44 protein-coding genes and 1 pseudogene are annotated in these 57,671 nt (G+C 45.5%); 18 read left to right on the top strand and 27 right to left on the bottom strand.

The annotated features are described in order from the left end of the window. Positions 1-93: 93 nt before the first annotated feature. Both QUA74_RS14065 and QUA74_RS14060 read right to left on the bottom strand, forming a co-directional pair. Positions 94-516, bottom strand: coding sequence for a DCC1-like thiol-disulfide oxidoreductase family protein (locus tag QUA74_RS14065; RefSeq protein WP_333329707.1), 423 nt, complete (start codon positions 514-516; stop codon positions 94-96). Between the two features lie 84 nt (positions 517-600). Next, positions 601-3,684, bottom strand: a complete 3,084-nt coding sequence (locus QUA74_RS14060; RefSeq protein WP_333329704.1) for a PAS domain S-box protein — start codon at positions 3,682-3,684, stop codon at positions 601-603. Positions 3,685-4,334: 650 nt separating this feature from the next. Between QUA74_RS14060 and QUA74_RS14055 the strand changes: the two genes are divergently transcribed. The 7 genes from QUA74_RS14055 (at position 4,335) to QUA74_RS14025 (ending at position 13,965) form a co-directional block, all read left to right on the top strand. Beyond that, positions 4,335-5,528 (top strand): NAD(P)/FAD-dependent oxidoreductase, encoded by a 1,194-nt coding sequence (locus tag QUA74_RS14055; protein WP_333329701.1) that lies wholly within the window; start codon positions 4,335-4,337, stop codon positions 5,526-5,528. A gap of 196 nt (positions 5,529-5,724) precedes the next feature. Continuing rightward, entirely contained in the window at positions 5,725-7,644 is a 1,920-nt protein-coding gene (locus QUA74_RS14050; protein ID WP_333329698.1) for a S9 family peptidase, read from the top strand. Between the two features lie 165 nt (positions 7,645-7,809). Continuing rightward, the gene (locus tag QUA74_RS14045) at positions 7,810-8,532 is read left to right on the top strand and encodes an HAD-IA family hydrolase (RefSeq protein WP_333329695.1); all 723 of its coding nucleotides are present in this window, start codon (positions 7,810-7,812) and stop codon (positions 8,530-8,532) included. A gap of 176 nt (positions 8,533-8,708) precedes the next feature. Beyond that, entirely contained in the window at positions 8,709-9,332 is a 624-nt protein-coding gene (locus QUA74_RS14040; RefSeq protein ID WP_333329692.1) for a DUF3859 domain-containing protein, read from the top strand. After that, positions 9,333-11,081, top strand: a complete 1,749-nt coding sequence (locus QUA74_RS14035; protein WP_333329689.1) for an asparagine synthetase B family protein — start codon at positions 9,333-9,335, stop codon at positions 11,079-11,081. It abuts the gene before it with no gap. A gap of 125 nt (positions 11,082-11,206) precedes the next feature. Further along, on the top strand, positions 11,207-12,427 hold the full coding sequence (locus QUA74_RS14030; RefSeq protein WP_333329686.1) for a decarboxylase: 1,221 nt from the start codon (positions 11,207-11,209) through the stop codon (positions 12,425-12,427). A gap of 218 nt (positions 12,428-12,645) precedes the next feature. Continuing rightward, positions 12,646-13,965, top strand: coding sequence for a hypothetical protein (locus tag QUA74_RS14025; RefSeq protein ID WP_333329683.1), 1,320 nt, complete (start codon positions 12,646-12,648; stop codon positions 13,963-13,965). A 427-nt stretch (positions 13,966-14,392) separates the two neighbouring features. Here the strand turns inward: QUA74_RS14025 and argJ are convergent, their stop codons facing one another. The 4 genes from argJ to rpsF all read right to left on the bottom strand — a co-directional run bounded on the left by argJ (position 14,393) and on the right by rpsF (position 17,505). Beyond that, positions 14,393-15,634, bottom strand: a complete 1,242-nt coding sequence (gene argJ / locus QUA74_RS14020) for a bifunctional ornithine acetyltransferase/N-acetylglutamate synthase (RefSeq protein WP_333329681.1) — start codon at positions 15,632-15,634, stop codon at positions 14,393-14,395. Between the two features lie 314 nt (positions 15,635-15,948). Beyond that, a complete protein-coding gene (locus QUA74_RS14015) occupies positions 15,949-16,089 on the bottom strand; it encodes a hypothetical protein (RefSeq protein ID WP_333329678.1) in 141 nt (46 codons plus the stop codon). A gap of 61 nt (positions 16,090-16,150) precedes the next feature. Then, positions 16,151-16,345 (bottom strand): hypothetical protein, encoded by a 195-nt coding sequence (locus tag QUA74_RS14010; RefSeq protein WP_006631905.1) that lies wholly within the window; start codon positions 16,343-16,345, stop codon positions 16,151-16,153. Positions 16,346-17,169: 824 nt separating this feature from the next. After that, positions 17,170-17,505 carry a 30S ribosomal protein S6 gene (rpsF, locus tag QUA74_RS14005; RefSeq protein WP_006631907.1) on the bottom strand — a complete coding sequence of 112 codons (336 nt, stop codon included), beginning with the start codon at positions 17,503-17,505 and terminating at the stop codon, positions 17,170-17,172. A 15-nt stretch (positions 17,506-17,520) separates the two neighbouring features. Between rpsF and QUA74_RS14000 the strand changes: the two genes are divergently transcribed. The 3 genes from QUA74_RS14000 (at position 17,521) to QUA74_RS13990 (ending at position 19,005) form a co-directional block, all read left to right on the top strand. Beyond that, positions 17,521-18,438 (top strand): carbohydrate ABC transporter permease, encoded by a 918-nt coding sequence (locus QUA74_RS14000; RefSeq protein ID WP_445302148.1) that lies wholly within the window; start codon positions 17,521-17,523, stop codon positions 18,436-18,438. A gap of 90 nt (positions 18,439-18,528) precedes the next feature. Beyond that, positions 18,529-18,672, top strand: coding sequence for a hypothetical protein (locus tag QUA74_RS13995; RefSeq protein WP_333329672.1), 144 nt, complete (start codon positions 18,529-18,531; stop codon positions 18,670-18,672). Positions 18,673-18,747: 75 nt separating this feature from the next. After that, positions 18,748-19,005 carry a hypothetical protein gene (locus tag QUA74_RS13990; RefSeq protein WP_333329669.1) on the top strand — a complete coding sequence of 86 codons (258 nt, stop codon included), beginning with the start codon at positions 18,748-18,750 and terminating at the stop codon, positions 19,003-19,005. Between the two features lie 36 nt (positions 19,006-19,041). Here the strand turns inward: QUA74_RS13990 and QUA74_RS13985 are convergent, their stop codons facing one another. The 7 genes from QUA74_RS13985 to glyA form a co-directional block, all read right to left on the bottom strand. Continuing rightward, positions 19,042-21,612, bottom strand: coding sequence for an HD family phosphohydrolase (locus QUA74_RS13985; RefSeq protein WP_445302147.1), 2,571 nt, complete (start codon positions 21,610-21,612; stop codon positions 19,042-19,044). Between the two features lie 432 nt (positions 21,613-22,044). Next, on the bottom strand, positions 22,045-23,193 hold the full coding sequence (locus QUA74_RS13980) for an ADP-ribosylglycohydrolase family protein (RefSeq protein ID WP_333329666.1): 1,149 nt from the start codon (positions 23,191-23,193) through the stop codon (positions 22,045-22,047). 166 nt (positions 23,194-23,359) lie between these two features. After that, positions 23,360-23,800: a type II 3-dehydroquinate dehydratase gene (gene aroQ / locus QUA74_RS13975; protein WP_242718570.1), complete on the bottom strand. Its 441-nt coding sequence runs from the start codon at positions 23,798-23,800 to the stop codon at positions 23,360-23,362. Between the two features lie 105 nt (positions 23,801-23,905). Then, complete coding sequence (locus tag QUA74_RS13970) at positions 23,906-24,043, bottom strand: hypothetical protein (protein WP_242718572.1); 138 nt, start codon at positions 24,041-24,043, stop codon at positions 23,906-23,908. A gap of 299 nt (positions 24,044-24,342) precedes the next feature. Next, positions 24,343-25,599 carry a competence/damage-inducible protein A gene (locus QUA74_RS13965; protein ID WP_333329661.1) on the bottom strand — a complete coding sequence of 419 codons (1,257 nt, stop codon included), beginning with the start codon at positions 25,597-25,599 and terminating at the stop codon, positions 24,343-24,345. A 90-nt stretch (positions 25,600-25,689) separates the two neighbouring features. Then, the gene (locus QUA74_RS13960; RefSeq protein WP_333329658.1) at positions 25,690-26,745 is read right to left on the bottom strand and encodes an MraY family glycosyltransferase; all 1,056 of its coding nucleotides are present in this window, start codon (positions 26,743-26,745) and stop codon (positions 25,690-25,692) included. A 454-nt stretch (positions 26,746-27,199) separates the two neighbouring features. Then, positions 27,200-28,483 (bottom strand): serine hydroxymethyltransferase, encoded by a 1,284-nt coding sequence (gene glyA / locus QUA74_RS13955; RefSeq protein ID WP_333329655.1) that lies wholly within the window; start codon positions 28,481-28,483, stop codon positions 27,200-27,202. A 168-nt stretch (positions 28,484-28,651) separates the two neighbouring features. Here glyA and QUA74_RS13950 point away from each other — a divergent pair, with 168 nt between their 5' ends. Then, on the top strand, positions 28,652-28,849 hold the full coding sequence (locus QUA74_RS13950) for a hypothetical protein (RefSeq protein WP_333329652.1): 198 nt from the start codon (positions 28,652-28,654) through the stop codon (positions 28,847-28,849). A gap of 204 nt (positions 28,850-29,053) precedes the next feature. Continuing rightward, positions 29,054-29,527, top strand: a complete 474-nt coding sequence (locus QUA74_RS13945) for a Tic20 family protein (RefSeq protein ID WP_333081032.1) — start codon at positions 29,054-29,056, stop codon at positions 29,525-29,527. A gap of 73 nt (positions 29,528-29,600) precedes the next feature. Here the strand turns inward: QUA74_RS13945 and QUA74_RS13940 are convergent, their stop codons facing one another. From QUA74_RS13940 to QUA74_RS13925, 4 genes are all read right to left on the bottom strand, one after another. Then, the gene (locus QUA74_RS13940) at positions 29,601-30,377 is read right to left on the bottom strand and encodes a fumarylacetoacetate hydrolase family protein (protein WP_333329648.1); all 777 of its coding nucleotides are present in this window, start codon (positions 30,375-30,377) and stop codon (positions 29,601-29,603) included. Between the two features lie 108 nt (positions 30,378-30,485). Further along, entirely contained in the window at positions 30,486-31,652 is a 1,167-nt protein-coding gene (locus tag QUA74_RS13935) for an RNA-guided endonuclease TnpB family protein (protein ID WP_333329645.1), read from the bottom strand. A gap of 143 nt (positions 31,653-31,795) precedes the next feature. After that, positions 31,796-32,482, bottom strand: coding sequence for a 5-formyltetrahydrofolate cyclo-ligase (locus QUA74_RS13930; protein ID WP_333329643.1), 687 nt, complete (start codon positions 32,480-32,482; stop codon positions 31,796-31,798). A 587-nt stretch (positions 32,483-33,069) separates the two neighbouring features. Continuing rightward, positions 33,070-33,672: a thioredoxin family protein gene (locus QUA74_RS13925; RefSeq protein WP_333329640.1), complete on the bottom strand. Its 603-nt coding sequence runs from the start codon at positions 33,670-33,672 to the stop codon at positions 33,070-33,072. A 177-nt stretch (positions 33,673-33,849) separates the two neighbouring features. Between QUA74_RS13925 and QUA74_RS13920 the strand changes: the two genes are divergently transcribed. Both QUA74_RS13920 and QUA74_RS13915 read left to right on the top strand, forming a co-directional pair. Continuing rightward, complete coding sequence (locus tag QUA74_RS13920) at positions 33,850-34,254, top strand: NIL domain-containing protein (RefSeq protein WP_190741019.1); 405 nt, start codon at positions 33,850-33,852, stop codon at positions 34,252-34,254. Between the two features lie 65 nt (positions 34,255-34,319). Beyond that, on the top strand, positions 34,320-34,763 hold the full coding sequence (locus QUA74_RS13915; protein ID WP_333329637.1) for a hypothetical protein: 444 nt from the start codon (positions 34,320-34,322) through the stop codon (positions 34,761-34,763). A gap of 100 nt (positions 34,764-34,863) precedes the next feature. On the opposite strand, the gene QUA74_RS13910 is transcribed toward QUA74_RS13915, so the two are convergent. The 5 genes from QUA74_RS13910 to QUA74_RS13890 form a co-directional block, all read right to left on the bottom strand. Continuing rightward, positions 34,864-34,995 carry a hypothetical protein gene (locus tag QUA74_RS13910; protein ID WP_333329635.1) on the bottom strand — a complete coding sequence of 44 codons (132 nt, stop codon included), beginning with the start codon at positions 34,993-34,995 and terminating at the stop codon, positions 34,864-34,866. A gap of 711 nt (positions 34,996-35,706) precedes the next feature. Then, a complete protein-coding gene (locus QUA74_RS13905; protein ID WP_333329632.1) occupies positions 35,707-36,258 on the bottom strand; it encodes a shikimate kinase in 552 nt (183 codons plus the stop codon). Positions 36,259-36,280: 22 nt separating this feature from the next. Next, positions 36,281-37,165 carry a LapA family protein gene (locus QUA74_RS13900; RefSeq protein ID WP_333329629.1) on the bottom strand — a complete coding sequence of 295 codons (885 nt, stop codon included), beginning with the start codon at positions 37,163-37,165 and terminating at the stop codon, positions 36,281-36,283. Positions 37,166-37,282: 117 nt separating this feature from the next. Continuing rightward, positions 37,283-37,903, bottom strand: coding sequence for a flavin prenyltransferase UbiX (locus QUA74_RS13895; protein ID WP_333329626.1), 621 nt, complete (start codon positions 37,901-37,903; stop codon positions 37,283-37,285). 431 nt (positions 37,904-38,334) lie between these two features. Then, on the bottom strand, positions 38,335-40,701 hold the full coding sequence (locus tag QUA74_RS13890; RefSeq protein ID WP_333329623.1) for a ribonuclease R family protein: 2,367 nt from the start codon (positions 40,699-40,701) through the stop codon (positions 38,335-38,337). Between the two features lie 1,135 nt (positions 40,702-41,836). Here QUA74_RS13890 and QUA74_RS13885 point away from each other — a divergent pair. Beyond that, positions 41,837-42,844: a hypothetical protein gene (locus QUA74_RS13885; protein ID WP_333329620.1), complete on the top strand. Its 1,008-nt coding sequence runs from the start codon at positions 41,837-41,839 to the stop codon at positions 42,842-42,844. A 173-nt stretch (positions 42,845-43,017) separates the two neighbouring features. Here QUA74_RS13885 and clpP read toward each other — a convergent pair. After that, positions 43,018-43,635: pseudogene (clpP, locus tag QUA74_RS13880) on the bottom strand (ATP-dependent Clp endopeptidase proteolytic subunit ClpP); the annotation flags it as partial. Between the two features lie 66 nt (positions 43,636-43,701). Between clpP and QUA74_RS13875 the strand changes: the two are divergent. After that, complete coding sequence (locus QUA74_RS13875) at positions 43,702-43,845, top strand: hypothetical protein (RefSeq protein WP_333329617.1); 144 nt, start codon at positions 43,702-43,704, stop codon at positions 43,843-43,845. Positions 43,846-44,449: 604 nt separating this feature from the next. Continuing rightward, entirely contained in the window at positions 44,450-46,171 is a 1,722-nt protein-coding gene (locus QUA74_RS13870) for an RNA-directed DNA polymerase (RefSeq protein ID WP_333329614.1), read from the top strand. A 10-nt stretch (positions 46,172-46,181) separates the two neighbouring features. Here QUA74_RS13870 and QUA74_RS13865 read toward each other — a convergent pair whose 3' ends face one another. From QUA74_RS13865 to QUA74_RS13850, 4 genes are all read right to left on the bottom strand, one after another. After that, positions 46,182-47,747, bottom strand: a complete 1,566-nt coding sequence (locus QUA74_RS13865) for an NERD domain-containing protein (RefSeq protein ID WP_333329612.1) — start codon at positions 47,745-47,747, stop codon at positions 46,182-46,184. 239 nt (positions 47,748-47,986) lie between these two features. Then, positions 47,987-49,207: a heparan-alpha-glucosaminide N-acetyltransferase domain-containing protein gene (locus tag QUA74_RS13860; protein ID WP_333329611.1), complete on the bottom strand. Its 1,221-nt coding sequence runs from the start codon at positions 49,205-49,207 to the stop codon at positions 47,987-47,989. 82 nt (positions 49,208-49,289) lie between these two features. Beyond that, on the bottom strand, positions 49,290-50,702 hold the full coding sequence (locus QUA74_RS13855) for an adenylate/guanylate cyclase domain-containing protein (RefSeq protein ID WP_333329608.1): 1,413 nt from the start codon (positions 50,700-50,702) through the stop codon (positions 49,290-49,292). Between the two features lie 48 nt (positions 50,703-50,750). After that, the gene (locus QUA74_RS13850) at positions 50,751-56,282 is read right to left on the bottom strand and encodes an ATP-binding sensor histidine kinase (protein WP_333329605.1); all 5,532 of its coding nucleotides are present in this window, start codon (positions 56,280-56,282) and stop codon (positions 50,751-50,753) included. Between the two features lie 358 nt (positions 56,283-56,640). Between QUA74_RS13850 and QUA74_RS13845 the strand changes: the two genes are divergently transcribed. Then, positions 56,641-57,522, top strand: coding sequence for a Cof-type HAD-IIB family hydrolase (locus QUA74_RS13845; protein WP_333329603.1), 882 nt, complete (start codon positions 56,641-56,643; stop codon positions 57,520-57,522). Positions 57,523-57,671 lie beyond the last annotated feature (149 nt).

Genomic DNA, 57,671 nt, shown 5'->3' with positions numbered 1-57,671 from the left:
TAGAGGTGGCGTCTGAGCAACGGCCCACAATAAAATTTAATTTTTGTGGAACAGGCATCATGCCTGTTCTTGACAATGGTGCTTGAGTGTGAGTTATTTCAAACTATCGCAATTGTCGATCGACCTACAGCCAACGGGATAAACAGATTTGTAAGTAGTCGATCGCTTGCCAAACAAAGTATAGCGGTTATCGCGGACTTGTTCGTACACGCAATCGCCCATCCACTTCATCCCCGGCATTGCCCGGTAAGCAGCCACAAACACCTCGCCTCCCGGCAATATCCGCCCGATTTCCTCCGCCGCATCGCTGCCCTGCCAGCGCCGTTCCGGGGTGTTGCCATCTATCAAAATCATCCCCATTTCGCAGTCTTGAGACGTAATCCCAAAGCGATTTAATTGCTCTAAATCTTGCATGGGAATATACTCAAACCGCTTGCCTTGGTCTAAGGTTTCTAGTAACTGTACCAAGGTAACGCAGAGATTGCAATTGCCGTCATAAATTACGTTGTAATTCATTTGATAACTTCCTAAATTGGGGATGAACTATTGCAGGAATTGCACCTTACTTAGTAGCTGTAGGGTGCGTATGGGCGCACCTACCTAACTAACTATTTTTTTTACAGGAATCTCGATCGCAAATTCCGTGCCTTGACCCGGTGCAGAATCGCACTTAAGCAGCCCCCCGTGTTTTTCCACCACAATTTGATAGCTGATAGACAGCCCCAAACCAGTACCTTTGCCAGGTTCTTTGGTAGTAAAAAACGGATCGAACAGCCTTTTGTGAACATCTATCGGAATCCCCGGCCCGTTGTCAGCAATCCGAATCACAATATGAGAAGGATGCCGCATTGAATCATCAGAAACAGCAGAATCTGCTTGCATCAAAGCATCCTGTTCATATTTTACATCCGTACAAATCCGCAGCGTCGGCGAAGGACAATAAGGAATAGGCGCCAGTTGTCCCTCTGCCCACTGTCCAGTTTCCATTGCCTCTTCCAAAGCATCAATTGCATTGCCAATAATATTCATGAATACCTGATTCAACTGTCCTGCATAACACTGTACGGGTGGCAAATTTCCGAACTCTTTGACCAGCGTAATTTTTGGATGTCCTGCCGTTTCTTTCAACCTGTGCTGCAAAATCAACAAAGTGCTTTCAATCCCTTCGTGAATATCCACCTGCTTTTGTTCGGCTTCATCTAATCGCGAGAAATTCTTCAGTGACAGCACAATTTGGCGAATTCGCTCTGCTCCCATTTTCATCGAATTTAACAGGTTCGGCAAATCTTTGAGCAAAAAATTTAAATCGACATCATCTATTTCTTGTTGAATTGCCGGTGTTGGGTGCGGGTATTCCTGCTGGTAAAGTTGGAGCATTTTTAGCAAGTCTTTAAAGTAATCGTCAGCGTGCATGACGTTGCCGTAAATAAAGCTAACTGGATTGTTAATTTCGTGAGCAACCCCAGCGACTAATTGCCCCAAACTTACCATCTTTTCATTTTGAACCATCATGCTTTGAGTTTTATGCACGTCCCGCAAGGCTTTGGCCAATTCTTGATTTTTAGTCCTCAATTGACTTTCGGAAAGCCGCACCGCTTCTTCGGCGTGTTTGCGATCGGTAATATCTTTGCGAATTGCTACATATTGATGGGGTTCTCCGCTGCTATTTAAGAAAGGTACAATCGTAGTATCCAACCAGAATAATGTGCCGTCTTTAGCTTGATTTTTCATTTCTCCCCGCCAAACCTTTCCCTGACGGATGGTTGACCAAAGCTGCTTGAAAAACTCGGCTGGGTGATAGCCAGAATTGACAAGTCTGTGGGTTTTGCCGATCAGTTCTTCTCGGGAATATTTAAATTGTTCGCAAAATTGATCGTTGACATAGGTAATGGCTCCGAATTCATCGGTATTCGAGACAATTGCCGATTGATCTAAAGCAAATTTTTCAAATTCCAACTCTTTGAGAGTTTGGCGCAATTCTGCTTCTGCTTGTTTGCGATCGCTAATATCGGTAATCATCCGCAAAACCCCGGAAAATTTGCCCTCACCGTCGAACGTTGGCGTCGCCGACACGATCGCCCACAAGTGAGATCCGTCTTTCCGAGTAAACTTAAAATCGTGGCGTTCGCGAATGCCTTCCCGCCTGCGCTGGATATAACTTTCAGCTATTTCCCTAGATTCGCAGTCTATAAACTCAAATAGCGATCGCCCCAGCATTTCCTCTACAGTATACCCCAGCATTTCGCCCATCCGAGAGTTAGCAAAAGTCGTGATACTTTCGCTGTCAAACATCCAAACGCCCTCCGAAGCCGTCTCGACAATGCAGCGGTAATAATTCTCCCTCTCCCTGAGTGTTTCCTCTGCTTGCTTGCGATCCGTAATATCAGTTTGCACCGCAATAAAACCTTCGAGATCACCATTTTTTTGATAAATTGGGGCAATCGAAAGCGCCACCCAATAACCCTTTCCATTCTTTTTGTAATTGTAGATTTCCTGATTAAACGGCACGCCTGCAGCTAAAGCAGATCGCAGTTGAGCAATAGTTAGCGGGTCTGTTTCAGGGCCTTGCAGTACATCACCCGGTTTTTTTCCCTGCATTTCTGCCAGCACATAACCACTAATCCGAGTAAATCCTTCATTCACCCATTCAATGCAGCCTTGAGCATCAGTAATAATCACACCATTTTGGGTTTTTTGAGCCACAATAGCCAACCGCGACAACTCGGTTTCATTTTTTTTGCTTTCCGTAATATCTTCAGCAATACCCAGAATGTACTTAGGCGCGCCCGAATCGTCAAACAAAGGAACTTTTTTCGTGTGCAAAATCCGCTTTCCCCTGTGTGGAAGTTGGATAGTTTCTTCTGGCAAATCGATACCTTTTCTCGTTGCTAGCACTTCTAAATCTTGTGCTTGCAAGTAATTTGCCTCTTCTGACTTCAACAAATCAGCAGCATTGTTTAAGAGCACTTCATCCTTGGAATAGCCAAACAATTCTTCGCTAGCAGTATTCCAATAAATAAATTTTTGCTCTACAGCATCTTTAATAAAGACACTAATCGGCAGATTTTGCAGTACCGCATTGAGAAAATCTTGAGTGTTTCGTAGGTTTTCCTCAGCTCGCTTTCGTTCAGTAATATCCAAAATTACTCCGTCGAGATAAACAACCCGACACAGAGAATTTGCGATCGGCGAAACTGGCGATATCGGCGAAACCACAGCCGACAAAAAGCCCTCAATTTCCCCTTGTCCCTCTTGTTTTCCTCTAGCCTCTTCCGCCTCGCAGCAAACAGCTTTGCCTTTTTCGTAAACCCAGCTAATTTCGCCGTCAGCCCGGACAATCCGGTATTCAAGGATGTACGGAGTTCTGGTTGCTACACTTTTTTTGACAGTAGCATCCACATTTTTGCGGTCTTGAGGATGGATAATGCTGGCAAAAGAACGGACGCGATCGTTGATAAAATCAGAAGATGGATAGCCTGATATTTCTTGAACGGCCTCGCTCAAAAACGCCATTGTCCGTGTTAATCCCCCGTTGCCGGTAAAGTCGCAGCTACAGCGGTAGACAGCACCGGGAATATTAGCTACTAAATTTTTATATCGTTCTTCGCTTTTTAACAAAGATTGGCCTTCTTCGTTATTGTGATCGCCGTTCTTAAATTTAGAAGAATTGGAAGAAATTTGCATGGTTTTTTTTCACTTGTGAGTGCGGGGGCAAGTGTTAGAGGAGATGACCCTATAAAAAGTGAATTTAATGTGCGAAATAATTCGTTATAAACTAATATAGTACAAAATTAGTTCTGTGAACATTCAGAAAATTTGAGGGCGGGTAATAGGTAAAGCTAATCAAGGCTAGAGATAGACAAAAAAGTTCGGAAACGCATTGTCTAACGGATTTAATGGATTTAACTCACGCCCAGAGCACCATTGTCAATAACAGGCAAGATGCCTGTTCCACAATAAGTGCATTTTCTTGTGGGGAGCACCATTGTCAATAACAGGCAAGATGCCTGTTCCACAACAAGTGCATTTTCTTGTGGGGAGTACCATTGTCAATAACAGGCAAGATGCCTGTTCCACAACAAGTGCATTTTCTTGTGGGGTGGGCATCCTGCTCGTCCATAAAAAGCTTATTGAGAATGGTGCTCTGGGTGTGAGTTTAACGGATTTAACAGATGGATGTTGAGGTTCGAGGGAAAGAGGGAAGATTTTCCCATTTTCCCAGTCTGCCAGTCTCTCAGTCTCCTACTCCCCCACTCTCCCCCTTCCCCACTCCCTCACTCTCGTTAGAATAAGATAAGTTGCCTTGCTACCGATCGCCCCTCAAACAAAACACCATGACTCAACAACAACCCCGGATTTGCATTCTCGGCGGAGGCTTCGGCGGACTCTACACAGCCCTGCGCTTGAGTCAGTTACCCTTCTCCAAAACCGAAAAACCCGAAATAGTTCTCGTTGACCGCCGCGATCGATTTTTGTTCGTTCCCCTGCTGTACGAACTCCTGACCGGCGAACTCCAAACCTGGGAAATTGCTCCACCATTTGCCGAACTATTGGAAAATACAGGCGTGCGCTTTTGTCAAGGCACTGTCTCCGGCATCGATGTGGAGCAAAAGCGAGTGCAGTTGCACGACGGGCCAGAAATTCCGTGCGATCGCCTTGTTTTAGCTTTAGGTGGCGAAACGCCCCTAGATATGGTCAAGGGTGCGGTTGAATATGCTTACTCGTTTCGCACTCTCGACGACGCCTACCGCTTAGAAGAAAGACTGCGGTTTTTAGAAGCCAGCAACAACGACAAAATTCGGGTGGCGATCGTCGGCGCCGGTTATTCGGGAGTAGAATTAGCTTGTAAATTAGCCGATCGACTCGGAGACAAAGGTCGCGTGCGGTTAGTCGAGCAAGGGGACATGATTCTGCGGACATCACCGGAGTTTAACCGCGAAGCCGCCACCCAAGCTTTAGAAAAACGGAAAGTGTGGATCGACTTAGAAACAGAAGTAGAGGCGATCGGATCGGACACCATATCCTTACTTTACAAAGGACAATTAGATGTTCTCCCCGTAGACATAGTGCTGTGGACAGTAGGAACTCAAGTTAGTCAAGCAGTGCGATCGCTACCTCTCAAACAAAACCAGCGCGGTCAATTAATTACATCTCCGACATTGCAAATTATCGACCATCCAGACATATTTGCCTTGGGAGACTTAGCTGAATGTCACGATGCAACTAATCAAAAAGTCCCCGCAACAGCCCAAACAGCCTTCCAGCAAGCTGACTACACCGCCTGGAACATTTGGGCATCCCTCACTGGCCGTCCTTTACTTCCTTTCCGCTATCAGCCGCTAGGAGAAATGATGACATTAGGGATTGACAACGCCACCATGGCAGGTTTAGGAATTAAACTCGACGGGCCATTAGCGCACATTGCTCGCCGCCTAGCTTATCTCTATCGGATGCCAACATTTGACCATCAGCTAAAAGTTGGTTTCAATTGGATTAGCAAGCCGATTCAGGATTTGCTGAAAAGTTAGTTAATTGTAGACCGTTAACTGTTGACCGTTAACTGTTGACCGTTGACGGTTGATTGTTGATCGTAGGACTTATGAGGGCAGCCCAAAAACCGGGCTTTTCACGCAAATAATTCACTACTACACTACCTGCAGATTTGGTAAAGACCGAGTTTTTTCTTGAGGAGTGTAGATAATAGAATATTAGCCACCATAAAAAATGCAAAATTCCACATTTCAACAGCCAAAAACCGAACTTCCGCCCCTAATTCAGCGGCAAATTTTGTTCGGAAATCCCGAAAAAACTAGCCCCCGACTTTCACCCGACGGCAAGTATCTCGCCTACATTGCACCAGATGAAAACAACGTTTTGCAAGTGCAATTGCGTACCGTCGGTCAAGCAGACGATCGCCAACTGACAGCAGATAAAAAACGAGGCATCCGCATCTTTTTCTGGACTTACAGCGGCGAAGAGTTAATTTACCTGCAAGATGCCGAGGGTGACGAAAACTGGCATTTATTCTCGGTCAATATCCAGTCAAATCTGGTTCGCGACTTGACACCATTTCAAGGCGTTCAAGCTCAGCCGATCGCCTTTGACCGCAACTTCCCCAATGAAATATTAGTGGGAATGAACATCCGCGATCGCAGCAAACACGACGTTTACCGCATCAACCTCAAAAATGGTGCAGTTGAATTTGACACCGACAACCCAGGTAACATCGTCGGTTGGACTGCTGACGCCCAATTTCAAGTGCGGGCGGCCACAGCCACAACTGCCGATGGTGGCTCAGAATTGGTGTTTCGAGAAACCGGCGACAAGTCTTGGGAAAGCCTGCGAAGGTGGGGGCCCGATGAGGAAGGTGGTGCCGTCATGTTCTCAGAAAACGGCAAAATTCTTTACATGATGGGCAATCATGATGCTAACGCCGAACGTTTGATCGCACTAGACTTAGAAACCAAACAAGAAACTGATCTCGCCTCTGACCCAGAATACGATGTCGGCGGCATTGTCGTACACCCCACCAAGCGAGAGATTCAGGCGGTTTCCTTCTACAAGGACAAGCAAGAGTGGCAGATTTTAGACCAAAGCATAGCAGAGGATTTTGAGGATCTCGGCAAATTCCGCCCCGGCGAATTCTCCATCACCAGCCGCAACCTCGCCGATACCACTTGGCTAGTCGCTTATATGACAGACGACGGCCCAGTTTACTACTATGTGTACGATCGCGCTTCCAAAACCTTCACCTTCCTGTTCAGCAACCAACCCAAACTCGAAGGGCTACCGCTATCATCAATGGAACCCATTTCTTACACCGCAAGAGATGGTTTAACCATTCACGGCTACCTCACAAAACCTGTCGGCGTCGCCACACCCGTACCCGCAGTCTTGCTAGTTCACGGCGGCCCCTCGGCACGCGATATCTGGGGTTACAACCCACAAGCCCAATGGCTGGCTAACCGGGGTTACGCCGTTTTGCAAATCAATTTTCGCGGTTCCGCCGGCTACGGCAAAGCCTTTCTCAATGCCGGCAATCGCGAATGGGCAGCTAAAATGCACGACGACTTGCTAGATGGGGTTAATTGGCTGGTAGAAACAGGAATTGCCCAACAGAATAAAATTGCGATTATGGGCGGTTCCTACGGCGGTTATGCCGCCTTAGTGGGATTGACTTTTAGTCCCGATGTTTTTGCCTGCGCCGTCGATATTGTCGGGCCAAGCAATTTGATTACGCTGCTGCAAACTATTCCCCCTTACTGGGAATCTGGCAGAGCAAATCTGTATCACCGCGTAGGCAATTTGGAAACAGAACCAGAGTTTCTGAAATCGCGATCGCCTTTATCTTTTGTCGATCGCATTCAGAAACCTTTACTCATCGCCCAAGGTGCTAACGACCCGCGAGTTAAAGTCGCAGAAAGCGAGCAAATTGTCAATGCCATGAAGCAAGCCGGCAAACCTGTAGAATACGTGCTTTATACAGACGAAGGACACGGATTTGCGCGGCCTGAAAATCGCCTGCACTTTTATGCGATCGCCGAAGAATTCCTAGCCAAATATTTAGGCGGTCGATTTGAACCTGCGGGCAATATTGCCAATCATTCTGGTGTGGTGAATCCGCAAACAACTAACAACAGTTGACTGTTGACTGTTGACTGACTAATAATTAATGACTCAGGCGTTGCTGATTTATGGTATGAAAGGCTAAATATGCAAATCATAGAAACCAGTATCCACAAAGCTTCTCGATTTTCAACTGATTTTTTTCATACCCTGATTAAGCAACGCCTTAATGACTCATAACAAATGACCGAAGTAATTTTTATAGATGCTGCAGGCACGCTATTTGACGTTCGCGGCAGCGTCGGAGAAGTATACGGGCAATTAGCTCGAAATTTTGGAGTAACAGTTAACAACGAACAGTTAAATGCAGCATTTTTCCAAAGTTTTGCCGAATCAAGTCCTATGGCATTTCCCGGAATAAAATTAGCAAAAATTCCCCAATTTGAATTTGAATGGTGGCTAGCAGTTTCGGCGAAAGCTTTTCAAATAGCAGGCGTTTTTGACGAATTTTCAGACTTTCCAAAATTCTTTGCCGAACTCTACGCTCATTTTGCAACTGCTGAACCTTGGTTTGTCTATCCAGACGTATTGCCCGCATTAAATAGGTGGCAGCAACAAGGCATTGAATTAGCCGTAGTCTCGAATTTCGATTCGCGACTTTATGCAGTCTTAAAATCACTCAATTTAACTGACTATTTCACATCAATCACAATTTCTACCGAAGTTGGTGCCGCCAAACCAGAGTCTCAAATTTTTGCCGCAGCTTTGCAGAAACACAATTGCCTTGCGGAAAATGTGTTACATATTGGCGATAGTTTCAAAGCTGATTATTGCGGTGCGAGAAGTGCTGGGTTAAATGCAATTTGGTTGAATCGCCAACAGGAAAAGCTGGATTTAGGAAAGTTGGATTTAACTGATTCCCAAAAAGTAGAGGATTTTGCCAGTCTGGATTTTATACAAATATGATTTTTATGAGGTCAATCTTATGATTTTTATGAATTGACTTTGAGAGCTATTTATTGAATAGTATGGATAATTTAACCACAGAGAGCGCAGAGGGCGCAGAGGAAGAGAAGAGAGAGATGATTGCTATATTTAATTTCTAGTCGGAAAGAACTTTACCGATACTAATGGTGAACTCTATGGAAACTCGACTCACTCAAGCTCAGTTAGCACAGGTTGTCGCTGAAATAGACAAGTTATCGCAGCAGCGCGAGTTAGAATTGGGAACCGCTCAGGTAAGAGAAATTTTACGGGAGTTGAATTTGCCTGATGAGCTTCTTGAAGATGCGATCGCCCAAATGCACCGCCGCGAAGTCCTAGAAAAACAGCAGCGACGCAACCGTTGGATTGCGCTCGCCTCGACAGCAGTTGTGATTTCGGCGATCGGTATAGGCGTGCTGTTCGGGCAAAATCAGCAACAAAAAACTGCTCAGGTTGTGGGAGGAGAAGACAGGATTGCGCTATCGAAAAAAGGTGGTGACAGCCTTACTCAAGTCAACCGTCAAATTAATCCCCGCATCTACTACCAGGTGACGTTGCAAAATGCCCCGATCGGCAATCAGTTGTCTCTGCAATGCGACTGGACTAATCCCAGCGGTCAAATCGTTCGTCAAAGCAAGTATACAACTCGCACGATCGATACTGCGGTTTGGAATACTCACTGTTTTTACGATCTCGGATCGGCTTCCCAGCCGGGAAACTGGGAGGTTCGGATGTCCCTGGATGGGCGCGCGATCGGCACTGAACCTTTCGTGGTGAAATAAATGGGTGCGATCGGCAAACCTTCACATTTCATCGGCTACTGGGGACAGACTGATCGCACAAAAACGCTCAGCCGTTTAGTCCCAGATTACTGCATTCGGCAGGGCAAATTATCAGACTGGGCGATCGCCTCTGCATCTGTACTCACGGCTGACACAGTAACGCTGAATGCTTGCGGGCGATTTGGGCCAACCCATTTACCGGGAGATGCTTGGGCGGCGGTAGAAGCCCAACAGCTAAGGCTGGGGCGCGATCCGTTTGGGCGAGTGCCGCTTTATTGGATGCAGTTGGGAGAAACGATTTGGTTTTCGACGCAAATGCAATTGCTGCTACCGCTGATTGCTTCCCCTCAAATTAGCCCGATCGCGCTACACAGTTATGCTTGCTTTTCCTACGTGCCGACGCCGTTAACGCCGATCGACCAAATTGCATCCGTAGCAGCCGGAAGCGAGATGATTTGGGAAATAGCAGATGGTGATGCGATGCCGTTACCGAAAGTGCAATCGCTGCAATCAGCTTGGCAGGAAGCGCCCCAATTACTGCGGAGTGAAGACGAGGCGATCGCACAATTGCAAGGGCTGTTGCAACAGGCGATCGATCGACAAGTCGCCGATTTGCCGATCGACGAACCCGTAGGCGTTTTACTCTCCGGTGGCATCGATTCTTCCCTGGTGACGGCGCTGCTAGTGAAAGCAGGCTTGCAAGTGCGCGCCTATGCCCTCGATTTTGGTGTCGAAGCCTATTCCGAACTGCCCTACGCCCAACAGGTGGCGGACTTTTTTCAGATTCCGCTGATCCGAGTGGCGGCGACGGGCGATGCAGTGTTGCGGGCGATCGGGCCAACCGCCAAAGCCCTCGATTTACCCTATGGAGACGGCACAACAGCCCCGCTGTTTTTGCTCAAACAGGCGGCGGCGCAAGAGGTGCGAGTTGTATTCAATGGCGAGAATGGCGATCAGCTATTTGCTGGATGGACAAACAAGCCTTTGATTGCCAACGGAGTTTACAGTGCCGAACATCCTGCCGGAAAAGAAACTTTTGAACAGCAGTATTTGCGGACGTTTCAGCGATTTTATGGTTATGAAAAACAGATTTTTTCGCCAGAAATGCTCGATCGCATCCAGTCTCACGATTTGAGCGTTTACTTGCAAGACGCGATCGATCCTGAAACCTGTCCTTCCCTGCTAGCGAGGCTGCGGCGCGCTTCGCTGATGCTCAAAGGTGCCCAAAATATTCAGCCGAGGGCAACGGCATTGGCGTTTGCTTGCGGTTTGTGGGTGCGATCGCCCTTCTGCGACCCCGACCTCACAGCATGGACGTTTCAACTCCCTGGCGAGCTGCTACTGCAAGGTGCGTGCGAAAAATACATCCTCAAAAAAGCCTCCGAACGCTGGTTGCCGCCGGAAATTGTCTGGCGGGAAAAGCGCGGGATGGGCGTGCCGTTGAAGGTTTGGTATTACCGCGAGTTTTGGGCTGCGATCGGCGATCGGCTGAATCCAAATCTGTTGCGATCGCAAAATTGCTGGCAGCCGCATTTGGCCGATGCGATGTTATCGGGACAACTCGGAGTTGCTATGCGCGATCGCTATATTGGCAATAATCTCTGGTTGCTGCTGATGTGGCAGGCATGGCGAACCGAGGTTTTAGGCGAAATTCCGGTTAAGCGATCGCTGGATCATGTGTTTTGGTTGCCACCGGCGATCGGGCAGCGCATTTGGAAATATCGAAGGAGGTTGATGGTTGATAGTTGACAGTTGACAGTTGACAGTTGATTTTACAATCTTCCCTGTTCCGAACATCCGTTAAATCCGTTAAATAATCCGTTGCCGAACATCCGTTACATCCGTTACAAAATCCGTTGCCGAACTTCTTCTATATGACCGAATCTTTGCTACAGAATGAAACCAAAACACATTCGCCGCCGTTCTCCGAAGCAATGGCTGAGCGACTTTTGTCAACTTATGGTTCACCCTTATATGTGTATCAGGCCGAGATCCTCCGTCAGACCCTTGACCATATTACGCGATCGCTCGACTATCCGCACGTTCAGTTTCATTTTGCTAGCGTCACCAACGGCAATATTGCTCTGTTGCAATTGATTCAGGAGGCTGGTTGGGGGCTACACGCGAATACACCGGGGGATGTTTTTTTGGGGCTGAAAGCGGGTTTTACGAGCGATCGCATTGTCTACACCGGCAGTAACCTAAACAGGGCGGATATTCAGCAATTGATCGAGTGGAAGATCGATCGATTTAACTTCGATAGTCTGTCGCAACTCCAAGATTTTTGCGAATATTCCGGGAGTCAACCGCGATCGATCCGTGCCGAAATTGGACTGCGCCTCAACTCACCAGAATTGACGGGAGACAGTCGGATTGGAGTACGTGCCGCCGAATTTGAAAAAGCCAACGAAATCGCGCAGCAGCAGGGGTTGAGGATTACCGGATTGCATTTTTATCGGGGGACGGGAACTAACGCCACGAGTGCTTTTACGCAGGCGATCGATCGCCTAATTGCGATCGCCCAAATGTTGCCCGATTGGCGAACCCTAGATTTTGGCGGTGGTTTTGGCTATCCCTATCGAGGCGGTGCGGTGTTTGACTGGCGGGAGTTTGGTGCGGCGATTACTGAACGATTGAGTGCGCTATCTCGCCCGATCGAGTTGGTGATTGAACCGGGACGATCGGCGATCGCAGGTTGTGGCGTTTTGCTTGCGAAAGTTGTGTCGGTGAAGTGGTTGGGCACTCGGCAAATTGTCGGTGTGGATACGACTGTATCAAATCTATCGGTACCTGCGGTGCACGGGGGCTATCGGGCGATCGCCACTTGGGAAACTGGCGATGTATCGCGACACGAAACGGATATTTGCGGCAACACGACTTATTCGCGGGATTATTTGGGGCGCAACTGTTGGCTACCGAAACTCAAAATTGGAGATGCGATCGCGATTTTGGATAGCGGGGCTTACGGCTATGCGATGTCGTCGCATTTTCTGCACCGCCCCCGCCCTGCTGAGGTGTTGATTGATGCTAAGGGCGATCGATTAATTCGACAGCGAGAAGACTATTCTATCTTGTTAAACGGGCAAATATTTTAATCGGGTATTGGGCATTGGGCATTGTTTCTTCCTTCTTGCGACTTCCATCGGACTGACATCCGTTACATCCGTTACAGAATCCGTTGCCGAACTTCCTTCTTCCTTCTACTTATTATCTCTCTTCTCTTCCTCTGCGCTCTCTGCGGCCTCTGCGGTTAAATCATTCCAAAACAACCGTCAACGATATAAATCCATTAAATCAATCAGGAGTAACCGACATGGGAATGAAATGCGTCCAGTGTAATACCGACAACATTTTGAGCGATCGTACCACCAACTCAGGTCGCTGCAAACAGTGCAACCATCCGTTTGTCTTTGAACCCACTACCGTCACTGATAAAAAGTTGGCATTCACCGATCCCTTTTTCAAAAATGCGATCGAAAATATTTCGAGCCAAAATATGTTGTTTTTTACGCACAAACAGTTTTTGTATTTTATTGACCAAAAGCTTAAATCTCGCGCCCCAGAAACCAGTTGGATTTTTCTCTACTTATTTTTTAGCGTATTTGCTGGAACCTTCGGCCTTACCTTCGCTCTTGCTATTTTCCCCTCACAATTCGCATTAATTATTCTCTTCGCTCTCTACAATTTGATTTGGATCGGGCGATTGTTCCACTACAGCAAATCTCCTGCTCAAGGTATTCGCGGCAGAAGAAATAATGCTAAAAATCTCCAGATTTTAGGGGGAATTATTTTAGTGCTGGGCATTTCAGGAAGCCTAATATTTGATTATTCTTCAGGATACATCGTAGCGATTACACTAGGGCTATTTTCCTACTGGCTCGGCATTTCACAAAAAAAACGCCCACAGATAACGGGTGAAATATTTCTCGTTAATCAAGCGCAGAGCGATAAATGGCTGCGAGACTGGCAAACAGTAAACGGCACATTAGAAAAACTGCTGCCTGCTGCTCGTCAAGAGGCTTTGCCCGCAACCATCGATCGCGAAGTTAGCGCCTACAGCTTCGATCGCGCAATTATCTGTGACAGTGACGAAATAGCTCAATTCCTCATTGCCAACAACGTCCATTTTGAAAACAACTGCGCCATTCTTAGTATTAGTGGCTATCCCCAAAGCATCTTCAACACCGTCATCGAAATGCTGCGCCGTAATGCCGATTTAAAAGTGTATGCACTCCACAATGCGAGTCCTGGTGGCGTTGGTTTAGTGCATCAACTGCGAACTAATCCAAACTGGTTTGCGAATCAAGCGGTGACGATTTTTGATTTGGGAATTTCTCCCCGTCAAATCTTAGCAACCCGCGATATGTTTGTGCAGCAATCTCAAACAATGGCACAAACAGCCCGTCAATTACCCGACGCTGTAAGGCAAAGTTTAACAGCCGAAGAATTAGCATGGCTAGATGCAGGCAATTTTGTGGAATTGGAATCGTTTACGCCGCAGCGGTTGTTGCGCGTGGTTAATTATGGACTTGCTCAGAGTGGCGAGCCGCAGACCAATGACGGCTTAATATTAGTGGATAATGCTGTCGGGTATGGTGGTGGCTATGTGTTTGTCTCCGATAGTTTTGGTTAGGGCGTGTTTTCAAACTTTATATTAAGCTGTTGCGGCATTTAAATTATATGTCAAAAAAATAAAGTCTTGTGGGGAGTAGGGGTTGGGCGTCCCGCCCGCCCTGAATATACCATTTAAATGCGCGACAGCTTAGACTTATTAATAATAAGCTTAAAAAGTCTTGAAACTTAGTCTGAATAATATTTTTAGCGCTCTTTTGTTAAAATCATAAAAAGCTTATCTTTGTAAGGGCTTCAGCGATTTTAAAATGAGTAGCAAAAAAGCTGAGATTAAGTCGGTGAGTAAAGGTTTCAGATTTTTAAATTTCCCCCCACGGGGGGAAGTTGAGTTTAAATTGTGTGAAATTTGCCTTTAACCCGCTCTCGTCTGGTTGTGTTTCTGTAGGCGCGGTTTCTAACCGCCCGGACTTGTAACCGCCTGGACTTATTTAAGTCGTATACTCCGCATTAATCTTCACGTAGTCGTAACTCAAATCGCATCCCCAAGCTTTTGCAAAACCGCTGCCATTCCCGACACTAACCTGAATTACAACCGTATCAGCCTTCAAATATTCTCCCTCCGCAGCCGCTTTCATATAATTACTTGCTGCCGCGCGATCGAACTCTTTAGGTTGCCCGTTTTCCATCATCAAAAAATCCCCCAATTGAATCCGCAAATTCTCTTGATCGAAAGGTACACCAGCGCGCCCAGCCGCCGCCGCAATTCTGCCCCAATTCGGATCGCGTCCGAAAATAGCAGCTTTCACCAAAGAAGAACCGACAATTGTTTTGGCAATTTTACTCGCAGAAACTTCATCCAGCGCGCCACTAACTTGCACTTCTACCAGACAAGTTGCACCTTCGCCGTCACGGGCGATCGCCTTTGCTAAATGTACGCAAACTTCTGTTAGCATCGCCTCTAATTTTTCAGCATCCGCCCCCATTTCCGTAATTGCCGGTGTGCGGGATTGACCGTTGGCCAAAGCAATTAGTGAATCGTTGGTACTGGTATCGCCGTCAACAGTAATTTGATTGAAACTTCTGTTAGCAGCCCGACTCAGCATTTCTTGCCACAAATGCGATGACACTGCTGCATCGCAAGTTACAAATGCCAGCATTGTTGCCATATTCGGGTGAATCATTCCCGAACCTTTGCAAATGCCGCCGATGCGGACGGGTCGATCGCCAAACATGGTTTCCAGGGCGATCATTTTGGGCACTAAATCAGTCGTACAAATAGCCTTAGCCGCCGCATCGGAACCAGTTTCCGATGCCTCAGCAACTAATCGCGGAATTCCCGCCCTCAGCGGCTCCATTTTTATCCGCTGTCCGATGACGCCAGTGGAGGCCAAAAGAATAGATTCTGGAGGAATATTCAGCGCTTCTCCCAACAATTTGGCACTTTCGAGGGCATCTGCCCAACCTTGTTCGCCAGTAGCAGCATTAGCTTGTCCCGCATTGCACAAAATTGCTTTGGCGCTGGGTTTAGCTTGCAAACGCTGGCGGCAGTAGTCCACGCAAGCAGCCCGGACAGTCGATATTGTGAAAACTCCAGCGGCGATGGCGTCTACCTCTGACAAAATTAAACTTAAATCTGGCAAGCCTGAAGGCTTCAAACCCGCTGTAATTCCCGATGCTCGATACCCTCTGGGTGCTGTAACTCCGCCGTCAATTTCTTTCCAGTCCGACATGATGACCTCCCTAGTAGCCTTCAATCTGCTGAAAGGGGATTATATCATTTTAGATTTTAGATTTTAGATTTTAGATTGCGAACAACTTAATTTTGTAAGGGTTTGCTCGTTTTCTGGTTCCCCGGCGTGGAAATGCAGTTCAGGGAGGCTGTGAGTCACTTTTTGTCTTTAACCAACCCCATAAAACTAATCGCGGCTTCCAATCTAGAGTTAGAACTCAAGAAGAAGTCGCGACGGTTTTGTAATTGACATTATTAATTTTTAGCTGGCAAACAACAAACTCGATTCAACTATCTCGCCGTTGAAAAAAGGAGTTATTTGCGATCGATACTCGCTGGAGAGCCAGCATCTAAACCAACTTCAGCAGACACACGGCTCAGCATTGATTCCTGACGGTTTTTGACGACGTGTTGATGGCGCATCATCAGGGTGCGGGCTTGTTCTTGAGTTGACATAACTGATTTCTCCAAACTATAGGTAATGACTTCGTAGACAATTGTCGAAATTGAGATTGCCCTAGCTCATAGTGGCGTTGCTGCGATCGTAACTGGCTTGAAAGCTGGGCTGCGGTTTGCCTTGAATATGACCCCAGTAGTGGGTATCTTCCATCCCGACTTCGGTGGCGGTGCGGTTGAGCATGGATTGCTGGCGGTTCTTCACCAGTTGGTGGTGGCGCATCATCAGAGAGCGAGCTTGATTTTCAGTAGACATATGCGGTTTCTCCGTATTCTTTAGATTAATGTTGAGCTGGTTTTTTCTTCTCTTCTATCACTATAACAGACAATTCTGTATCTAAAGCTACCAAATTAAAATTGTCACAAAACTTTACAATTGGGCTATGGGGCGAGAATCTCGATGCAGGTTGCAGGGAGTGCGATCGAGCTTGGGCTAGTGGATTCAGGCCCAACCTCAAGCAGCAGTGGGCAAAATTTGACAATATTCGTCTTCTAAGAGCCACATTGTGGCTGCTACGTAATTGCCAAGGGCAAAAATAACTTTATAGTTTGGTTCAGAGTTATAGATGCAGAATTTTGTCTCTCAAGGGAGTTGAATTTGCTTTAGTTAACAGTAAATTTAATAAATAGCGAATCACAATTAATTTACAATGATTAAGCAGCTATGCTCAAGCATAGTCAAGTTTTTTGTAGTCAACTAGATAATAGAGTTGAGCCAAAGTGAATCGCCCTCGCCATCCTCAAAATGCGAGCTTTCTTTGTTAATAAAAATAGATTAAGTCCCAGCAGTCTCTCCACAAAAAAGAGCGATCGTCCTCCCCTAGAAAAACAATCGCTCATTCACCTATAATTTCAATTAACATCAAGTCGCGCCCTTAAAAAACTATGCTGTACCCACAATTCCAGAGATCCCCCTAGCGTCTTTTTCAGGAGGATGCCAGGGGGAACGAAAGGCTCTGACGTTAGTTTTTCAAGTTGTGTGTACAGAGTAGCCCTTAAGAAAGGCGTGCCGGGGAATAAGCGGCCCTAATCGTCAAACCGTAGACTGGTACTACATAAGACGTTAAGTTGACACGAATGCTACTCGGCGACTTCAGCTTCAGCTTCCGCTTCAGGTGCATCTGGCACATCTTGCTTGATCGTCAAATAGCGAATCACTTCTTCGCTCAGACGCATCGCGCGCTCCAGGGTAAAAATTGCAGCGCCCGGAGCTGTATAGTTCATTTGAACGTATACTCCGTCCCGGTGCTTGCCGATTTCGTAAGCCAAACGGCGCTTGCCACGGTGCTGAGTTTCGATGCTTTCAGCACCTTGATCGCGCAAAATAGTTTGATATTTAGCGATCGCCTGGTCTGTCATTTCCTCACCCAAATCAGGGCGCAGAATGTACATAGTTTCGTAAATAAACGGTTTCATGGCAATAATCCCCTTATGGACAACAAGGCTTCTCACGAAGCAAGGACTTATTATCATATCCCAACAATGAACAATCTCAAAACTAAAAAACCAAATTCCCCAAACCACACTCCCTCGCCGTGGAGCACCCTGTGGACGTACAGCATCATGAGCGCGATCGCACTTTTAATGCTGTTTCCCTTGCTGTGGCTGCTCAGTACCTCCCTCAAATCCCCCAACGAAAACATCTTTCAATTTCCCCCGCAACTGTGGCCACAACAGCCAACCCTCGAAAACTTCATCAAAGTTTGGCAAACCAACCCCTTCGGCCGCTACCTGTTCAACAGCACCCTAATTGCCGGCCTCACAGTTAGCATCAACGTCCTCTTCTGTGCCCTCGCCGCTTACCCCTTAGCCCGACTCAAATTTCGCGGCCGCGAAGCCATCTTAATCACGATCGTTTCGACAATCATGATTCCCTTCCAAATAGTCATGATTCCCCTATACATATTGACAGTACAACTCGGACTAAAAAATAGTTATTTAGGCGTAATCTTTCCCGGACTAGCCTCAGCCTTCGGCATATTTTTATTACGACAAGCATTCCTAGCAGTTCCCAAAGAACTAGAAGAAGCCGCCCGCATCGACGGCTGTACAGAATTAGGCATTTGGTGGCACGTCATGATTCCCGCAATTAAGCCAGCTTTAGTCACTTTAGGAATTTTCGTATTTATTGGTTCTTGGAGCGACTTTCTGTGGCCGCTGCTAGTTTTAGACAGGCCGGAATATTACACTTTACCTTTAGGCGTAGCCAATTTAGCCGGGACATTTTCCTTAGATTGGCGTTTAGTTGCGGCGGGTTCCATTATTTCTATTGTTCCAGTTTTAGGACTATTTTTGCTCTTGCAAAAATACATTGTGCCAACAGAAACCGCTGCGGGAGTCAAAGGATAGAATCAACATAAAAAATCGGCGTTTAGCCACCTTCATCGGTGGTTAAAAATTAAAATCTTTGGAACTCACAAGTCACAAAATTTATTTTTTATGTACGAATTGCCAGACATCCGCTGGATTATCGATCGCGCTGCGGTCGTAGATACTATCATCGCTTGTGCAAATGCGATCGATGCCCAAGACTGGCAAAAATTGCGATCGCATCTAGCAGACGAAATAGATATCGACTATTGAGAATTTCGAGGGGAAACTCCCCGACGAGTAACCGCAGAAGAATACATAAAACAGCGGGTAGAAGGTCTTGCCGGTTTGCGAACGCTGCACGTCAGCACAAATCACGAGGTAACTATTAAAAGGGATGCTGCCCAATGTAAATCTGTGTACCGCATTTATCGACTTGACCCCGATCGCGAATCGGGACAGAATCGGCTGGATACAGGAGGTAACTATTTTCACTCCTTGATTCAAAGAGACAGACATTGGCTAATCACAGGAATCAAGCAAACTGTGGTAATTGTCAGCGGCAATACTCAAGTGCATGGCGCTTTGCGGGGTACATCGCAATAAAATCTAATTCACCACTGAAATGTCAGCTTATTTTTCCTAACTTAAAATTTTCTCCTTCCTGGGAGTAAAAACTGCGCTAGGATAAGCAATCCGCTTGTGATTGAACTGTTCCCAAACCCGCACAAAAATCTCCGCAATTAGAGACATATCCTCCCGCGTTAAACCCGAATCAATCAACTGATTATCCTGCCAGCGAGCCCTCAAAATCTTATTAACCATATTCAAAGCCTCTTCATGAGTAGCATCCTTGAGCGATCGCAAAGCAGCCTCGCAAGAATCCGCCACCATCAGAATTCCCGTTTCCCGTGACTGCGGAATCGGCCCGTCGTAGCGAAAATCCTCCTCCCTCACTTCCCGACTTTGGATGATTAACTTTGAATTATCCGCCTCTGGCAAAGCAATCTTTAAATCTTCTATTTCTTTTGCAGCAATTTGCTGCGCTTGGTGGTAGAAATAAGCAATTAACATCGTACCTTGGTGCTCGGGAATAAACGCCTGAATAGCCTTCGGCAATCGATGCTTCCGCGCCATCACCAAACCCTCGGTAACGTGCTTTTTAATAATCTCCGCACTCGCCCAAGGGTCATTAATTTCATCGTGTTTGTTGGTCCCGCCCATTTGATTTTCACAAAATCCGAGCGGGTCGTGCATTTTTCCAATATCGTGGTATAATGTGCCAGTTCTGACCAGCTCAACATTGCAGCCGAGCTCCCGGGCAGCAGCCTCCGCCAAACTCGCCACAAACAGGGTGTGCTGAAAAGTCCCCGGAGCCTCGGCAGCCAATTTCTTCAACAGCGGGCGGTTGGGATTGGCAAGTTCCGCCAGCCGGATCGGGGTAATCAAGTCAAAAACGTGTTCCAAATAAGGGCTGATGCCGATCGCCACAACGCTCCAAGCCAAACCGGCCAAACTTTGCGCGCCCACAGTACCGAGGACGACGTACCAAATCGCACCGACAGCGGCGCTGGCAATCAAAGTCCCCACCAGATAAACCGTGCCCTGAGTCAACCCAAGAGCTAAGCCCAAAAGAGCCAATTCCTCGCGCGATCGCAGCCGCCCGGCCATAAAAGCGCCCAGCAATCCCCCCGCCCCGCTAGCGACTAAATGAATCAACTCCACATTTAAGCCAATGGGCAGCAGCGCCGACAGCAGCCCCACCACAGTCACTCCCACCGCCGAACCGTAGAAGCCGCCCGCTAAAATCCCGATCGCCGGCAAACTCGTCCAAGGCAGCCCCAAACTCACCAGCACCGGCGCGCTCAAAGTCAGCAGCAGCAATAGCAAATGATCTCTCCGGCGCAAGCGGTAGTGCCTTTCCACCAGCAGTACGATCGCAATTGCCCCCGCGACTAAACAAACAAAACCCGTCAGCCCCAGCCAATTCACCCCCCGGCGACTCAAACCAAAATAGTCCAGCAACACGAAATCTTGCTGCGAGATCTCTTTTCCTTGTGCAACAATTATCTCGCCCTGATCTACTGCGATCATCACCGGTTTCACCTTTTGCGCCGCTAATTCAGCTAGCTGTTTGGTTTCCTCGCGATCTCTCACCAGATTTGGCTGCAAAATCGCTGTTAAACCCTCAACCGCCAAAGCTTGGGACTCTAACGGCACTTCATCAGCCACTTGCAGCTTCACAGCTTCTTTCAAAATCTCTTTTGGCAACCCCTGCGGGATACCTTGAGCCACCATCCTTTTTGCTGCCCGAGTCATGCCCGTTTGCGTTTTCTGCCAAGCTGCATCCGACAAATCAAATAGGGAGGTATCGTAAATCTGTGGCAACCGGGAAACCGACGGTTTTTCCAGCGCCTCCACAGCATTGAGATAGCGCCGACGAGCCTCGGAAATACTGTCTGTCAGGCTTTGAAAGTCTGCTGCCCGAACCGATCGGCTGTAAGCTTGCAGTTGAGCGATAGCATCCTGCCGAGACTTGTTCTCCGTCTGCCCAGCAACTGCGGGGGAACTCACACTCAATCGCTCGGAACTTGCACTTTTGTCACCCGCTTGCGCCAAAATCGATCGCCACTCCCACTCAGGACAGCTCCGCAAGTAAACCTGAGCCGCATTTGAGAGCGCCGAGGTACTCGCAAACGGAAACAAGCCTACCGCCCTCCGCAGCTCGCTCCCCTGCTGCAAAAATTGTTGCAATTCTTGATAAATTTGTCGCTCAACCTCCGGATCTAGCATTAATATCGCTACAGCCCCGATCCGCGCTGCTTTCCGCTGTTCTTCAGTAGTTTTGTAATCCGGGACGCTAGCAGTAGCAGGAGCCTTAATCGTCTGAGGAGCTTTCGTCCCCACATCCAGTTTCGGCTGGTTGTAAAAGCGGTGGCCCAGAGTGCTGCTTAGAGAAACTACAGCTACGAGCGCCAACATAGGGGAACGAGCTTGATTTTTGAGGCTTGATTTGGAGGTTTTACTTGAAAATCTAGTAAAATTCTCGGGCGGAGCCCATTTCTGGCGCGACAAACGGTTCAGAAGAGACCCGCCAGCGCGATCGGTATGTACTTTGCTGTCGCCATTTTGCACTTTAGCAATGTGTTGGCGCAGTGAGCGTGCAGCCCCTAGCTGCTCAATCTGCCGCATCAATGAGGAGAGCGTATTCATTTGTGTCGAAGATATATCACTGTTATCCAGCAGCTTTGTCAGAATTTCTGACTAGGCATCTTGATTGAGTTTATCCGAACTACCGTGGCTGAATATTCAACCCCCCAGGCTACTTTGCCTGACTATCGCCAGAAGTTGGCTTTCCCGACGGTAGCCAACAACGCAAGCAGCTTCTTTGCTTCCCTTGTCTATCTTGAACAGAACTCGCGCGCGAGGGCTAAAAACCGTGTTTCTCCGTAGATTATTCGTTTTCCAACCCCATATTCTCGTTTAAACCTGGCTTGTTGGGGCAGGCGCGTCCAATTTAATTTTTCACATTTAATTTTTCACTTTTTAATCTTTAATTGTAGCTCTCCTTCCACTTTCCCTTTTGAGTTGTTAATGGCTAATTGCTAATTTCTGGTTTCCCCTTACCGTTGAAAGCTCCCAACTTTATATTTTACGAGGTCTAATGACATAAGGTGCAGCCACCGATCGGGCTAGTGCTGCAGAATCCAGTCCGGCATCGGGCCTGTAAACTCCTGCCCAAACAGCAAACAGGTTATTTGCTAACTCTACAATTTTTGCATCGCTGCCAGTTCCCCAGAGCGAGGGTTCTCGACCCTCGGCTAGCTGCTGCGATTTAACCTCAGCCGAAGATACCTGTCGCCATTCTACAGGAATCGCAGCAACGCCGTTATAGGCTCCAGACAAAGCTCCCGTCAAAGCACAGGTTATTTGTCCAGCTATGCCACAGCGGGCAGCACGCACCACTGACAAGCGCAAGTCTTCTGGGGTGTTCAAAAAGCAGTAGAAAGCTAGGGCAATGGGAATCAAATTTCCTGGGTTGACAATTGACTTTGTTTGTATTTTTTTCTTGCCCTCGTCCTGTCTTTCTCGAAAAGCTGTGGCGCTTTTGCACAGGTGAGTTGCGGCTGTTTCTAAATCGGCTCCCTTTTCTAATAGTATTTGTACTTGCAGCAGCAGCTCTGTTAGGGCATTCTCTGTTTTCACGTAGGCAATTGTTTCCTCGATCGCTGTCGCGGGGTCAAGTCTTTCTTTGAGAGAGCGGGCGATCGTATATCCTACGGCTAAAATTGCTGTTTCCCATTCTGGCTTGTTTTCGTTTGGCCAAACCTCTATCGCCAGCATGATTTTTTCTCGCAGCTTGGCTTTATTTTCGTGAAAAAACATCGCAGCAGGCAACGCCGCAACGGCAGCTTCACAAGGATTAAAAATGCTTTCAAACTCAGTGCTTGGCGGATGGTAGATTTCCGACTTGGCAAATGCTTCCCAAGTATCGCGCCAATCTTTTAAATCTAAACCCCTACATCGAATTAAACTTTGAGCACACGCCACCGCAAGTCTCCCGGATGCGGATGAGTCTTTGCCACTTGGGATTTTGCTATTGAGGGAATTCAACGCGAATGTTGCCCCACCTATGGTCAATTGTTGGTGTTTCGTCAGGGGTAAAATCGAATCCAAGTCTTCTGTTTGCGAGGGAATACCCACGAGTTGCCTTTGGTATTGCAGGCCTATAGAGTCTCCTAAAACTGCACCCAGGATGGTTCCTTGAAACTTGCTCAACAGGGAATGCCGCATTTGAATTTAACTCAAGTTGTTAGTAATTGGTAATTTATAATTTATATTTTTTTTTGTATCCTTTTTTGCCAAATTCTTGTGATTAATTGGAATTAAACCCAAACATATAAGGGCTGGTTTTCCATCTAAAACCTGCCCTCATCCGATCGCTACAATCGGTAAATTTTTAATTTTTAATCAGGTAACTCACTAGAGCTTGCAGCCCCAGCAGGTAACTTTCCGATCCAAAACCGCTGATTTGCCCGATCGCCACCGCTGCGATAAACGAGTGGTGGCGAAAAGCTTCCCGCCGGTAAATATTGCTCAGATGAACTTCTACCGCAGGGATATTCACCGCGGCGATCGCGTCTCTAATTGCCACACTCGTATGAGTATAAGCTCCAGCATTAATCAATAAGCCTTGGTGCTGCCCTAACATCGAGTGAATTGCATCCACCAATACCCCTTCATGATTCGACTGCTGAATTGAGACTTGCACCTGGAGGGCTTGCGCTTCTCGTTCTAGCAACTTGTTGATATCATTTAAAGTCGCAGAACCATAAACTCCAGGTTCTCGCTGACCCAATAGATTCAGATTAGGGCCGTGAAGTACCAGGATATTTAACAATTTTAAAAATTCCAGCGCAACAAAAATTATGAGAGTTTTGACCTGGGATTTAGAACCAGTCTGCCACCTCAAACCTCAAACCTCAAACTTCTAATTCAGTCCCGACTACCTGCGATTCCTCGGTTGGTTGACAGGAATACGAATCGGTTCGAGTTCCGGTTCAGGTTCGGGACCCAGCAGTCCTTCTATCAGCTTGCGAACCCATTCTTTAATTTGTTCCAGCACCTTTTCAATGTCTTCCATTGAACGGATAGCTCCTTTTTTTATAGTCTAGATTGCTAAACCGACGGCTAAATATCTGAAAATAAGCAAGCACGACTTTGAAACCAAAGGTCAAACTTGCTTTCTCGCTTGCTGGTTGTTTTGAGCAATGGAGAGAGTCAGTATATTGGCTAATCAGTCCTATCTTATTATCATAACGAATCTTTACAGATAATCAAGAGGCAAAAGGAAAATTGCCGAATTATATCGGAGTATAGAGTGTTAAATAAAGCTTAAGCTTATGAATGACTGTTGACAATTGACCAATCGTAGGATTTTTTCTACGCTTTTGCCCACAATAATTTACGCCGGAGCCGATCGAGCGCCGTACAGCTACTCAGATGCCGAATCCAATCGCGGCCTCTGGCATCGCCAAAGCGGTATTCAAAACTTTCTGCGTCGCCGTGGGGCCCTGCTAAACCAACATAAACCAGTCCGACAGGTTTACCATCTGTGCCGCCTCCGGGTCCGGCGATGCCTGTAATGCTCAATCCCCAATTTGTATTGAGGCTGCCACGAACTCCCGCAGCCATTTGTTTTGCCACTTGGTGGCTGACTGCCCCAAATTCGGCTAAATCTTGCGGATTAACACCTAATAATCCTTCCTTAATTCGATTGTCGTAAGAAATAATCCCGCCTAAAAAGTAGCTCGAACTGCCAGGAACACCAGTCAGCATCGCCCCCAATCCACCTCCCGTGCAGGATTCAGCCACGCTAAGAGTTTGCCCCGCATCGAGCAACAATTGGCCCACAGTCGAAGCCAGGGTATCGCTATCAGCACCGTAACAGTCCGAGCCGGCAATTTGTCGCAATTGTTGTTCGATCGGCTCAATCAAGTTTTTCGCAGCCACGGACGACTCCGCGCGGGCCGAAATCCGCAGTTTGACTTCGCCGTGATTGGCGTAGGGAGCCACAGTAGGATTAGTTAAATTCAGAAAACTATCTACTTTTTCCGCCAATGCCGACTCAGCAATGCCCCAAAATTTCAATATGCGGCTGTAAATAGTTTCGCTGCACCAGCCGCCATTTTTCAGGTAAGGAACGGCGGTTTCTTCCCACATCAAGTGCATTTCCGCCGGTACGCCGGGAAATGTCATTACTGTCACGTTAGAAACTGGTTGCCAAATAATGCCCGGTGCAGAACCGCTGCGGTTCGGCAGAATGTCCGCAGTTTCTGGAATTAAAGCTTGTTTGCGATTGCTGGGACTCATGCTGCGTCCCCGCTGAGCATATTTGTATTCGATATCTGCGATAATTTCCGGCTTTTCTATGAGGGGAACCCCAAAAAAATCGGCGATCGTTTCGACTGTCAGGTCGTCTGGTGTGGGGCCCAGACCTCCGGTGAAGAGCAAAAGTTGCGATCGACTGACGGCGATTTCTAACACTTGTTTGATACGTTCTGGATTGTCCCCCACCACTGTTTGATAGTAGTGAGGGATTCCCAGACTCGCTAATTCTTTGGCTAAAAACTGGGCATTGCTATTAAGAATATCGCCTAACAGCAATTCAGTGCCAACACAAATAATTTCAGCAACCATTCAATTTTAGATTTTAGATTTTGGATTTTAGATTGGAGAATTAATTGGGGAATGACAACAGCCAACAGCCAACATTCAACATTCAACTAACTATCGAGCGTGTCTCCAAACTTTCCAGCTAGCATACCCCAGCAAACTTGTTGCACCCATAGCGTAAATTACGCCGCTGGGGAGCGAAAAAGCTAGGGCTAAACTTCCCACCCACAGTGTCAGCGAGTAAATAAATAAAACCGCAAATCGATGGGATAGCCCGGCTTGTAGAAGTCGGTGGTGGAGGTGGCGCTTGTCAGCAATAAACGGTGACTTGCCGTTGCGAAGTCGATCGAGAATCACCGCCGACATATCTAAAATCGGTACAGCTAAAATTAAATATGGCAGCAACACAGAAGTAACAGCCGTAGTTTTAACTAACCCAATTACTCCCACTCCAGCGAGAGTAAACCCGATAAAATAAGCCCCGCCATCTCCCATAAAGATTTGAGCCGGATTGAAGTTGTAGCGCAGAAATCCCAAGGCCCCGCCAGCTAAAGCCGCTGCAATCAGAGCCGCCGCGGGTTGGTGCATCGCCAGACTGACAATCAGCATTACAACTGCTGCAATCCCTGAAACTCCGGCAGCTAAACCGTCTAAACCATCAATCCAGTTGATGGCATTCGCCATGCCGACAAGCCAAATCACGGTAATTGGCAAGCTCAGCCAGCCAATATTAGTCAGTCCCAGGGAGGGAACTGTCAGAAACTCAATCTGTACGCCTGCCATCCAAACGATGCTGGATACGCCAATTTGCATGAGCAAGCGTTTGAAGGCCGAGAGCGAAAATAGGTCGTCTGCTAAACCGATGAGGAAGAACCCGATGCCACCGAGGGTGACTCCCCAAATTTCGTATTCGTCTTTGGGATTGAGCACTTGTCCGTTAGCATCGATGAAGCCTCCTGAGAGCCAGACAAATAAGAGGGCAGTGATAGTGCCGAGAAAGATGGAAACTCCTCCCAAGCGCACCATGGGCCGCTTGTGAACTTTTCGCTCGCCTGGCCGATCGACTCGCCCGCTTTTTAGACCAATTTTTTTGACTATTGGCGTACTCCAGAGGACGATGATCGCAGAAACCAGAAAAGCGAGTATGTGGTACAGATACTGGTACGGCATCTGAAATCAATTTTAAATAGTGCGGGGCAATTAGGCTGTCAGGCAGAGTCTACTACATTTCAGATGGCTTATAACAAGGAAACATCTTGAAGAGCGACTGGGGGTTTGGGAGTCGGAGATTTGCCGCAATGGCAGTTGCCCTGGGGCGAATTGTGAGGTTTTTCATTCATAACTCTCGAATTAACGATTTGAAATATGGACTCTTTCGCGAACAAAAAAGTCAATATTTGGCGAGCGGGCCCAGTTGAGTGGTATCTTTCGTAACCGACAAATACCGTTAGTCTAACCAGCCCCGCCCGACAAATATCTTTACTAAAAACCGTATTGGCGATCGATATTTTTGGTGAAAACCGCTTGTCAATATCGCTCCCGGCAACTCTCAATCTTTTCCTGCTCTTTTACCCTTTTACCCGTACACTTCCAACTACCAATTTCCCATTGCCGATCAGGAAAATTAAGCTAATGCCGGCACTCTCAAGTACAAGTGGGGATATAAGGGAAAGCGATCGCACAGTGCTGCTACTCGACGCAGGCAGTCGGCTGCGACGCTTTCATCATCTGGATTTAGCAGTCGATCGGCAATAATATTGCCAATCTCGGTAAATTCTGCTGTTCCCATTCCCCTGGTGGTCATCGCCGGCGAACCGAGTCTCAAACCGCTGGTGACAAAGGGCGATGCCGGATCGAAAGGCACGGTATTTTTATTAGCAGTAATATTCACACCGCTGACTAATTGGTCGGCTCGTTTGCCTGTCATGTTTGCCGATCGCAAATCAACTAGCATTAAGTGATTGTCCGTGCCGCCGGAAACGAGTTTTAAACCCCGCTGCTGCAACTGTGCAGCTAATGCGCGCGCATTTTCAATTACTTGACCAGAATAAGTTTTAAATTCAGGCTTTAATGCTTCGCCGAAAGCTACTGCTTTGCCCGCAATGACGTGTTCTAAGGGCCCACCTTGAGTGCCGGGGAAAACTGCTTTGTCAAACTTTTTGCCTAATTCCGGGTCATTAGTCATAATCAAGCCACCACGGGGGCCCCGCAGGGTTTTGTGAGTGGTGGTGGTGACTGCGTGACAGTGGGGGAGGGGGTTGGGGTGGTGTCCTGTGGCGACTAACCCGGCGATGTGGGCGATGTCGGCGAGCAGGTAGGCTCCGATTTCGTCGGCGATCGCTCTAAACTTCTCAAAGTCGATAATTCGTGAATATGCTGAATAGCCGCAAATTAGCAATTTCGGTCGGTTTTGTTTGGCCAGTGCCAAAATTTCCTCGTAGTCGAGCTGTTCTGTTTCTTGGCTGACGCCGTAGTGAAAAGCTTTGAACCATTTCCCCGATACGTTAACCGGCGAACCGTGGGTCAAGTGTCCGCCGTGGGACAAATCCATGCCCATAATTCCGTCCCCAGGCTCTAGCAAGCTCAAAAATACTGCAAAGTTGGCTTGAGCGCCGGAGTGGGGCTGGACGTTGGCGTGAGCTGCTCCAAAGAGCTGTTTGGCACGATCGATCGCAATTTGCTCGATGCCGTCAATAAATTCGCAGCCGCCGTAGTACCGTTTCGCTGGGAGTCCTTCGGCGTATTTATTGGTCAGCACTGAGCCTTGAGCTGCCATTACCGCTGCGGAGGTAAAGTTTTCGCTGGCGATGAGTTCTAGGTGGTCTCGTTGGCGCTGGAGCTCTTGCCCGATTAAATCGGCAATGAGCGGATCGGTTTTGGAAAGGAATTCTAAGTTAGTGTCCGTCACAATAATCAACCTTTTGACAGTTTTGGGATTGGGAATTGGGGATCTTATACCGTACTACGGATTTCGCACCATTGATATAAATATTACGTTGTGTTCAGGTTAAGCTGTTTGTCCCCAACTCCTGACATACAATGAAATTACTGGTGTGAAACCTGCCGGAGGTATCAAATGTTAGTCATTCTAATGGAAAATCAGATGCTTGCCCCTCAGTGTATTTGCCAAAGTTGTTTGCTGGCCGATCGCACTGGCCAACCGCGCTGGAGCGGTGGAGAGCTTCGCTGCGGCCATCCAGTTGCTAAACCTACGGAAAATTTGCCCGATCGGTACGAGTGTCAAATGGGCTTCGTCATTGCCAATATTAAATAATCATCGGGAAGGGGGCATGGGGCATGGGGCATGGGGCATGGTGACTATTAACCCGACTCAATCTAAGTTCCCCTGCATCTGGTACTTGAGGCTGCTATCCGCCCACAAATGAGCAAATTCCGGGCGAGTCGGAACTGAGCCTGCTGCGTTATGCTGATTTTAATAGGAATTAATAGTTCACCGATCGACTCAGGAGAGTTTATTATGACTTGGCGCGGGTCTACAACTGTTCCAGACCGGATTTTTGCTTCTTTGCCTTATTTGCTCCCGTTGGTTGACGGGCTTGCCTTTGGCAGGTTTCTGTTTACACAGTTTCCTGTCCTGCAACTGTTGTTGATACCGCTAGCTCCTTTGATGCAAATTTATAGTTTGCCCTTTGCTAGCTTGATTATCTTCTTTGCTCTGTATTTAGGAGTAGTTAGAAACGAAAACATCAGTCACTTCATTCGTTTTAATGCGATGCAGGCGATTCTTTTAGACATTGTTTTGATGCTGTGCGGTCTGGTTTTGCCGATTTTTTCTAACGGCTTACAAGTCGCCTTTATTGCGGAAACTCTGTATAACATGGTGTTTTTGGGCGCTTTTGCTGCCTTTGTCTATGCAGTCGTGCAGTCGCTTTTGGGACGCTATGCAGAGATTCCTCCGCTTTCGGATGCTGTTTATATGCAGGTTCGTTAGTCAGTTGACAGTTGACAGTTGACAGTTGTTAGTTGGTTATTATTTGTTGGTTCTAATGCCCAATGCCCAATAACTAAGGACTAATAACTACTCTATTTTCAAGACTGCCGATGCCTTCTATTTCAATTCGGACTCGATCGCCTATTTGTAGCGGCCCTACTCCTTGTGGCGTTCCAGTCAGTATCACATCGCCTGGAATTAGGGTCATTACTTGACTGATGTAGGAGACGAGAAAGTCTGGCGAAAATACCATGCGATCGATCGGGGATGACTGTACTGGTTGATCGCTCTCATTGACAAAAGTCTGCAATTGTGCAGCAGGACTCAATTCGCGGACAATCCAAGGCCCCAAGGGACAAAATGTATCGAACCCTTTGGCCCTAGCCCACTGGTTGTCCCGCTTTTGCAAATCTCTGGCTGTTACGTCGTTGGCGATGGTATAGCCCCAAATTTTGCCGTGTGCTTGTTCGGGAGTGCAGTTGGTACAATGTTCGCCAATTACCAGGGCCAATTCTCCTTCGTAGTCTACCCTTTCCGACTGCTGCGGATAGCGAATCGCTCCACCTGCGGCGATGACTGCACTCGGAGGCTTGAAAAACAGCAGGGGCTCAGCAGGTACTGGGGTTCCCATCTCAGCAGCGTGATCGACATAATTTTTGCCTACGGCTACAATTTTTGAGGGAGAGCACGGGGCGAGAATTTGGTAAGTATCTGGTGAAAGTTCCAAATCCGTTGGTTGTCCTTGTAGCCAGGGAGGTGCATCAAATACTTGAACGCTGTGGCCCAGTTGCAGTAAACCGTAATGGATGTGTCCCTGTGTTGTTTTAACTCGAACGTAGCGCTGGGCCATAGTATTTTAGATTTTAGGTTTTAGATTCTAGATTCAAAAAGACTTGTGCAAGTCCTAAATAGAATATATTTGACAACTCCTCGACTATCAGGTACGAGGATTCTTCCTTCATCCAACATTGCCTCTAAAAGCAGTGCCTTTAGATGCTCTTACACGTTGTCCAGAAGCAGCAGCGAGATGCCCTCCCGCCAAAATTCGTAAACCTTCATCTCTGATGTTTTGAGCGACGTTAATATCCCTGTCAGGTGTAGTGCCACAATGAGGACAAGTCCCGACTCTTACATCTAAAGGGATTTCTTTAACTTGATGTAAACAGTTGCTACAAGTTTTTGTACTAGGGAAGAATCTATCTACTTCGATGTAGGTTTTACCTTGCCATTGAGACTTGTACTTTAACATGGTACAGAACTGACCCCATCCAGCATCACTAATAGATTTTGCTAATTTGTGGTTTCTGACCAGATTCCGAACTGCTAGATTCTCTACTACTACTATGACTTGGTTTTCGTCAACTAACTTATGACTTAGCTTGTGGAGAAACTCTTCACGGCATCTGGTAATTTTTGCGTGAACCTTAGCAACTTTATTACGAGCTTTATTACGGTTGTTAGATTCTTTTTGTTTGCGGCTAAGTAGCTTTTGTCTTTTAGCTAGCCCGATCTCGTATTTTCGTCGGTAATATTTAGGGTTGCCATGCTTAGTCCCATCAGACGTAATGGCGTAATGGGTTATTCCCATATCTATCCCAACGGCTTTTCCTTCTGACGATGAGACAGGGATATTTTTACCATCCTCATAGAGACAAGCAGCATAGTCTTCACTGGATGGGGTAAGTGATACTGTGACTGACTTAAGTTTACCTTCTGATAAGCGAGATATCTTACAGTGAACTTTACCCAATTTGCGAAGAATCAGGTAATCTCCGTTTAACTTTATGCCTTGAGGAAAACGGATGGATTGTTTGTTACCCTTCTTTTTAAATGTTGGGTAATTAGCACGCTTCTCAAAGAAGTTCAGAAAAGAACTCGACAGGTCTAATGCTACCTGCTGTAAGCATTGTGATGGGGGTTCTGTTAACCACTCATGTTCTTTCTTCAAGGAAGGAAGCAAGTTTATGATGTCGTTACGACTTAATCCCTTGCCAGTTGCTTTGTAAGTTTCGCTAGTTAGGTTAAGAGCAAAATTGTAAAACCAACGCGCACAACCAAACGACTTGGCAAGTAATATTGCTTGCTCGTTGCTCGGATAGATTCTGTACTTGTAGGCTTTTAGCATTGCATTTACTAAACTAGCAGTATTATGGTAAACCAAGTTATCAAAAAAGTAAAGCCGTCCTTCTAGGACGGGGTTCTAGACCCAAATTTTCGATAAACAGGGATCTAGGGATAATTTCTGAAAATTTATTGCTCGATCGACCTTTAAGATTTTTGCTGTATTATTTTTAACCCGCTTTCCGTGCAAATTCCGCGCAGCGGTTTGTCCCAGGAGTCAACTGGTAGTTGGGCGAGCAAGGCAAATTCAAAGATAATGCCGATCGTAATTTTTGATTCCCACTCAGCTACACTGAACATTCGATCATAATAGCCGCCACCGTAGCCCAAGCGATAGCCGCGAACATCGCAGCCTACTGAGGGTACGAGCATTAAATCTACTTCTGAGTAATCTATTTTAGGAGCATCCGGCAGGGGTTCGACTATGCCATAAGCTCCAGTATGTAAAGCATCTCCTGGCTGCCAGATGTGCCAGGATAGCTCTTTACCGACACAGCGGGGAAATCCCCATTTTTTAGGGGTGTGAATGGCATTTGTGGGACAGGCATCTTGCCTGTGTCCAGAATTGAGCAGGCATCTTGCCTGCTCCACAGAATTGAGCAGGCATCTTGCCTGCTCCACAGAAGATGTAAATAGGGGACTTAAATCTGGTTCTTGGCGAAAACTAAAGTAGGCGAGGACTGTTTTTGCTCTTTCAAATAGGGGCGAGTTTTGTAGGTGGTTGCAGAGTCGATCGCTCTTTTCTCTCCATTCTTGTGCTGATAGAGATTTGCGGGTGTTGAGGAGCGATTTTCTTAATTCTGTTTTAGTTAATGAAGGTTCAGGAGTGTTCATATTTCCGATCGAATCTCTCGTTTGACTTCCAGTCCGACAGGGGGTGAAAACCCTGTCTCACAGCGAAATTCCTCTAAAAGAGGACTACAATTAATTGCATTTTCATCACATTCTATAGTCGTTAAAACTCACATATTGCACCATTCTCGCTTAACAGGCTTTCCGGCCTGTTCCACAAAGAGTAGATTTTCTTCTTGTGGAACGGGCCCCAGAGCCCGTTCATAAAAGGCTTATTGACAATGGTGCAACATCTCAGTTTTAACCGACTTTAGCTTTGAGGCAGGGGTTTCAACCCCTGCCGGACTGTCGGAAAGTATCAACAAACTGGATTTGATACTACATATTGTCTCACTACAGGACAAACGCTGAATAGCGTTTCATTCTCCTGTTCTTCTATTTCAACGAACGATCGCCTCCCCGGCGTTGCTTAATCAGGGTATGAAAAAAATAACTTGAAAATCCCCAAGCTTTGTCGATACTGATTTCTATGACTGGCATATTTAGCCTTTCATACCCTAAATCAGCAACGCCTCTTATTCCTACTGACTACTGACTAATGACTACTGACTAATGACTAATGACTTCCTTTACTGTACTTGAGAGCCGTGGGCGCGGGGGTCGGAGCTACTTGTTTTCACAGGCCCTGTGGGGGGAGTAAAATTAGAAACTTGACCGCCTGCTTGGACGTGTGGCAGAGGTTTTCCTGCAATTAAAGCTTCTAAGTTAGCTTCCATAATACTGCGCGGCATTTCGCCCATCGTTTCCGCAACGGCGCTGCCTTTATCGTTCAAATAGACAAAGTGCGGAATGCCGTCTACTCGATATTTTGTGATTTCTGGCAGCCATTTGTCATTGTCTACATTCAGCATCACAAAATTCATCGGTTCGGCGTATTTCTGTTTGATTTCGCTCAGATCGTTAGCCATTGCCTGACAGCTACCGCACCAATTAGCATAAAATTCCATGAGTGTCGGTTTGCCATTTATCAAAGCTGTTTCTAATGGCGTTGAAGCTTTTGCCATATCGGTGAGACTGCTTGATGGCGTTTGGGTTTGCAGCCCTAAGAAGATGGATATTGAAAGGGCGATCGCGACTAACACGATCAATAAGTTTCTGAGGCGCGTGGCGACTTTTGTTTCGGGATGTTTGGCGGCGGGGGCGACAGTTGAGTTGGGCGAATTCTGGGTCATAAAATATATTGCGGTTTTATTTCTATGTTTGTATTTTAAATAATAAATTCAGATTATACCACATTTTGAGATAATCAGACCAATCTCATAAAAATTTTTGAATAGGCCAGAATTAGGTCAAGTGCGCTAAAACATAAGATAACAAAGATTGTTTATAAATTACCGAGGACTTGCAGGGTGAAAAAACGGGTAACACTGACGTTTCCCCAACGATCGATCCAAATGCCTGTCACCTATCGACTGGCAAAGGATTTTAATGTTGCAGCCAACATTATCCGTGCTCAGGTGGCTCCGAATCAAGTGGGCAAACTGGTGCTAGAGTTATCAGGGGACATCGACCAGCTAGAAGCGGCGATCGACTGGATGCGATCGCAAAATATCGGCGTTTCCCTAGCCAGTCGGGAAATACTCATAGACGAAGATATCTGCGTTGACTGCGGTTTATGTACGGGGGTTTGCCCGACAGAAGCCTTGACCCTTGACCCAGAAAGCTTTAAACTAAGTTTTGCTCGATCGCGGTGTATCGTTTGCGAGCAGTGTATCCCTACCTGTCCGGTGCAAGCTATTTCTACTAACCTCTAGAGACTGTACACACTCATCGGGAGCATCATCTTTTTTTTGCCTGGTTCTCCTAATTGTGCCATTGGATGAAAAAAAAATCTTGGGTTTCCCTAACTCTACTTTTTGTTACTTATTTCACTTTTGGCTGGAAATTATCTGAGTTTGATGTTCCCCCGCACCTGACGTGGTTTCTAGCCATAGCTTCAATTTTAGTGTTTGCTGCCGCCTTGTCGTTCCCGCTGAGAAACACAAAAGCCTTAATTATGGGGTTGTTTTCGAGTGATTTGGGTGCTTTTATTTCTATAACTTTAGGAGCTTTTGTGGCCGTCGTAGTTATTGCTTGGTTACACCTTTTTGCTACTTGTTTACTATTGATTTCAGCCGGAGCTTTGGCAAGACTCGATATTCAAATATCTGGTTGGAAAAATTGGCTGGCTTTTGCGGTATTAGCTACCATTTCTTTAACAGGTGTGGGGTTGGGCGGAGCGATCGAGTTTTGGTCAAGGACAGGCAGGCTCGTATTCTCTTAATAAGGAACGGGAAATTTACCCAACCAAATTCTATAACTTGCAACGGATATTTAGCCCAAAACTATCAGAGCGCCCATCAATAAATACAGCTTATTTTTTTTCAATCCCCCACCCCCGGATTAATGCCCGGTTCTGCGCCGTAATCATAGCAGTTTTCAAGCGTGGTGAGGTACAGCTTGTCAATGGCCGATTCCCCGTTGCGCGTTACTAATTTCCAATTACTAATTACCAATTACCGACACACCTGGAGTGGAACTGAAAACCCCTAGGGCAGTATTGAAATGTAGCGACTGCTGCTCAAAATGTTATTGCCAAGATCCCGCAAGTCCTGCAGCCAAAAACTCAGCGCAATAAAAAAGCAGCTTTCGGGAGCTGCTAGTCAGAATGCATGAGGTATTGTTTTTAGAATAGGGCAGGTTGAATTCGATCGGTGCTGGGTTACATTTTTTGATACGGGAGAGTTGATGAGTGAATGGACGATCGTAAAATCGTCACATAGCGGGGTAGCATTTATGCTAAATTTCCCGACAATCAAGGTAGCGTTTAACTGTCCTTGCGCCCTACAGCCCTTCAGCCGTGGGGCCATTTTATTTTTAGGGAGAACTCAATAGCCGACTTTAACGAATCAGATGAGTCTGCCATTAGTTTTTTTATAAAATCTCCGCATCACCACATCCTCATGCTTCTAAAAGTTACGCATCACATCCAGTCAAACCCGGTGGATTGCAAAATATTGGGTGGTTAAACGGACACACTCAGACAAAAACCAGTATTTTCACCGAAGTCCAACCATTTTAGATTTTAGATTTTAGATTTTAGATTTTGGGAATGACTGATAAAGGTGGTGGTTTGGAGCTTGCGTATAGTTGCATTATTTTTTTGAACTGGTATCAAAAGTCCCCACAAACCTGTTATTTTCTTAGAAAATCGGTTTCTGAATGTATCAATTGAGCTCAGGCCCGGTTTCTGGTTTGATAACTTTTTGGATTTCCTCGATCGCCCTAGTCGCCACTGCTTCAGGCCTTTCGCCCACACCAGCATAGACTCGGACATCTGCTTGAGTGTAGAAACGCTCTCGCTCTTTAAAAAGGCTTTGCAGCTTAGATTTGAGCTCGCCCTCCTGCAGTAGGGGTCGAGCGGTGTCCGAACGCAGTCGATCGTACAATTGATCTACAGGCACATCCAGCCAAACTACTACACCGTAGTGCAAGTAACCCCAATTCATCGATCGCGTCACAATGCCGCCGCCCGTAGCCACAACCGAATTTTGATACGCAGACAATTCACCGAGCACTTTAGTTTCTAGTTCCCGAAAAGCCTCTTCCCCTTCTCGATCAAAAATCTCAGCAATTGACTGATTAGCAACTCGAACAATTAGTTCATCAGTATCAAAAAAACGGTATTTTAATTTTCTTGCCAAAATCCGCCCCACCGTTGTTTTTCCCGCACCCATCATCCCGACAAGATAAATATTTACTCCCCTCAACCCATCCACTGCCAAATCCTCCGATATTTTTCTATTTTTTCAGGTTAATTGATCGGCCACTGAGGCCATCATCGTCATCAAACTCATCACCCTCATCCAATCCCCAATCCTCATCTGCTTCTGCAAGAGGATTTATTGGTGTTTCATCAGCGGGTTTAGGAATATCCCCTCCCGGAGGAACCAGCACTCGATACTCCGCATCGTATACAGCCTCAGTTTGCCCCACCCCAGACTGACTCGGATCTCGATAGCCGTAAGAGTATACTGAGCCAGCCCAAGATTGGCTTTTCGGTTCCTGCTGAGATTCGTAAGCCCTCGGATTTGCCGCTGGAACATCATTTACCTGCGGTCGATCGGGAAAATCGCGATCGTCCCCCCAATCGTCATCACCCCCTTGAGATCCCGATTTTGAGCCATCTGAGATCCAATCATCCTCATCGTCTGCGGCTGCATAAGTCCCCGGTTGAGCGTAATCCTTCGCCCCATCCGGGTTCGGAGTTTCTTGCTGGAAAGTCCGGGCACTGTAACCAGCCGACGTACCGTAATCAGTTCGGTAGGAACCAGCAGCCTGAGTTTGATTATTTTCCCTATTCAGATCCGGGTCAATTCCCTGTTTTCTAGGAGGGGGAGGTGGCGTGTAAGGCGTTCTCATGTCCTCTGGGAAAGTATCGGGACGGCTGCGACTCGATCGGCCGGTGCGGTTTCCCGTTTGGGATAGGTAATTTGAAAAAGCGAGCAAACCAGAAATCAATAAAGATGTGAGAGCTCCCACCGCCATGCTCAGCAAAATCCAGATAGATAAGGGCAAAGCGGGCGATCGAACTCCCAAAAATACCAGCGATAATGCCGGCTCCACATTTTGCAGGGCAAAAATAGTCAGCCCCACCACAATTACTAGCAAAAATACAGCACGCATATTAAAAATATTGGTAATAGGTAATTGGTAATTGCTATTAAAACTAACAAATCATCAATAACAAACTGTCAACTGTCAACTGTCAACTGTCAACTGTCAACTGTCAACTGTCAACTGTCAACTGACATCTTCTTTCCAGCGTTTGAGAGGAACGCAATCAATCCCCAACTGGTCTAAAGCGCGAGCCACCACAAAGTCTACCAAATCTTCAATAGTTTGGGGATTGTGATACCAAGCAGGAATCGCTGGTACAATTCTAGCTCCAGCTTCCGCCAAGGTAGTCAAATTCCGCAGGTGAATCAAGCTAAAAGGCGTTTCGCGAGGCACGAGTACCAATTTTCGCCCTTCCTTGAGCTGAACGTCGGCCGCTCTTTCGAGCAAATCCGAACTCAAACCAGCCGCCAATTTCCCCAGCGTACTCATGCTACAGGGAATAATCATCATCCCTTGGGTACGAAAGGAGCCACTAGCAATATTAGCACCGACATCTTGCCAAGGATGGCACCGAAGTTTACCCATTGTGGCTACTCCTGCTTGTTCCCGCCAGAATTCCTCTTGTAGCGTCGGTTCTGCGGGCATTCGAGTGTTCTGTTCGCTTTGCCAAACCATGTAAGTAGACTTGGAAGCGACCAGTTCGATCGCGCGATCGGCTTCCAACAAATATTTCAATGTTCGCACCGCATAAATCAGTCCCGATGCTCCAGTAACTCCTAAGATTAGGGGGTAATTATTCGTCATTAGTTATTTGTTATTTGTTAGTTGTTAGTTGTCGGTTGACTGTTGACTGTTGTTAGTTGTTATATCAAATTTGTTAGCATCCGAATTCTTCCTATATCTCTTTTCGACCTTTGCGTGAATCAGCGTCAATCCATTGTTATCTGCGGTTAATACATTCTCTTTTTTTCACCGCAGATATAGGCAAATTAACACAGATTCACGCAGATAAGTTATATAAATTCTGGTTGCACCGTCCGTGATTGTTGACTGTTGGCTGGATTTAACGCCCGACGATGCTATCGGATTTGATATTAGTCATTAATTATTTATTGATGATTGCTGAGTATAGTTGGTCGCCCACTTCTAAATACTTAGTTGCCCGACAATGACAACTAAGTATTGAGACAAGTTAACAGTTAACTGTCAACTGTCAACTGTCAACAGTCAACAGATTATTCATCATCATCAAAAGCTTGGCTGCCACCACCAACTGCAACTAAATCAATTTGCTGGCGGTAGTAATCCACACTCTTGACTTGAACTTCTACCCGATCGCCCAAACGGTACTGATTGCGGTTTTTGCGACCCACCAGAGTTTGCTGCCGCGATCGATATTCGTACCAATCATCCTTCAGCGAAGAAACGTGCACCAATCCCTCAACACGCAAGATGTCGCTCTCCGGCGGCCGCACCTCAATTTCCACAAAGAAACCGTAAGACTGCACACCTGTAATCAAACCCTGGAAAGTTTGACCGGTGCGCTCTTTCATCAATCCGGTTTTCTTCAATCCCTGCAAATCGCTTTCGGCATCCTCAGCAACTCTTTCGCGTTCCGTCAGGTGTACTACTACCGATGCAAACTCCGTCTCAAATTCGTGGTGCAAATCTGGGGGGAGAACATTCCAAGTAATTTGACCGTGACAGGAGGAATGATGCAAGTCAACTTTTTCCTTAGCCCGTGTTGTGCGGCTGCTGCGACCTTGCTCGAACACCGCTTGCAACACCCGCAGTATCAGCAAATCGGCGTAGCGCGAAAGTGGCGAAGTGCAGCGCGTGTAACCCTCTGACAGCCCCAAACCGAAGTGCGACTTGGCAGTGGTGCTGTAAACAGCGGGCTTCATGGTGTCTTCTAGCAGGTAGGTGAGAACTCTTTCGGACTTAAGGCCGGCAAACTGCTGGGTAAATCGCTGAAAGTCCAAGGGCAAAACTTCTTCTTCGGTTTCGAGATACAGTTCGCCTCCGAGGTTGTTGGAGAGTTTGATGAACTCTTGAATGTCTGCCGGGTCTGGCATCGGCTGGACGCGGTAAATTGCTGGGACTCCCAAGGCTTGCAGGTGGGTGGCGACGGCTTGGTTGGCAAGTACCACTAACTCGGAGACAGCCGACTGGGCGGGGGGAGCCGTTGCAAAAGCTCCTAATTCGCCTTCGTCATCGAAGTGAGAGTTAGCGTCGGGCAAATTTAGTTCAAAAGCTCCCCGCTTGAGCCTTGTCTGTCTGGCGGCCTGTGAGGCGGCTCCGAGTTGATCTAGGAAAGGACGGAGGGCGGAGGATAAAGGGTGCTCTTCGGCATCCCCTGGTTCGAGAATTGCTTGAGCTTGCTCGTAAGTAAGGTGGTAGTCAATTTGAATGACGCTAGTTTGAATTTCGTATTCTAGGAGTTCTCCTGATTGGTCGAGGGTGAGCAGTATGCTGAAGGCCAGCCGTTCGCTGTTTGGCAGGAGGGAGCAGCGCTCGTTGAGGGTTTCTGGCAGTACGGCGATGATTTTTTCTCCCAGATGGGCGGCGGTGCCTCGCTTGCGGGCTTCGCGGTCGATCGGGGTTTCTGGCTGCACGTACTCGGCGGCGTCGCTGATGTGGATTCCTATTTGCCAGCGGCCGGGCTTCAGGGTTTCGATCGACAAAGCGCGTTCCACTGGCGGATCGGAGAGGAATGCTGTCGGATCAAACTCGTTTTCGCCTCCTCCTTCGGAGAGATTTTCCTCCGGGGCTTGAGGGGCATCGTTTTCGCTGTTGGTTGTTCCCGGTTCGTTTTTGCTGAAGCTAACAGTCAGAATATTACGCAAATCTAGGCGTTTTTTGATGTCGGTTTTTTTGACTTTGCTGGGCAAATTTTCGGCGGCTTTGATGACGGCGGCGGGGAACGATCGCGGCAAGTCGTGTTTGCAGCATACGATGTCGAGGTCGTCAGCGGCTTCGGCGTCGGAACCGAGTACCTGTACTACTTTGCCGACTGGGCGATGGGTGCCGAGGGGGTAGCGTTTGACTTCGACGTGTACTAGGTGGTCGATCGCGTCTTGGAGATTTGTGCCATTTGCGAGCAAGTCTAGTTCAAACAACAGGCGATCGTCCAGGGGGATTGCTCTGTAGCTGACGCGGCCGGTGGGGGTGGCGGTTTGCTTGACTCGCGCTAGTACCGAGGGGTTGGCGCGTTCGAGGATGAGCATGACTTCGCCTTCGGGCGATCGGCGGCGGCTACCTTCTTTGATGATTTTGACTAAGACTCGATCGCCATTCCAAGCTGTCGAGAGGTGACTTTCCCGCACATAAACGTCTTCTGAGCCTTCGGCGTCTTGAATTGCAAAGCAAAATCCTTTGCTCGAACAGCGCAGTTTTGCTTCTACTACGTCGTCTTCAGCTACTCGGCGATAGCGGCCTTTGTCTTTGACTAATATGCCAATTTTCTCTAGAGCTTCTAATGCAATTTGAAGTTTGAGTTGACTGGTGGCGTCGTTGCAGTCGAGTTTTTTCTCCAATGCTTTAGGAGCCACTAATTTGTCTTCTGTAAAATTTGCCAGCAGTGCAGCGATAGAAAATTCCATGTAGCGATCGATCCTCTTGTTTCCAGCAATTAGTCTAATTTTGGCGAAATCAGCCGCACCCCCTCGGGCCCTCGCAGTGCCTGCTTCCCAACAAAAGCGCGGGTTGATAGGTGGAGACGCGAGCACAGCCACCTTGTTTCATCGCGAGGTTTTTTTGAGATTCTCTCCCGACACCAGCTTCGTGCTAATTGTCTGCTGTCTGTCTTGAACTGACTGCTGACGGTGCAGACAACGGTCCCGCACGCTATTCCCCAATACAATTTTTTAGCGTTGGTTTGTTTGCTTTTAGGTCAGCAGCGCCGAGCACTTCGCGAATTAGAAAGCCCCAGTCGGTTCTTAAAAGATGGCTCGATACTGAAAGCGACGGCTTGAGTCGAGGATGAGCCGATGGAGGGATGGAGAGGGATAAAATTTGCATTTCTTCCTTCTGCCTTGTTCCTTCTGCCTTGTTCCTTCTTCCTTTTGAAGTGCCTCTTGCTTCTTACTTTAGCAAAGAATTTACCGGAGCTTTAGGGCAAAATTGCTAGTAGCTCGCTGCTGCGATGCCCCTGTTTTTGTGCACGCGATCAGTCCTTGCGGACGGAGGTGCAACGAGCGGGTCGGGAGCAATCTGTGCTGTAGAAAGTGCAGGTACGCAAACCGGAGACTTTTACTACTTTTGCTTAGTTGCTGTGCCATCTCCTATAGGTAGAAATGACGCCCGGTGCTTGTTAGCTTAAACTGCCGGATGTGGGATGGGGTTTAGTGGCGTGAAAGGTTGCGCGGATGATTCACCTTTAATTTATTGTATGTTGAATAGGTGCTTTCAGAAAATTGTTTTCTCTGAGCTGTTGTTGAGCCAAGCCTGACCAGGGGTAATTTTTAAAATTTTCGCGATCTCTCGGACGATCGAGCTTGGCTTTAGTCGCTTTCTGTTAAGCTGTTGGGCATTTCAATTGTATTTTTGGGCGGGCGTGACGCCCAACCCCTACTCCCCACAAGAATTTCATCAAACTTGTCTGTAACAATTAGATGCACCTGGGCTTACACGATCGCCCTCACGTTTTCAAGAAATGTTGAAGAATCAAGCAACTAATGCGTGGTTGTGTACTAAACTTAAGTCAAAAGCCCCTTCTGGTTTCGGGGTCAAAAAACTATGTTTGCTGAATTTCGCGCCCTTTATCCCGCTGGACAGTTAATCTGTGAGTTGCTGACTATTCATCACGGTAAGTTTGTGGTTCGCTGTCTGGTGCAGGTTGACGGCCAAACTCTCGCTACTGGTATGTCGGCTGCTGAGTCTGTTGAGGATGCTGAAGACCGTGCCCGGTTGCGAGCGATCGCTGTCCTTGGATTTGCTGCGCCCGATCGTGCGATCGCGAGTGTTGATCCGGCTCCAGTTGCTCCGGTTGCTCCGGTTGCTCCGGTTCCCCCGGTTGCTGCTGTTCCCCCTCCTCCTGCTGTTTCCCCGGTTGCTGCTGTTCCCCCTCCCCCTCCTGCTGCTGTTCCGGTTCCTGTTGGGCCGACAAGTGTTCCTCTTCCGGTTCTAGAAATCCCTGTTGCTGACAAATTGCCTGAATCATATCAAAGCAATTTTGTCAAGACTGAAGCGAAATTAAATGAAGAGCCGATCGCACCTGTACCGGAACCGCTGCCGCCAACGGTTGATCGCGTCGAGGCTACTGGATTTGTACCGAAGCAGTTAGACTCGGACGCTTGGCTTTCTTCTAGCTATGGCGAACCACTTCAGGAACTGGATGTGCCGACTACTACCCAAAGTGAACTGCTACAGGGTGCGGCCGAACTCAGGGAATTGCAACCGATCGCAGTGGGAATTCCGAGCGATGCGATCGAGGATGATTCTGATACGATCGCCCAAATAGACGCCATCCTCAAACGCCTGCAATGGAAGAAAAAACAGGAAAGCGACTGTCTCGAACACAATTACGGCAAGTCGTCGCAGAGAGAGCTTTCTAGCGAACAGTTGGTAGATTTCCTAGAATATCTGGAAATCTACAGCAGAACTACTGAGGAAATCAAGCGGTTGAACTGGACTCCCAACCAAGGAAAAGATTATCTCAAACAAGGTTATGGCAAAGAAGCGCGCCATTTCTTAAATCAAGAAGAATTGCTCGACTTCCTGCAATATCTCGAATCTTTGCCCTAATAATTATGTAGGGTTTCTAGGTGTGTTGACTGTTGACTGTTGACAGTGAACCGTCAACAGTCAACAGTGAACTCGAATTTACTATTCCGGTGCTAACGGATTTGATATGACTGTTAAAAATTAAAAATCAAAAATGAAGAATATTTCCTCATTTTTGATTTTTAACTTTTCATTTAGACGACAGCGGCGATCGGGCGGCTGGCGGAAGGACGGCGATCGATCACTTGATCGACTAATCCGTAGTCCTTTGCTTCTTCAGCCGACATGAAGAAATCCCGTTCGGTATCTTCTTCAATGCGGGAAAGCGGCTGACCGGTATGGTTGGCAAGATGTTCGTTCAGGCGGCGCTTGTGGTACAAAATCTCTTTTGCCTGAATTTCAATATCGGTTGCTTGTCCTTGAGCTCCGCCTAGAGGTTGGTGGATCATAATCCGGGAGTGAGGCAAACTCATCCGCTTGCCTTTAGCGCCGGCACTCAACAGGAAAGCGCCCATGCTGGCTGCCAAACCGAGACAAATAGTGCAAATGTCGGGGCGGATGTGGTTCATCGTATCAAAAATGCCCATACCTGCTGTTACCGAACCCCCTGGGGAGTTGATATAGAGGTAAATATCTTTTTCGGGGTCTTCTGCATCTAAAAATAGCAATTGGGCAACGATCAGGTTAGCTAAGTCAGAGTCAACCTGTTGGCCCAAGAAGACGATGCGATCGCGCAGGAGTCGCGAGTAAATGTCAAAGGCGCGTTCGCCGCGACCGGATTGTTCTATAACTGTTGGGATCATTGACCGGGCCTGCCTATTTTTACGTCTCTATTTTTAAATTTTAGCGGGTGGGGCTTATTTGTAGTTAGGGATTCGATGGCGGGCGATCGAGAAATCGGCAAAATCCTTGACATGGGCGGGGTTGGGGCGTTAATTTATCGAAGTTGTGGCGCGTGTGCGATCGGAAATCCGATCACGCAGGCGATCGATGTTGAGGAAGTGGACATCAATCAACGTTAAATGTTGTTATGTGGCGATCGTATCATTGCCAGAACAGAAATCGCTCGATCGCCGCTGACACTAGGAAAATGGTCGAGGAACTCCGCAGGGCGAATCACTTCCTTCGAGACAATCAAGCAGAGTCTTCATCGGGACGCGAGTGGCGATAAAGACAGAATTTATCCCTAAAATTTCGGGGTCGCTATGAACGATAGATAGTGTAGGGTTCATCTAAAAATCTTCGGGAGTCATGAATCCGATTGCAAAGAAAAGGTTGTAACATCAAGACAATCGTCCTCAGTCTAGGTATCACTTGGCTCGACTACAGCGAGATTTGGCTGTGATAACTCGTTGAGGATAAGAGTTGCCCAGCGCAGCCCCTCTGTTGGTGACAAAGTACGGACCACTTGGATATAGATTTCTTGAGCAGTGGTCGGCATAATACATTATCCTGCCTTGAAAATTAACCTAAACTGGTGTCTCGAGCGGAAGATCGATCGCCCTTTTCTCAAATATCATTAGAAGTGCGATCGGCAATCCTTCCCTTGATGCCCTGCGCCGTTCGGGATTTGCCCTGACCCATTGAATCCTTTGCTGATAGGTAACATTTAAATTAATCAAACTAATGAATAAAAATTTTTGGCTTGAACAAATTAAAAAAAGAGAAGTTTTTGAAAAAGCCTATGTCTATGCTATTTACTACCAAATCAAAGAAGATGCCTACTGCAACTTTATTGAAATAGCTTACTACAGACAAAATAAAGAAAAATTATTTAAAGAAATTGAATTATCTCTGGAAAATCCCAGTTTGTATGAACCAGAAACTGCGTTTTCATTCTATCTACCAAAATCAGATATGTTCTTCAGAAGGATGATATACACTCCATTCAAAGACTTAGTAATCAAATTTATTTTTGTATCTGTATTAGCTGAACTATTGGATTTTACGTTTGTTCACAATTGCTTTTCACATCGTATTGATAGAAATATAAAAAATAATATCTCCAAGAGATATTTATATATGCCTCACTATGCAGGATTTCAAGAGTTTATAGATTGGCAATTAGCCCAAGTCGAAAATAGCACTTGTCTGCTGAAAACCGACATATCCTCTTTTTATGACTCTATATCTCATGAATATCTCCTGTCAGCCATTTCACAGAAACTAAACATTACTAATGAAAGTCATTTTATGATTCTATTTAGTAGGACATTGAAATTCAAAACTTGTTACTATTCAATGGTGGACGGAAAATTATGTGAAACATATAATAGCCAAGGTATACCTATAGGAAATTCAGCAGAAGGCTTTATAGCTAATATATTTCTTAATGAAGTGGATGAAGCATTATTCAACTTAGGTATAAAATTCGGCAGATATGTAGATGATTTTAGAGTTTTTACAAACAATAAAAGTGATTCATTAAAGGTCTTAATAATCCTACAAGAATTTCTTCTAAAAATCGGACTAAATTTGAATACTTCAAAAACTAAAATCATAGAAGCTCAAGAACAAATTATTAAATTCATTAAACATTCAAATAAAAGTGGGATTTATGGAATGCCGTGTCAAGAAAAGAGTTATAATGAAAGCAAGCAAGAAAAGAAGCTAGATAAAACCCAAATCATTAAAGAAATTGATTCTAAACAAGCAAGTGAGCAATATGAAAAATTATATTTTTCAAAATATCCAAAGAAAGTTATAAAAATAAACGATATTGATGATGAAGATAAAGCAAAAAACTTCTGTGTTTTTTTGAATGGCATTAAATTAGGCGCGAAACTTGAAAATCAAGCATTTAGTCAGCAGATGGAATCTCTTTATATATTGTCCAAAAAATACCCAAAACATTGGAGCTATTACTCTTGGTTGTTTGTAAAATTTATCTCACAAAATTATAGTAATGATATTCAAAACATCAGCCTTAAATATCTTTTTAAAGTATTTGATGATGAACTTGTTAATGTATTTATCAAAACTAGAATTATTCATCATCTGGTTAATTCACGAAAGGGGGGCCTACCCTATATAGAAAGAATAGGGATGAATCAAAAACTCCGAAATAGAATTATTGAACATATAACTAAGTTAATGAAAATCAATTGTATCGCATTGCAGTTGAATTGTATATATGCTTATTATCTGATGTTCAGAGACCGCGATCATCGACATTTGCAAGACTTTGTATCTCATAACTTAAAGCGTCCCATACCAAAACCGATCCAACAGGCTGTTTATCAGATAGGAACTTTATATGAAAATCATTCTCCCGGGTTAGCTTCTTTTGAAGAGATTTTGGAAGAGAGTGAAATTGAATATGAATCTGAAGACTTGAATTCTCAGTAAAATTCCCATCTTAAAAATCAATATCTAGATCGGGAGGTTCATAAATAACAAGCAAGCTTTTTGCTCTTGTAGCTCCAACATACCTATCTGCGATATCCCAATTACTTAATATCAAATTCTTTTCTTTTTCAAAGAATAACATTATAACATCACTTTCTAGTCCCTTATACATCCCTATATTTGACCAATGAATAGTATTTTGAGCTTTATCGGAAAATGAATATGGCTTAAGATAAAAACGATCGATATGCGAATATTGTGAAAGTAGGGACTTTGATGATGGATACATATCAGTTAATATAACAATCTGAGCCGGAGAAACATTCTCCTTATTCACTAGAGCGGTAATATCTTTTTCTAATAAACTAAAGATATCATCTGTCTCTTCATATATGCGATGCATTACATCTCTTCCTTCAATTAATGAACTCTTTCTTTCATAAATACAGGATACAAATTTCTCTGCATGTTTGAAGATTTTGTCAGTATTTCGACAGTTTTTATTTAAGACAGTCGGGTTTACTTGAAGGGCGCATCTATTTGCATTTTTTGAAATTTTTTGATTACTATCTTGAAAAATGTAAAATTTTCCTTCATCAGGAATCAACTGTTTCAAATCGTTAATTTCCTTTTGCTCAAAGTCTTGTCCTTCGTCAACGATGATTGCTGTAAACTCAACTGTTAACTGAGATTTTTGTGAGTGTATTTCTTCATAACTATAAACTCCACAGTAACCCACTGTAATTTCATCTTGTAAAGCAGCAGCGATATAAAGAGAAAGGTTATTAGATTTACATATTACGAGCGTTCTAACCTTATGTTGGCATAACCTTCTTGCTTTTTCTATTGCCAACTGAGTCTTCCCTGAACCAGCACAGCCCAGAACAATACACTGAGTATGGAACCACAAATTATTCAAAATATCGAATTGCTGTTCTGTTAATTGAAGAATTTCGTGGTTGTTTTCACCAATATCATTAACAATATATTTTTTGAACACTGTACTGGGAGATATGAGGTTAATGATGAAATCTGTCCGCTGCTCTCCAAGTTTTGTAAAATGTCCCTCCGCTTTATAGTAATCAAAAACCGAAGATATCCACCCACTAATATTTCCTAACTGAGGACGTAAAAGTAATATCTCTTGAGGTGCTTCAGAGGGTAGATTGTTTACCACCCCATCAATATCAGGAAAAGCCACACATTGTCCTATACAAAAATCTTTATTTTTAAATTCGTTGTGTTTACTGAGAAAATCCCAAAACTTAAACTTAATTTCTTTGGCTTGTTTAAAAGGAGATATTTTCATCTTGTCTTCGTTCTGATACCAAGCCATGTTTAGAGGATCGTACCTTATCTCCCCTCCTTTGGCTTCTAGTATAAGAATTCCCTGCTCGGGATGAATTATGATGAAGTCAGCTTCCCTATCTTGAACAATATATTTGATGTGCTGCCACCATGCTCCATGAAAAACAATATAATCATCACTCAAATTATTTTCAAAAATCTGGAATAGAGTCTTTTCTGCGTAGCTCTTAGTTGTTGATGATAATTTTTGAGGAATCATTCTTGCCATAACTATTCACCTCTTCTCTTTTTAGATGACTACTACTTTATTGGTAAGTTTTTATATAGTAGTTGGAGGATAATTTTTATGGGTGTATACTACCGCAAAAGGCTTTTGTATGTCAAGCCCCATTAGCTACTACTTGCCAGAGGAAGTCTCCCTTTCAAGCATCTATACCTCGCACACTCCGATTCAAGTAGATCAGGCGCTACCAAGAAAATAGTTATATCCACTAGATACCAAACCACTCAAATTTTTATAGCCCAACCACGGCGGTACATTCCATACAAAATTAACCACCAAAATAATACTGCAGTCACGGCAAATGCTAGGGAACCATTCAGCGGCCCCGCCCACGGCACAAACCAGTTTTCATAAATCCAAGTGTAAGTTGTTGGAGCATTTGCACCAGTACCGATATTAGTTTTTAACAGGATTCTGGGGACAATACCGGAAGCAACAAACAGGAAAATGGCATTCAATCCCATGATTTCAAACGGTTTCCCCCATTTCCAATCCCGCACTTCAATTGTTTCATAGCAAAATGCTAGCAATAGCAACGCCCAACCAGCAGTAAAAACTACATAAGAACTTGTCCAAAGTTGTTTGTTGATCGGAAATAAAAATCCCCACAAGTGGCCGATTACCACGCAACTGAGGCCGCAGATTGCTAAGTTGATACTGGTGCGGGTTTTGATTTGCTGTACTCGCAGCCATTCTCCGGTAAAATAGCCTGTGAGGACTGTGACTACTGCGGGTAAGCTACTCAACAATCCTTCGGGATCGAAGGGGCGGCCTTTGTACAGGTGTTGGCTACCGAGAATTAGCCGATCGACATATCCTCCTAAATTTCCTTCTGGCGTGAGTTCGCCGGCAGTGTACCCCCCTACAGCAAATACGGTTAGTGCGCCCCAATAGCCCAAAAGCACGGCCACAGCGAGCAGTTTTTGATGGCGGGGAGAGAGGTTGAGAATGGCGATCGCACTGATGAAATAAGCTAAGCCGATGCGCTGCAATACTCCCATGATGCGGATTTTAGCGAAGTTTTCCACTGGGGCGCTGTTGAGAAGTACGTCAAGGGCGATCGAAGATGTATTTAGCAGCAATCCTAATATAAATAGAATCGCGGCGCGGCGCGCAATTCGCCAGTAAATATTTGAAGAAGGAAGAAGGAAGAAGGAAGAAGGAAGAGGGTTGTTGGCGGATTCTGATTTTTCCTTTGTTTGTGTAATTTTTGAGGTTTCTATTCCGGTTTTTGGATAATTTTGAATATATTTAGGCAGCGAGAAAGACATCGCGCAGCCAACGATGAACAAGAAAAACGGAAATACTAAGTCTGTCGGGGTGCAGCCGTGCCATTCTGCGTGCTCTAGCGGTGGATACACCTGTTCCCAACTACCGGGGTTATTGACTATAATCATCGAGGCGATCGCAATTCCGCGAAAAACATCAAGGGATTTGAAACGCATGGGGGAGAAGGGAGGAGGCAGAAGGAAGAGGGAAGAAATATAAACTACTAATTACAATTACCAAGTACCCATTACCCATTAACTAAATTTCAATACCTTCCAGAGTCATAATCACTGCATTCTTCATCAACATCTCGCAGCGTTCTGCATAAAAAGCTGCTGCCTTATCATACTTGTTGACTTGCAAAACGCGCAGAAACATTTGCCTTGCTTGCGCGAATTGCTGCTGGTAGTGAAAAAAAATTCCCTGTTCAAAATAAGTTTGAGTTTGTGCTTTTAGTTCGATCATTGTCGCCGAGTCGCCATCGTAAATTTCAAATACAGCAACAGGTGTTTGTTTTCCTTTTACTTGAACGCGATCGAGAAATCGGCACTTGTAATGTTGAGGATCGTCTATCCGGCAAAGGGTTTGGACGCTAGCTACAATAGCAACTCCATAAAGCTTTGTCAATCCTTCCACGCGGGAAGCTAAATTAACGGCATCAGAAATCACCGTACTTTCCATTCGTTCCGCTTCGCCAATCGTACCTAACATTAAAGTCCCCGTATGCAAGCCAATCCCTATCGAAATAGGTTGATAGCCACTGTTTTGCCTGTGTCTATTATAAATTTTCACTTGATGCTGCATCTCAATTGCTGCTTGCACAGCATCTTCAGCCCTGTTAGGAAACAAAGCCATAATCCCGTCACCAATATATTTATCTATAAAACCGTTGTACTGGCGGATAACTGGGCCAACTCGGCTTAAGTAAGAGTTAAGAAATTCAAAGTTTTCTCGGGGAGACATACTTTCTGACAGACTTGTAAATGAGCGAATGTCGGCAAACATAATCGTCATTTCTGCTTGTACAGAGTCTCCTAGTCTGGCATCAACGATGCTTTCTCTTTTGAGAAATTTCAAAAATTCACGGGGTACAAAACGGGCTGATGCGACGGCTATTTTTTCGAGCTCGCTTTTGCTGGATTCGATTTGATTGAGTGATCTAAATGCTCTCAGTGCGGTGACTACTGTAGTAAATAATTTTTTATTAGTAAGTTCGGTTTTGGTTTTGTAATCATTGATATCGTAGCTGACAATTACTACATCTTCTGGTACTTGTCCGGGCTGCCCAGTGCGTAAAATGATTCGCACAATTTGATTATTTAAAATATCGCGGATGTATTTAACTACTTCCAAGCCGGCTTCTTCTGTTTCCATAACTACATCAAGTAAAATCAATGCTATGTCGTAGTTATTTTGGATTATTTCTTTAGCTTCTTTTCCTGAGTAAGCGCTGATAAAGGTTATACTTTTACCTTCAAATTTAAAATCGCTTAACGCTAGTTTAGTAATATTATGAATTTCTACTTCATCATCTACAATTAATATTTTCCAACTTTCTTCTAGCGGTTTTTGTTCCGCCTCGTCTTCCTCGGCAAATATTAACTCATCGTCCCCCGCCGCGATTAATTCCTCATCGCCCGCAGCCAACAGGTTTTTACTAGCTTCTGACATATATCGTTCTCCTATATAAAACTTATATCCATGTTGGCGGTCTAATAACTAATTGCTCATTTTAGCGGGAAATTCAATCATAAATTTTGTGCCTTTATTTACTTGACTTGTGCAGCTAATTGTGCCTTTTAGTTTTTGAGTAACAAGGTTATAAATAATGTGCAGTCCCAATCCCGTGCCTCCCTGACCTCTTTTGGTGGTAAAAAATGGTTCAAAAATTTTACTGAGATTTTCTGGGTCAATTCCTTTGCCGTTATCGGCATATTCAAATATTAGCCGATCGCCCTCTAGTTTGAAATCAAAAGCCAGAACGCCTTCGTCTTCTCCATCGTAGGCGTGAATTAGGGAATTCAACACCAGATTTGTCACAATTTGACACACTACGCCAGGGTAACTGTCCACTACAATATTTTCATCACACTTAATCTCTATTTTGTGCTTAGTTCTTTTTAGTTTGGCTGTTAAGGATGTCAAAATTTCCTCTAGATAGTTTTTAACATTAAACGTGCGTTTTAACTCGCTCGACTGATCCACAGCTACTTCTTTAAAACTGTGAATTAAGTCTGCTGCCCGCGTGAGGTTAGATAAGATCATATTACTGCTTTGCATCGCGGTATCCAGAAACTTTTCTAACTCGGAACGTTTTATTTGGCCGTTACTGTAAACCTCAAAAAACTTTGTGGCTTTTTCAGCAAGCAATGAGGCGGCGGTGATGCCGATGCCGATGGGAGTATTGATTTCGTGGGCAACACCTGCAACCAACCCTCCTAGGGCAGCCATTTTTTCCGATTCTACCAGTTTATTTTGAGCTGATTTTAAGTCTTCTAAAGTTTGGGAGAGCTCGGAGGTACGCTGCTGTACTAAATTTTCGAGATTCTGATTGAATTGGTGCAAGTTGTCGTAAAGTTGGGCGTTTTCGATCGAGATAGAAATTTGAGAAGACAGCAGTTTTAATATTTCTAACCTGTCTTGTGTAAAAGCGCCTGTAGTCAGATTGTTTTCTAAATATAGAAGACCAGTGAGTTGACCTTGATTAATTAACGGAGTGCAAAGAATTGATTTAGGTTGAACGGCCATTATATAGGGTGTGCGAGTAAATTGTCCTTCGCGGCTGGCATCGTTTAAAACTATACTTTCCTGGGTGCGGGCGACGTAATTCACAACTGCAACGGCCAGCAAAGTTGCTTCTTGATCGTCGGCTACAAAATCTATCGGAATTGATTGCATGACAGCAACGCGATCGACATCTACAGATCCTGATGCTTCAATCACCCATTGACCCTCTTTTTCTAGTATTAAAAAGCCTGTTTGCCCTCCGGCATTTTCAATAACAATTTTCATCATTTTTGCCAGCAGTTTGTCTAGAACTATTTCGCCGGCTAAGGTTTGCGATGCTTTAACTGCTGTGGTCAAGTCTAGCACGCCTGCACTATCGTTCGTAGTGGAAGTGCTGCTGGTAGATTGGTGAGTTTCGATATTAGTTGAAATCGAGCCTGAAGTTAGCAAGTGCGAGTATTTTGATTCTAAATGTGCTGCTTTGGCTGTTGCTCCCCATCGCTGATAGCAATAACGCGCTTCTGTCAAGTAAGTTTTAGAAGTTTTTTCTCGTCCTATGGATAGATAAAATGCTCCTGCCAATTCTGCAGCTAGTGCTTGTACTTGTATGTATCCGTTTTCTTGGGCTCCTTCAATTGCGCGATCGTAATATTCCATTGCTCTCACAATATCCCCCAAAACACGTGCTTTTTCTGCTGTAAGTAAGTCGCATTTGTGCTGAAGATTCATGGGTGCAGAAAGCGCTTTGTGTTGCAGTTTTTTCCGGTTACTGACCGCGTAAAAAATATGCTCTTCTTGTTCCTCGTCTGTTGCAGATGGATAGGCTGCTAGGCGGGCTAGAGAATCGTAAAACTGGTATTCGGAAACATTAATAAAGCCTGCAACTCCGTCTAAATATACTTCGGCTTGCGCTGCATTTTCTAGCGCGGTAGCGGTATCTCCAAATAAATACGCTAGGATTAATTTTTGCAAATAAAAGTGCTGTAGTCCCACCCTATCGTTAGCTTTCAACAGCAGCGACAACAATTTTTCTTCGCTGTATTCTTCACCTAATATAAGGTGTGGACTTTCCACTTTTCCCATCAATTGCAAAATAGTGTGCCGATATATTTGATTCCAAGTCAATACAGTTTCTTGCTTGAGTTGAAACAGCAAATGGTTGTAACTTACCATTCTCCGTTCCAGTTGTGGCAATTCTTGACCGATGAAATACAAAGACTGACAAATATTTACGGCTGCATATCCGACACATTCTAAATCCCCATTTTCTAGCGCACTTTGATAGGCGTCTTCTAATAGTGGCAAAGAGTCTTTAACGTGATGCTTGCCGTTCATCAAAATGAATGCTACTAAATTAAGCGTTTTGCTTTTGAATTCTAACGCATTTAATCTATCGCTCAAATGTAAAGCTAATTGACCAAAGCGCTCGCCAGATTCAATATCTCTAACTATTCCTTTTAAAATTGCTCCGTAATTAGCATAACCGAAGGCAGAAAAAGTAGAATTTCCGTAATTAATAGATAAATTAACTTGCTCGCACACAATTAGTGGCAGCAGCCCAGGTTCAACTATAAATGTAGCTGAAAACATACTGGAAAGCACGCGCATAGTTGCTAATTTATGCGGATTGGTCATAAGGGGTAAGTTAATTAAATCTTCTATTGTCTTGTCGGTTAAATAAGCTGCGGTTTTAGCCAGTGCTTGCTGAATGTGGAGGGGAATAGGCGATTCTGGAAAGTTGATTCCTAACATTTTTAGTGCTTCGCGACCAATTTTTACCGATTCTTGGAGTTTGGTTTGCATCGCACAAGCTATGATTCTGATTTCAAAAACTTTGATGTTGTCGAGTTCATTTTTTGCGTGTTGCAGAACAATTTCAGCCCATTTTTCCATTGGTTCAAAGTCGGTATTGAGGTAAGCAGCTTCTGCTGCTGACTCGTAGAGTGCAAGAGTCAAGTCGTAGTCAGTTTGCCAACTTTCAGGGGGCAGCAGTTCAATACCTGCGGTTAAATATTTGAGGGAAAGTTCGTAAGCTGCACTTGCTTTTGCTTTGCGACCTGCCATTAAATTTAATTGGCATAATTGAAATTTTTCTAATTCACTGCTGATAATTTCTTTGGCAAAATTTAGTTGGTTGACGGTATCAAAAATATGATCTTCTAATTGATCGGCTGGTGCCTTTTGTAGTAAAAAACTGCCTATCTTTAGATGGATTTCTTGTTTTTGATAATCGGCTATTAAAGCATAAGCCGCTTGCTGCACTCGCTCATGCAAAAATTTGTAAGTTGCGCTAGGAACCTCAGCGACTGATAGAGACAATTCATCGGTAAAGTCTCTACAGATTGTGTCCGTTATTTCTGTGCTTGCTGCTAGTGCGATCGGAATTTGGTAGGCGTTATTCACGAGCAAAATCAGACCGGACTGAAGTGCGTCACCGAGGTCTGTTGCTGCCGACGCCAGAGTTTTTTCGGCGATGGTCGAGAGAATTTCTAAATCAAATGTGTTACCGATACAAGCGGCTAATTTGAGCAGTTCCTGCGTATTCTGTGAAAGTTTTTGAATATTATTTATCATTAATTCGACAACATTGTCAGTTATTCCCATTTCTTGTATTTCTTCGATATCCCACTGCCACTCGCCTGTGATTTGGCATTTTTTTACAATACCCTCTGAGATTGGTTGGGCTAACTCAGAAAGGTTGGGTTCAGCTAGCTCGACCAAATTATGCGAGGGTGAAGATTTAAATTGGATCAAACTTTTTGAGTTAAGAAATTTTATTAATTGAGTTAAAAAGAAGGGATTTCCACCCGTTTTTTGAAAAAGCAGTTCTGCTAAACTTAGGGATTTTTCGGGGGCGCAGTTCAAAGTATCGGCAACGAATTGGTTGACGCTGCTTATATCTAAAGGCGAAAGGGCGATCGCCCTCACAGTGCCGCCTGCTTTTTTAATTGCTTCGGCGGTCAGCATTAGGGGATGATTTGTATCTACTTCCTGCTCTCTATAAGCTCCAATTATTAATAAATATTGAGTTTCCAGGTCACTTGCTAGCAGTTCTATTAACTTGAGAGATGCTGAATCTACCCACTGCAAGTCGTCCAGGAAAATTACTAGGGGGTGTTCTTTTTCAGCAAAGACGCGGATGAAGTTTTGAAATACTAAATTAAAGCGATTTTGAGATTCATGTGCTCCTAAATCTGGGACGGGGGGCTGCGACCCGACAATCAGTTCTACTTCGGGAATAGCTTCAATAATTACTTGGCAGTTGCCGCCGAGTGCGTTTAAAATTTTTTGTTTCCAAACATGGATTTCTGCGGCATTTTCTGTGAAAATTTGTCGCAACAAATCTTGAAAAGCTTGGAGGAAAAAAGCGTAGGGAATATCGCGCTTAAATTGCTCAAATTTGCTGTCAATAAAATACCCGTTTCCCAGCCGAATCGGCTTGTAAACTTCATATACTAACGACGACTTGCCCACACCTGCACCACCAGAAATTAGCACGATTTCTGTATTGCCTCGCCTCATCCGCTGGAAGATACTGAGAAGCATCTTAACTTCTGTTTCTCGCCCGTAAATTTTTTGGGAAATTTGCAGGTGACTTGATTGATCTTGTTCGCCGAGGGTTATGTGGGAAATTTTACCTGTTGTTTGCAGTTGATCGAGACAATTTTCCAAGTCGTACAAAAGTCCGAAAGCACTTTGATACCTGTCTTCGGCCGTTTTTGCTAAGAGTTTTATGACGATATCGGAAACGACTTGAGGAATCTCCTTGGTTCCTACTTGATTGATTCTGTCTTCGATCGTTCTGCTTTCTACTTTCTGCTTTCTGTTTTCACAAGGAGAAACTGGCGTTTTGGCAATATGGCAGTGTACTAATTCCATGGGATCGATCGCCTGAAAAGGCAATTCGCCACAAAGCATTTCATAAAAGGTGACGCCTAAAGAATAAAAATCGGTGCGGTAGTCGATCGCCCGATTCATGCGCCCCGTTTGTTCAGGAGACATATAGGCGAGAGTGCCTTCGAGTAAATGGGGATGGCTGGGGGCGGGGTTTTCGCCCGGTAGCAGGGAGGCGATCGCAAAATCAGCAATCTTGACATCTCCTGTCTCGATATTGACAATAATATTGCTGGGTTTGATATCCTTATGGATGATGTGGTGTTCGTGGAGTTGCCCAAGAGTTTCTGCTAGTTTTATGGCAATATGCAAAAATTGTTGTAACTCTAGCTGGTTGTGGCTGAGAAAGTTTTTTAGGGAAATGCCACCAAAATCTTCTAAAACTAAAACAGGAAAGTGATTGTAGGTTTCTATTTTGTAAAGTTTGATTATTCCGGAGTAATTCAAATTTTTAAGAATTTCGGATTCGTGCAGAAGTTGGGATATTTGCGCTGGGGTAGGGTATGGGGGTGTGAGAGTTTTGAGGATAACGGGTTTTTGTTCCTCAAGCTGCAGCCCTCGATAAATAGCGGTGTGAGGGTTGTTGGTATAAAGTTCTTCGTCAATGCGGTATCCAGGGATAGAAAGCATGATATTTGGGGGTTATTGGAAAGATCCGGTAAGACAATTTTAAATGTTAGATTGGCAATGATTTATCACATAAGGCTTTGGATCTGACCTACAGTTGCATTCTTTTTTGCCACAAGTATTATTAAGTAAGTGGAAATACAAATCACCGAGCGAGTGCGGTTTTTACGGCAGTAAACTGGCTACTATTATATAGCTGAGCTAAAACCCTCCCTAAAGAGTCCTCCTAGATACTTTTTTTGTCGCTTATTTACTTATCTATATTTTAGTCTTTAAAAAATCAGAAGTTGCCTTTTGCTATCGCGCTAGTGCCAAAATAAACTGGTGCGTGCAACTCAACAGCTAAAATCTAAAAACAATCATGCAGAATATAACTACCTCAAATCCAGCTAAGGCGACCGATCGCGCTTTTGGCACCGCAGACATTCAATTGCTGGTAGTGGATATAGACGGCACGATCGCAGGTTTGTCAAATACCATCCGAGAACCAGTCAAACAGGCAATTTTGGCTGCCGAGTCGCGGGGAGTGAAAGTGGCCGTCGCTACGGGCAGGATGTACCGCTCAGCTTTGCGTTTTCACCGCGACATCGGCTCAACATTGCCACTGATTTGCTACCAGGGCGCGTGGATTCAAGATCACGCTACTCAAAAGCGGCTGCGGCACTTGCCGCTGTCGAAACAAACTGCTCTGCAACTGTTAGATTATTTTGAAGAACCGCATTTGCGACCGCTGCTTTCGATCCATTTCTACATTGAGGACCAACTTTACGTGCCGGAAATTACCGCAGCTACCCGAATTTATGCCGAAAGATCGGGCATTGAACCAATGGTGATTAAAGATTTGCGGCGAGATCTTCCGGGGGAACCGACGAAAGTTTTGGCATTGTGCGAGAATCCGGGGGTACTCGACGGCTTGCTCAGCAGTATGCGGCAGCGCTACACGCCTGCGGAGCTTTATTTGACTCGATCCGTTGCTACTTTTTTTGAAGCTACGCATCCTTTGGCGAATAAGGGAGATGCGGTGCAGTATTTAGCGGAGGAACTTTTGGGTTTACAGGCGGCGAATGTGATGGCGATCGGCGACAATTTTAATGATGTAGAAATGATTGCCTACGCGGGTGTGGGCGTGGCAATGGGCAATGCTCCTGATGGGGTGAAGGCTGCTGCTGATTGGGTAGCGCCGGATGTGGAGGAAGATGGGGTGGCGGCTGCGATCGAACAATTTGTTTTGGGCGATCGTTGATATTTGTAGCACTAATACCGCAGGGGCGGGTTTAGCGACATTTGGAAAAAATGTATATCAACCCGCCCCGACCTAGTACAGCATGGCGGAAATAAAGTACCTATTTTATGGGAGACTGGGGCTAAGTGAGATAAATTGCACTCAGAACA

The organism is Microcoleus sp. LAD1_D3, assembly GCF_036702135.1.
In the GTDB taxonomy this organism is placed as follows: Bacteria; Cyanobacteriota; Cyanobacteriia; order Cyanobacteriales; family Microcoleaceae; genus Microcoleus.
Note: the sequence above shows the minus strand (reverse complement) of the source record. Positions and strands in the feature narration are given on the sequence as shown.

What these genes read in the sequence shown, in the direction of transcription:
- QUA74_RS13915 (WP_333329637.1), top strand. Translation starts at nt 34,320, where the DNA reads ATGAAAAAAAAATCTTGGGTTTCCCTAACTCTACTTTTTGTTACTTAT.
- QUA74_RS14045 (WP_333329695.1), top strand. Translation starts at nt 7,810, where the DNA reads ATGACCGAAGTAATTTTTATAGATGCTGCAGGCACGCTATTTGACGTT.
- QUA74_RS14055 (WP_333329701.1), top strand. Translation starts at nt 4,335, where the DNA reads ATGACTCAACAACAACCCCGGATTTGCATTCTCGGCGGAGGCTTCGGC.
- QUA74_RS14025 (WP_333329683.1), top strand. Translation starts at nt 12,646, where the DNA reads ATGGGAATGAAATGCGTCCAGTGTAATACCGACAACATTTTGAGCGAT.
- QUA74_RS14050 (WP_333329698.1), top strand. Translation starts at nt 5,725, where the DNA reads ATGCAAAATTCCACATTTCAACAGCCAAAAACCGAACTTCCGCCCCTA.
- QUA74_RS14065 (WP_333329707.1), bottom strand. Translation starts at nt 516, where the DNA reads ATGAATTACAACGTAATTTATGACGGCAATTGCAATCTCTGCGTTACC.
- QUA74_RS13885 (WP_333329620.1), top strand. Translation starts at nt 41,837, where the DNA reads ATGTTTGCTGAATTTCGCGCCCTTTATCCCGCTGGACAGTTAATCTGT.
- QUA74_RS13890 (WP_333329623.1), bottom strand. Translation starts at nt 40,701, where the DNA reads ATGGAATTTTCTATCGCTGCACTGCTGGCAAATTTTACAGAAGACAAA.
- QUA74_RS13900 (WP_333329629.1), bottom strand. Translation starts at nt 37,165, where the DNA reads ATGCGTGCTGTATTTTTGCTAGTAATTGTGGTGGGGCTGACTATTTTT.
- QUA74_RS13930 (WP_333329643.1), bottom strand. Translation starts at nt 32,482, where the DNA reads ATGAACACTCCTGAACCTTCATTAACTAAAACAGAATTAAGAAAATCG.
- QUA74_RS13845 (WP_333329603.1), top strand. Translation starts at nt 56,641, where the DNA reads ATGCAGAATATAACTACCTCAAATCCAGCTAAGGCGACCGATCGCGCT.
- rpsF (WP_006631907.1), bottom strand. Translation starts at nt 17,505, where the DNA reads ATGAAACCGTTTATTTACGAAACTATGTACATTCTGCGCCCTGATTTG.
- QUA74_RS13860 (WP_333329611.1), bottom strand. Translation starts at nt 49,207, where the DNA reads ATGCGTTTCAAATCCCTTGATGTTTTTCGCGGAATTGCGATCGCCTCG.
- QUA74_RS14060 (WP_333329704.1), bottom strand. Translation starts at nt 3,684, where the DNA reads ATGCAAATTTCTTCCAATTCTTCTAAATTTAAGAACGGCGATCACAAT.
- QUA74_RS14000 (WP_445302148.1), top strand. Translation starts at nt 17,521, where the DNA reads ATGGACAACAAGGCTTCTCACGAAGCAAGGACTTATTATCATATCCCA.
- QUA74_RS13960 (WP_333329658.1), bottom strand. Translation starts at nt 26,745, where the DNA reads ATGCCGTACCAGTATCTGTACCACATACTCGCTTTTCTGGTTTCTGCG.
- QUA74_RS13995 (WP_333329672.1), top strand. Translation starts at nt 18,529, where the DNA reads ATGTACGAATTGCCAGACATCCGCTGGATTATCGATCGCGCTGCGGTC.
- QUA74_RS13970 (WP_242718572.1), bottom strand. Translation starts at nt 24,043, where the DNA reads ATGGAAGACATTGAAAAGGTGCTGGAACAAATTAAAGAATGGGTTCGC.
- QUA74_RS13870 (WP_333329614.1), top strand. Translation starts at nt 44,450, where the DNA reads ATGAATAAAAATTTTTGGCTTGAACAAATTAAAAAAAGAGAAGTTTTT.
- QUA74_RS13850 (WP_333329605.1), bottom strand. Translation starts at nt 56,282, where the DNA reads ATGCTTTCTATCCCTGGATACCGCATTGACGAAGAACTTTATACCAAC.
- QUA74_RS13865 (WP_333329612.1), bottom strand. Translation starts at nt 47,747, where the DNA reads ATGGCAAGAATGATTCCTCAAAAATTATCATCAACAACTAAGAGCTAC.
- argJ (WP_333329681.1), bottom strand. Translation starts at nt 15,634, where the DNA reads ATGTCGGACTGGAAAGAAATTGACGGCGGAGTTACAGCACCCAGAGGG.
- QUA74_RS13980 (WP_333329666.1), bottom strand. Translation starts at nt 23,193, where the DNA reads ATGCGGCATTCCCTGTTGAGCAAGTTTCAAGGAACCATCCTGGGTGCA.
- QUA74_RS13875 (WP_333329617.1), top strand. Translation starts at nt 43,702, where the DNA reads ATGGCGGGCGATCGAGAAATCGGCAAAATCCTTGACATGGGCGGGGTT.
- QUA74_RS13985 (WP_445302147.1), bottom strand. Translation starts at nt 21,612, where the DNA reads ATGAATACGCTCTCCTCATTGATGCGGCAGATTGAGCAGCTAGGGGCT.
- QUA74_RS14015 (WP_333329678.1), bottom strand. Translation starts at nt 16,089, where the DNA reads ATGTCAACTCAAGAACAAGCCCGCACCCTGATGATGCGCCATCAACAC.
- QUA74_RS13895 (WP_333329626.1), bottom strand. Translation starts at nt 37,903, where the DNA reads ATGACGAATAATTACCCCCTAATCTTAGGAGTTACTGGAGCATCGGGA.
- QUA74_RS14030 (WP_333329686.1), top strand. Translation starts at nt 11,207, where the DNA reads ATGACCGAATCTTTGCTACAGAATGAAACCAAAACACATTCGCCGCCG.
- QUA74_RS13855 (WP_333329608.1), bottom strand. Translation starts at nt 50,702, where the DNA reads ATGTCAGAAGCTAGTAAAAACCTGTTGGCTGCGGGCGATGAGGAATTA.
- QUA74_RS13925 (WP_333329640.1), bottom strand. Translation starts at nt 33,672, where the DNA reads ATGACCCAGAATTCGCCCAACTCAACTGTCGCCCCCGCCGCCAAACAT.
- QUA74_RS14035 (WP_333329689.1), top strand. Translation starts at nt 9,333, where the DNA reads ATGGGTGCGATCGGCAAACCTTCACATTTCATCGGCTACTGGGGACAG.
- QUA74_RS13935 (WP_333329645.1), bottom strand. Translation starts at nt 31,652, where the DNA reads ATGCTAAAAGCCTACAAGTACAGAATCTATCCGAGCAACGAGCAAGCA.
- QUA74_RS14040 (WP_333329692.1), top strand. Translation starts at nt 8,709, where the DNA reads ATGGAAACTCGACTCACTCAAGCTCAGTTAGCACAGGTTGTCGCTGAA.
- QUA74_RS13950 (WP_333329652.1), top strand. Translation starts at nt 28,652, where the DNA reads ATGTTAGTCATTCTAATGGAAAATCAGATGCTTGCCCCTCAGTGTATT.
- QUA74_RS14010 (WP_006631905.1), bottom strand. Translation starts at nt 16,345, where the DNA reads ATGTCTACTGAAAATCAAGCTCGCTCTCTGATGATGCGCCACCACCAA.
- QUA74_RS13965 (WP_333329661.1), bottom strand. Translation starts at nt 25,599, where the DNA reads ATGGTTGCTGAAATTATTTGTGTTGGCACTGAATTGCTGTTAGGCGAT.
- QUA74_RS13940 (WP_333329648.1), bottom strand. Translation starts at nt 30,377, where the DNA reads ATGGCCCAGCGCTACGTTCGAGTTAAAACAACACAGGGACACATCCAT.
- QUA74_RS13945 (WP_333081032.1), top strand. Translation starts at nt 29,054, where the DNA reads ATGACTTGGCGCGGGTCTACAACTGTTCCAGACCGGATTTTTGCTTCT.